General features: G+C 62.9%; 56 protein-coding genes (1 of these 56 only partly in view). 32 read left to right on the top strand and 24 right to left on the bottom strand.

From position 1 onward, the window contains the following. The 6 genes in view from AC1RQP_RS17785 to AC1RQP_RS17760 are tightly spaced (at most 56 nt apart) and all read right to left on the bottom strand, a layout consistent with a single transcriptional unit that may run on beyond the window. Nucleotides 1–636: the 5' portion of a VOC family protein gene (locus AC1RQP_RS17785; RefSeq protein ID WP_459606344.1), read on the bottom strand. The gene continues 207 nt to the left of window position 1, outside the view; the window shows 636 of its 843 coding nt (coding positions 1–636); the start codon lies at nt 634–636; the stop codon falls past the left edge of the window. Between the two features lie 25 nt (nt 637–661). Further along, on the bottom strand, nt 662–1558 hold the full coding sequence (locus AC1RQP_RS17780; RefSeq protein ID WP_459606345.1) for a VOC family protein: 897 nt from the start codon (nt 1556–1558) through the stop codon (nt 662–664). After that, on the bottom strand, nt 1555–2298 hold the full coding sequence (locus AC1RQP_RS17775) for a TetR/AcrR family transcriptional regulator (RefSeq protein WP_459606346.1): 744 nt from the start codon (nt 2296–2298) through the stop codon (nt 1555–1557). Before AC1RQP_RS17775 ends, AC1RQP_RS17780 begins: the two co-directional genes overlap by 4 nt. 56 nt (nt 2299–2354) lie before the next feature. Beyond that, nucleotides 2355–3116 carry an SDR family NAD(P)-dependent oxidoreductase gene (locus AC1RQP_RS17770; RefSeq protein WP_492937926.1) on the bottom strand — a complete coding sequence of 254 codons (762 nt, stop codon included), beginning with the start codon at nt 3114–3116 and terminating at the stop codon, nt 2355–2357. Nucleotides 3117–3131: 15 nt separating this feature from the next. Next, nucleotides 3132–3617 (bottom strand): aromatic-ring-hydroxylating dioxygenase subunit beta, encoded by a 486-nt coding sequence (locus tag AC1RQP_RS17765; RefSeq protein ID WP_061879133.1) that lies wholly within the window; start codon nt 3615–3617, stop codon nt 3132–3134. A gap of 11 nt (nt 3618–3628) precedes the next feature. Next, nucleotides 3629–4921, bottom strand: coding sequence for an aromatic ring-hydroxylating oxygenase subunit alpha (locus tag AC1RQP_RS17760; protein ID WP_492937925.1), 1293 nt, complete (start codon nt 4919–4921; stop codon nt 3629–3631). A 168-nt stretch (nt 4922–5089) separates the two neighbouring features. Between AC1RQP_RS17760 and AC1RQP_RS17755 the strand changes: the two genes are divergently transcribed. The 4 genes from AC1RQP_RS17755 (at nt 5090) to AC1RQP_RS17740 (ending at nt 8693) form a co-directional block, all read left to right on the top strand. After that, nucleotides 5090–6127 carry an amidohydrolase family protein gene (locus tag AC1RQP_RS17755; protein WP_492937924.1) on the top strand — a complete coding sequence of 346 codons (1038 nt, stop codon included), beginning with the start codon at nt 5090–5092 and terminating at the stop codon, nt 6125–6127. A gap of 73 nt (nt 6128–6200) precedes the next feature. Continuing rightward, the gene (locus tag AC1RQP_RS17750) at nt 6201–6602 is read left to right on the top strand and encodes a hypothetical protein (protein ID WP_492937923.1); all 402 of its coding nucleotides are present in this window, start codon (nt 6201–6203) and stop codon (nt 6600–6602) included. Nucleotides 6603–6667: 65 nt separating this feature from the next. After that, a complete protein-coding gene (locus tag AC1RQP_RS17745) occupies nt 6668–7885 on the top strand; it encodes an ABC transporter substrate-binding protein (RefSeq protein WP_492937922.1) in 1218 nt (405 codons plus the stop codon). 28 nt (nt 7886–7913) lie between these two features. Continuing rightward, on the top strand, nt 7914–8693 hold the full coding sequence (locus tag AC1RQP_RS17740; RefSeq protein WP_492937921.1) for an SDR family NAD(P)-dependent oxidoreductase: 780 nt from the start codon (nt 7914–7916) through the stop codon (nt 8691–8693). 410 nt (nt 8694–9103) lie between these two features. Here AC1RQP_RS17740 and AC1RQP_RS17735 read toward each other — a convergent pair whose 3' ends face one another. Then, nucleotides 9104–9970, bottom strand: coding sequence for a MaoC/PaaZ C-terminal domain-containing protein (locus AC1RQP_RS17735; protein ID WP_492937920.1), 867 nt, complete (start codon nt 9968–9970; stop codon nt 9104–9106). 338 nt (nt 9971–10308) lie between these two features. Between AC1RQP_RS17735 and AC1RQP_RS17730 the strand changes: the two genes are divergently transcribed. From AC1RQP_RS17730 to AC1RQP_RS17710, 5 genes are read left to right on the top strand one after another with little or no spacing between them, the layout of a single operon-like run. Continuing rightward, entirely contained in the window at nt 10309–11166 is an 858-nt protein-coding gene (locus AC1RQP_RS17730) for a branched-chain amino acid ABC transporter permease (protein WP_061879125.1), read from the top strand. Between the two features lie 41 nt (nt 11167–11207). Further along, the gene (locus AC1RQP_RS17725) at nt 11208–12212 is read left to right on the top strand and encodes a branched-chain amino acid ABC transporter permease (RefSeq protein WP_492937919.1); all 1005 of its coding nucleotides are present in this window, start codon (nt 11208–11210) and stop codon (nt 12210–12212) included. A gap of 2 nt (nt 12213–12214) precedes the next feature. Beyond that, nucleotides 12215–12913, top strand: a complete 699-nt coding sequence (locus tag AC1RQP_RS17720) for an ABC transporter ATP-binding protein (RefSeq protein WP_492937918.1) — start codon at nt 12215–12217, stop codon at nt 12911–12913. Further along, entirely contained in the window at nt 12910–13605 is a 696-nt protein-coding gene (locus tag AC1RQP_RS17715) for an ABC transporter ATP-binding protein (protein WP_061879122.1), read from the top strand. The genes AC1RQP_RS17720 and AC1RQP_RS17715 overlap by 4 nt, the downstream gene beginning before the upstream one ends. Nucleotides 13606–13641: 36 nt before the next feature. Beyond that, nucleotides 13642–14853 carry an ABC transporter substrate-binding protein gene (locus AC1RQP_RS17710; RefSeq protein WP_459606356.1) on the top strand — a complete coding sequence of 404 codons (1212 nt, stop codon included), beginning with the start codon at nt 13642–13644 and terminating at the stop codon, nt 14851–14853. A 50-nt stretch (nt 14854–14903) separates the two neighbouring features. On the opposite strand, the gene AC1RQP_RS17705 is transcribed toward AC1RQP_RS17710, so the two are convergent. Then, nucleotides 14904–15923 carry a zinc-binding dehydrogenase gene (locus AC1RQP_RS17705; RefSeq protein WP_492937917.1) on the bottom strand — a complete coding sequence of 340 codons (1020 nt, stop codon included), beginning with the start codon at nt 15921–15923 and terminating at the stop codon, nt 14904–14906. A 204-nt stretch (nt 15924–16127) separates the two neighbouring features. On the opposite strand from AC1RQP_RS17705, the gene AC1RQP_RS17700 reads away from it, so the two are divergent. The 10 genes from AC1RQP_RS17700 (at nt 16128) to AC1RQP_RS17655 (ending at nt 26504) form a co-directional block, all read left to right on the top strand. Continuing rightward, nucleotides 16128–17780 carry an AMP-binding protein gene (locus tag AC1RQP_RS17700; protein WP_492937916.1) on the top strand — a complete coding sequence of 551 codons (1653 nt, stop codon included), beginning with the start codon at nt 16128–16130 and terminating at the stop codon, nt 17778–17780. After that, a complete protein-coding gene (locus AC1RQP_RS17695; RefSeq protein WP_492937915.1) occupies nt 17777–18538 on the top strand; it encodes an SDR family NAD(P)-dependent oxidoreductase in 762 nt (253 codons plus the stop codon). The genes AC1RQP_RS17700 and AC1RQP_RS17695 overlap by 4 nt, the downstream gene beginning before the upstream one ends. 10 nt (nt 18539–18548) lie before the next feature. Then, entirely contained in the window at nt 18549–19343 is a 795-nt protein-coding gene (locus AC1RQP_RS17690; protein WP_492937913.1) for an SDR family NAD(P)-dependent oxidoreductase, read from the top strand. 22 nt (nt 19344–19365) lie between these two features. Then, nucleotides 19366–20610, top strand: a complete 1245-nt coding sequence (locus AC1RQP_RS17685) for an acyl-CoA dehydrogenase family protein (RefSeq protein ID WP_492938417.1) — start codon at nt 19366–19368, stop codon at nt 20608–20610. A 5-nt stretch (nt 20611–20615) separates the two neighbouring features. Beyond that, nucleotides 20616–21665 (top strand): phosphotransferase family protein, encoded by a 1050-nt coding sequence (locus AC1RQP_RS17680; protein ID WP_492937912.1) that lies wholly within the window; start codon nt 20616–20618, stop codon nt 21663–21665. Between the two features lie 10 nt (nt 21666–21675). After that, nucleotides 21676–22338, top strand: a complete 663-nt coding sequence (locus AC1RQP_RS17675) for a nitroreductase (protein WP_492937911.1) — start codon at nt 21676–21678, stop codon at nt 22336–22338. Further along, complete coding sequence (locus AC1RQP_RS17670) at nt 22313–23566, top strand: 3-hydroxyacyl-CoA dehydrogenase (protein ID WP_492937910.1); 1254 nt, start codon at nt 22313–22315, stop codon at nt 23564–23566. Before AC1RQP_RS17675 ends, AC1RQP_RS17670 begins: the two co-directional genes overlap by 26 nt. Continuing rightward, on the top strand, nt 23563–24714 hold the full coding sequence (locus AC1RQP_RS17665; RefSeq protein WP_492937909.1) for a CaiB/BaiF CoA transferase family protein: 1152 nt from the start codon (nt 23563–23565) through the stop codon (nt 24712–24714). The genes AC1RQP_RS17670 and AC1RQP_RS17665 overlap by 4 nt, the downstream gene beginning before the upstream one ends. A 113-nt stretch (nt 24715–24827) precedes the next feature. Then, nucleotides 24828–25448 carry a histidine phosphatase family protein gene (locus AC1RQP_RS17660; RefSeq protein ID WP_492937908.1) on the top strand — a complete coding sequence of 207 codons (621 nt, stop codon included), beginning with the start codon at nt 24828–24830 and terminating at the stop codon, nt 25446–25448. Nucleotides 25449–25583: 135 nt separating this feature from the next. After that, nucleotides 25584–26504: a Bug family tripartite tricarboxylate transporter substrate binding protein gene (locus AC1RQP_RS17655; protein ID WP_492937907.1), complete on the top strand. Its 921-nt coding sequence runs from the start codon at nt 25584–25586 to the stop codon at nt 26502–26504. A 29-nt stretch (nt 26505–26533) separates the two neighbouring features. Here AC1RQP_RS17655 and AC1RQP_RS17650 read toward each other — a convergent pair whose 3' ends face one another. Then, on the bottom strand, nt 26534–27427 hold the full coding sequence (locus AC1RQP_RS17650) for a MaoC/PaaZ C-terminal domain-containing protein (RefSeq protein WP_492937906.1): 894 nt from the start codon (nt 27425–27427) through the stop codon (nt 26534–26536). 216 nt (nt 27428–27643) lie between these two features. Here AC1RQP_RS17650 and AC1RQP_RS17645 point away from each other — a divergent pair, with 216 nt between their 5' ends. Beyond that, nucleotides 27644–28795 (top strand): ABC transporter substrate-binding protein, encoded by a 1152-nt coding sequence (locus AC1RQP_RS17645; protein WP_492937905.1) that lies wholly within the window; start codon nt 27644–27646, stop codon nt 28793–28795. A gap of 24 nt (nt 28796–28819) precedes the next feature. Here AC1RQP_RS17645 and AC1RQP_RS17640 read toward each other — a convergent pair whose 3' ends face one another. The 4 genes from AC1RQP_RS17640 to AC1RQP_RS17625 all read right to left on the bottom strand — a co-directional run bounded on the left by AC1RQP_RS17640 (nt 28820) and on the right by AC1RQP_RS17625 (nt 32423). Further along, nucleotides 28820–29212, bottom strand: a complete 393-nt coding sequence (locus tag AC1RQP_RS17640; protein ID WP_492937904.1) for a MarR family winged helix-turn-helix transcriptional regulator — start codon at nt 29210–29212, stop codon at nt 28820–28822. A 260-nt stretch (nt 29213–29472) separates the two neighbouring features. Beyond that, nucleotides 29473–30615 (bottom strand): acyl-CoA dehydrogenase family protein, encoded by a 1143-nt coding sequence (locus AC1RQP_RS17635; protein WP_492937903.1) that lies wholly within the window; start codon nt 30613–30615, stop codon nt 29473–29475. Between the two features lie 25 nt (nt 30616–30640). After that, nucleotides 30641–31726: an acyl-CoA dehydrogenase family protein gene (locus tag AC1RQP_RS17630; RefSeq protein WP_492937902.1), complete on the bottom strand. Its 1086-nt coding sequence runs from the start codon at nt 31724–31726 to the stop codon at nt 30641–30643. A gap of 10 nt (nt 31727–31736) precedes the next feature. Next, the gene (locus tag AC1RQP_RS17625; RefSeq protein ID WP_492937901.1) at nt 31737–32423 is read right to left on the bottom strand and encodes a histidine phosphatase family protein; all 687 of its coding nucleotides are present in this window, start codon (nt 32421–32423) and stop codon (nt 31737–31739) included. On the opposite strand from AC1RQP_RS17625, the gene AC1RQP_RS17620 reads away from it, so the two are divergent. Both AC1RQP_RS17620 and AC1RQP_RS17615 read left to right on the top strand, forming a co-directional pair. Continuing rightward, nucleotides 32399–33832 carry a CaiB/BaiF CoA transferase family protein gene (locus AC1RQP_RS17620; protein ID WP_492937900.1) on the top strand — a complete coding sequence of 478 codons (1434 nt, stop codon included), beginning with the start codon at nt 32399–32401 and terminating at the stop codon, nt 33830–33832. The two genes, AC1RQP_RS17625 and AC1RQP_RS17620, sit on opposite strands and share 25 nt — an antisense overlap. Nucleotides 33833–33905: 73 nt before the next feature. Further along, nucleotides 33906–34688, top strand: coding sequence for an enoyl-CoA hydratase/isomerase family protein (locus tag AC1RQP_RS17615; RefSeq protein ID WP_492937899.1), 783 nt, complete (start codon nt 33906–33908; stop codon nt 34686–34688). 75 nt (nt 34689–34763) lie between these two features. Here AC1RQP_RS17615 and AC1RQP_RS17610 read toward each other — a convergent pair whose 3' ends face one another. From AC1RQP_RS17610 to AC1RQP_RS17575, 8 genes are all read right to left on the bottom strand, one after another. After that, nucleotides 34764–35978, bottom strand: coding sequence for an enoyl-CoA hydratase-related protein (locus AC1RQP_RS17610; RefSeq protein ID WP_492938416.1), 1215 nt, complete (start codon nt 35976–35978; stop codon nt 34764–34766). Between the two features lie 139 nt (nt 35979–36117). Further along, complete coding sequence (kce, locus tag AC1RQP_RS17605) at nt 36118–37047, bottom strand: 3,5-dioxohexanoate:acetyl-CoA acetone transferase (RefSeq protein WP_492937898.1); 930 nt, start codon at nt 37045–37047, stop codon at nt 36118–36120. Nucleotides 37048–37064: 17 nt separating this feature from the next. Continuing rightward, nucleotides 37065–38306 carry an acetyl-CoA hydrolase/transferase family protein gene (locus tag AC1RQP_RS17600; RefSeq protein WP_492937897.1) on the bottom strand — a complete coding sequence of 414 codons (1242 nt, stop codon included), beginning with the start codon at nt 38304–38306 and terminating at the stop codon, nt 37065–37067. 17 nt (nt 38307–38323) lie between these two features. Next, entirely contained in the window at nt 38324–39118 is a 795-nt protein-coding gene (locus AC1RQP_RS17595) for an enoyl-CoA hydratase-related protein (RefSeq protein WP_492937896.1), read from the bottom strand. A 74-nt stretch (nt 39119–39192) separates the two neighbouring features. Next, nucleotides 39193–39954, bottom strand: a complete 762-nt coding sequence (locus AC1RQP_RS17590; RefSeq protein ID WP_459606376.1) for an SDR family oxidoreductase — start codon at nt 39952–39954, stop codon at nt 39193–39195. A gap of 16 nt (nt 39955–39970) precedes the next feature. Further along, a complete protein-coding gene (locus AC1RQP_RS17585) occupies nt 39971–40459 on the bottom strand; it encodes a MarR family winged helix-turn-helix transcriptional regulator (protein ID WP_440640837.1) in 489 nt (162 codons plus the stop codon). A gap of 62 nt (nt 40460–40521) precedes the next feature. Next, nucleotides 40522–41694 carry an acyl-CoA dehydrogenase family protein gene (locus tag AC1RQP_RS17580; RefSeq protein WP_061879097.1) on the bottom strand — a complete coding sequence of 391 codons (1173 nt, stop codon included), beginning with the start codon at nt 41692–41694 and terminating at the stop codon, nt 40522–40524. Between the two features lie 30 nt (nt 41695–41724). Continuing rightward, the gene (locus tag AC1RQP_RS17575) at nt 41725–42615 is read right to left on the bottom strand and encodes an SDR family oxidoreductase (RefSeq protein ID WP_492937895.1); all 891 of its coding nucleotides are present in this window, start codon (nt 42613–42615) and stop codon (nt 41725–41727) included. Between the two features lie 288 nt (nt 42616–42903). On the opposite strand from AC1RQP_RS17575, the gene AC1RQP_RS17570 reads away from it, so the two are divergent. The 7 genes from AC1RQP_RS17570 to AC1RQP_RS17540 are packed head-to-tail and all read left to right on the top strand — an operon-like array spanning nt 42904 to nt 49822. Continuing rightward, the gene (locus tag AC1RQP_RS17570) at nt 42904–44175 is read left to right on the top strand and encodes a hypothetical protein (protein ID WP_492937894.1); all 1272 of its coding nucleotides are present in this window, start codon (nt 42904–42906) and stop codon (nt 44173–44175) included. Between the two features lie 2 nt (nt 44176–44177). Then, a complete protein-coding gene (locus tag AC1RQP_RS17565; RefSeq protein WP_061879094.1) occupies nt 44178–45377 on the top strand; it encodes an acetyl-CoA acetyltransferase in 1200 nt (399 codons plus the stop codon). Between the two features lie 12 nt (nt 45378–45389). After that, nucleotides 45390–45845 (top strand): MaoC family dehydratase, encoded by a 456-nt coding sequence (locus tag AC1RQP_RS17560; protein WP_061879093.1) that lies wholly within the window; start codon nt 45390–45392, stop codon nt 45843–45845. Between the two features lie 2 nt (nt 45846–45847). Continuing rightward, the gene (locus AC1RQP_RS17555; protein WP_492938415.1) at nt 45848–46705 is read left to right on the top strand and encodes an HpcH/HpaI aldolase/citrate lyase family protein; all 858 of its coding nucleotides are present in this window, start codon (nt 45848–45850) and stop codon (nt 46703–46705) included. Nucleotides 46706–46735: 30 nt separating this feature from the next. After that, entirely contained in the window at nt 46736–47914 is a 1179-nt protein-coding gene (locus AC1RQP_RS17550; protein WP_492937893.1) for an acyl-CoA dehydrogenase family protein, read from the top strand. Nucleotides 47915–47924: 10 nt separating this feature from the next. Then, nucleotides 47925–48836: an SDR family NAD(P)-dependent oxidoreductase gene (locus AC1RQP_RS17545; protein WP_492937891.1), complete on the top strand. Its 912-nt coding sequence runs from the start codon at nt 47925–47927 to the stop codon at nt 48834–48836. Next, complete coding sequence (locus AC1RQP_RS17540) at nt 48836–49822, top strand: NAD(P)H-dependent flavin oxidoreductase (RefSeq protein WP_492937890.1); 987 nt, start codon at nt 48836–48838, stop codon at nt 49820–49822. The genes AC1RQP_RS17545 and AC1RQP_RS17540 overlap by 1 nt, the downstream gene beginning before the upstream one ends. A gap of 96 nt (nt 49823–49918) precedes the next feature. Here the strand turns inward: AC1RQP_RS17540 and AC1RQP_RS17535 are convergent, their stop codons facing one another. The 3 genes from AC1RQP_RS17535 to AC1RQP_RS17525 are packed head-to-tail and all read right to left on the bottom strand — an operon-like array spanning nt 49919 to nt 52631. Continuing rightward, nucleotides 49919–51034: an Rv3169 family protein gene (locus tag AC1RQP_RS17535; protein WP_440640831.1), complete on the bottom strand. Its 1116-nt coding sequence runs from the start codon at nt 51032–51034 to the stop codon at nt 49919–49921. A 14-nt stretch (nt 51035–51048) separates the two neighbouring features. Next, nucleotides 51049–51501 (bottom strand): hypothetical protein, encoded by a 453-nt coding sequence (locus AC1RQP_RS17530; RefSeq protein WP_492937889.1) that lies wholly within the window; start codon nt 51499–51501, stop codon nt 51049–51051. A gap of 29 nt (nt 51502–51530) precedes the next feature. Next, nucleotides 51531–52631 (bottom strand): phosphotransferase family protein, encoded by a 1101-nt coding sequence (locus AC1RQP_RS17525; protein ID WP_492937888.1) that lies wholly within the window; start codon nt 52629–52631, stop codon nt 51531–51533. Between the two features lie 239 nt (nt 52632–52870). Here AC1RQP_RS17525 and AC1RQP_RS17520 point away from each other — a divergent pair, with 239 nt between their 5' ends. From AC1RQP_RS17520 to AC1RQP_RS17510, 3 genes are all read left to right on the top strand, one after another. Then, the gene (locus AC1RQP_RS17520) at nt 52871–53659 is read left to right on the top strand and encodes an enoyl-CoA hydratase/isomerase family protein (RefSeq protein ID WP_492937886.1); all 789 of its coding nucleotides are present in this window, start codon (nt 52871–52873) and stop codon (nt 53657–53659) included. 54 nt (nt 53660–53713) lie between these two features. Then, on the top strand, nt 53714–54871 hold the full coding sequence (locus AC1RQP_RS17515; RefSeq protein ID WP_492937885.1) for an acyl-CoA dehydrogenase family protein: 1158 nt from the start codon (nt 53714–53716) through the stop codon (nt 54869–54871). 74 nt (nt 54872–54945) lie between these two features. Next, complete coding sequence (locus tag AC1RQP_RS17510; protein WP_492937884.1) at nt 54946–55956, top strand: NADP-dependent oxidoreductase; 1011 nt, start codon at nt 54946–54948, stop codon at nt 55954–55956. Nucleotides 55957–56040 lie beyond the last annotated feature (84 nt).

Here is a 56040-nt window from a genome sequence, read left to right as displayed (position 1 = left end):
CAAATGATAGTAGGAGCGCAGCACGTCGTCATTGCTCTCGACCTGATGATTGACGTGGTGCACGCCAGCTTTCGGTCCCGGTGCCAGGGCGATCGTGTGATGGATGGCGTTGACCCGCATAAGCGCGACGTCGCCGATGCGGTCACTGACGCGTGCGTTGCAGACCTGGGTCCAGAACCGCTCGTCCCGCGCGGGATCTGTCGTGAACAGGCCGACATGGCTGAAGCCGGTGATGCCGGCGTCGCGGGACGCGAAATAGCGCTTGCCGCTGCGGTCCGGCCGTACCACCAGCTCGATGTGGTTGCCGCTCGGGTCCTTGAAGCCGATGAATGCCTTGACCTTGCGCGACGCGCATTCGCCCGCCGTTCCCGCATGCACGGGGTGGCCCAACTGGTCCAGCGTCGCCGCCGCCGCATCGAGCTGGGCCTCGTCATCGACTTCGAACCCGACGGTCTGCTCGGCGGGATCGCCCTCGAAATAGCACAGCGTATGAGCACGGTCGTCGGAGCGAAGGTAGAGCGCCTTCCCCGATTGTTCACCGACCTGCAGGCCAAGACACTTGGTCGCGAAACTTTCGGCGTCCTCGAGGTTCGACGTCCCGAAGCGGACGTATGAGAGATCCTTGAGCTCGATCATGTGTTTTTCCTCGGTGGACGTCAGTTCAACCGGCTGGCGCCGGCTGCATTTCCGCGATGTCGATGCACCGGCTGCCCCATTCGCAGAGCGAGGACGCTTCAGGCGTAAACTGCCGCGGACGATGATCGGGCTGCAAATCCTCGAGGCCGTAGCCATAGCAGAAAATGTAGCCTTCCGGCCCGGCAAACCGGACGAACATCTGCCGCGAGGCCGGCTCGCGTCCCGGGCCGTGCACGATCCTGATCTGCCGCTCCTCGACGAAGTAGTTGTTTTGCATAAGGGCATCCATGCTCTCGACCCCGTAGCAGACGTAGACGAGCCCGGCTCGGTCCGATGGGTAGAGCGCCACGCGATGATGCATTTGATCGATCCCGAGGTAGGCGATCTCGCCGACCCTGTCGGTAATCCTGGCACCGAGAATGGCGGTCCACAAATCGAGATCGTCCTGCATCGCGCGGCTGCGCAGACCGACCCCCTGCAAACCCGTGACGCCGGCGTCGCGGCTCGGAAAATAGCGGCGGCCGCTCAGAGCGGGCCGCAGCACCAGATCAATCTCGTTGCCGCTGGCGTCCTCGACAATCAGTGCGCGGCGGACGAAGCGCTGGGCGCACTCATCCTTCGATGCCTCGCGCGTGGACAAGCCGCGGCTCGCCAGCGCCTGCGCGATGCGCTCGAGCTCGCGATCGTCCGCGATCTCGATGCCGATGCTCGGCTTCTCGGCGCCGCCGGCCAGACAAAGCGTATAGTAACGCTGGTCGGAGCGATAGAGGAAGGGCTCCAGATCGCTCTTGACGTGCTGCAGACCAAGAATCTTGGTGGCGAAGGCCGCCGCCGGCTCCGGGGCTTGCATCGCGAGCCGGACGTAGCAGAGCTGGATCGCTGGGCCGCGTGGTGATGCAGGCGGCTGCTTCGTCGCTGTCATTTCTGCTTCCCCGATCGCTTGGACTTCAAGGCCGCGATGTGCTGGCCGACGATCATGCGCCAGGCGCCCATCAGTCGCGTGAACTGCTCGGGATCGTTCTCGATCAGCGTTCGCACCGCAAATCCGCGGACCACGCTCAACGTCAGCGCGAGAATGTCGCTGGCCGACTGTTTGGGCAGACCCGATGCAATCAGCGTATCCAGCCAGGCGGCCTCGATCGAGAAGCGGATCTGGCGCGTGAACTGCGAGGTCTCGTGCCTGAGCCGGCGCGTGCTCTCGTCGCTCATGGCGAGCGCGAGCCCGATGAAGAAGTGATCCCCGAAGAAATAGTCCTTGGCGTCGTCCATGATTTCGCTGATCAGATCGCCGCTGCTGCGGGCCAACCGGGCGCGGCGCGTGCTTTGCGCGAAGGTCATTTCATTGACGTAGGTCATGAGCTCCACCACGAGAGCGTGCTTGCTCGGAAAATGGTGGAGCAGGGCCCCGCGGGAGACCCCGGCCAGCTTGGCGACTTCGATGGTCCGCAAGCCGCCGAATCCGTCCTTCCGGATCAGCTTTGCTGCGGCCTCGAGCAGGAGCTTGCGCGTGGTCTCGCTGCGCTCAGCCTGGGTCCGACGCGGGGCATAGGTCGGTTCGGCCGAGCTGTCGCGGCGCGAGCGGAGCTTCTGGCGCGGGGCGGGCGCCTTCAGTATTCGGGCGCCGGACTGGTCGGCCGGTTTGGGATCCTTGGTATTCGACATGGGCACTCTCTTCGGGATCGGAGACGTCTTCGCCAGCGAGCCGGCGACCACTTCCGTCACAGCATCGTGCTGCCGCCATTCACGCTGATGACTTGGCCGGTGACGAACGACGCCTCCTTCGAGGCGAGGTAGCATACCATCGACGCGATCTCGTCCATATCGCCGGCCCGGCCCATCGGGACGACATCGACAAATCGTTGCAGCGCCTGCGCCGACATCAGCGTGGCCTTCTGCACTTGCGGCGTATTGACGATGCAGGGTGCGACTACGTTGAAGGTGATGCCGTCCTTGGCGAACTCGCGGGCGAGGCCCGTCGCGATAGCATGCACGCCTCCCTTGGCGGCATTGTAGGCGGCGTGGTCCCACAGGCCGTTGCGGACCGAGTCGGCGCCGATATTGACCACCCGGCCATACCCCTTCTCCTTCATGACGGGAACGGCGTGCCACGTGCACCACACCGTCGTCCACAGATTGCGGTCGATGGTCGTGCGTAGGGTGTCCGGCGTATGTTCGAGGAAAGGCTTGATGATGCCGCCGCCGGCATTGTTCACGAGCACGTCAAGCGTTCCATGGGTGTCGACTGCCGTGCGGATGAGGGCGCCGGCGATCTCCTCCTTCGAGAGGTCGCCGGCCTTGATCGTCGGCTTCTCATGCCCGCTTGCTGCGATATCCCGCGCCACTGCGTCAAGCTGCTTGTCGTCGACGTCCGACAGGACAAGGCGAGCGCCGCCTTCGGCAAAATGCCTAGCGATGACGGCGCCAATTCCGCTGGCGGCGCCGGTGACGACGACCACCTGGTTGGTAAAACGAGCGTTCATCCACTGTCCGTCAGGTCAGAGCACGATGCTGATGCGGCCTGAGGGGCGCAGCCCCTCGCTGCCGAGCAGGCAGCGCTTCTCCCGGATCTTGAGGCCCTCGCCATCGGTCGCAAGCTTGTAGTTGCTGGTCCCGAAATAGAGATCAGTGGTGCCGTCCTTGGTTCGCAGCGTCTGGAACACGCAGCTCACGTCGATCTCGCGCTCGGTCCGGCCACGGATGCGGACGTTGCCGACGATCCGGCTTGTCCTTGAATGCGGGAATTCGGCGTGAGCGGTTCGCTTCATCAGCCGCTTGACCCGCTCGCCAAGCCGGACGCGGTCGTCGGCGATATAGAACAGGCTGGTGTCAGGCGATGCGTCGGGCGCGAGGTCGGTGCAGGGCACCTCGTATTTGGCGTCCTCCGTGAACAGCGTCAGCCATTCAGGCAGTCGCCATTGATCGAGCAGGTCGGCTTCGGCGAACAGAAAGTCCTCGACGTCCGAACGGTTGACCGCGTTCATGCTCCGCCTCCTCAAGCCGCAACGTCTTTGATGTTCGGGACCGGCCCCGGAAACATCAGGCGATTCCACTGCGTCCAGAACGCGCGCATCTGCAGCTCGTCGTTGTGCGATGGGTTCTCCTTGCCCATGCCCTTCGAGATGTCGTTCCACAACGCTTCTTTCGAATTCTTGAAACCGCGCTGGCAATGCTCGAGGGCTTCAGCGTCGTCCGGCGTCGCGAAACCGCCGGGTCCCAGGAATTCGAGGAAATTGTTGAGGCGGTATTTGCGCGCCCATGTGGTCTCGTCGTTCGGCGCGAGCGCCCAAGCGTTGATCACCATGTAGTCCGGGGCCATTGGGAAATAGGTCCTCACCGTGAGGGCCATGATGTCGTTGACGACGAGGTTGGGGAAAATGAACAGGTTGCGGTTTTTCAGCGCGATGCGGTCGGCGCGGTCCTTGCCGTGCTGCGCCACAAGCTTGTCGTACAGCCGGGTAATTTCTGTCTTGCCGGCCTCGCCCCATCCGGGAATCCATTGTGCGACGGGACGGCCCCACGGCGCGCCATACTCCAGCACGGCATGTCCGCCGCCGAGATCGTATCCAAAGCCGCCGCCGGTGCCCGAGCTCATATTGTCAGTAGTGTTCATCAGGATGTCGAAATAGCTCGCATGCGTCGTGACCGCGTGGTAGCCGTCGATACTGTTCTCGGTCAGCAGCTTCCAGTTGGCGCGGATCGAGTATTCCTGGCTGCCGGCCACGATCGACATGCCCGCGTCGGTCTGATCGCAGATGACGTCGAGATACTCCTTGGCGTTGCCGAGATATTGCTCGAGCGACACGATATTCGGGTCGAAGGACACGAAGTTGAAGTCGCGATAGCTCTCGTAGCGCGGCACCGGCTGCATGTTCGAGGTGCTGCGAGACTTGAAGTCGTCGGGATAGGATTCCTCGCCCGGCTGGCCCCGCAACTTGCCGTCAGCGCTGAAAGTCCAGCCGTGGTAGAAGCACTGGAACGATTTGGCGTTGCCCTTCCGCTCGCGGCAGACCTGGGCGCCGCGATGCGGGCAGGTGTTCATCAGGGCGCGAAGCCGGCCCTTCACGTCGCGCGTGAACAGGATGTTGCGGCCCGCTACGGTGCGGGTGATGAAGTCGCCAGGCTTCGGCAATTCTGAGGAGTGGCCGAGATAAAGCCAACATCGGTCGAAGATCCTCGCCTTCTCCGCCTCGAATATGTCGTGATCGACGAAGTTGCGGCGGGCGACCTTGAAGATTCGCTGGACGGGATCCACTAGCAAGGCCGGCTCGGCACTGTTCGCATCCATGGCGTTTCCCTTCGATGTCACGGGCCGCCTTGGCGGTCCCGACGCTTTAAACGCGTCTTGACTCAAGATTAGAAACAATCAATCCTGTTTGTAAAGTAAAAACACGATCGCTCTGAGCGCGGGCAGCCGCGGACACATCGGTGCGGCGAAGCAGCAGGGAGAAACGCGGTGGGCGCCGTGATCGATGTTCACACCCACGTCGTGCCTTCGCGTCTTCTGGCGGATTCCGCCCGCGACGCGCGCTGGCCGAGTATTCAACTCACCGGCGGCGACCAGGCCGCTGTAATGATCGCCGGCAAGGTCTTCCGCAAAATCGACTCGCGCTCCTGGGACGTCGAGCGGCGGCTATCGGACATGGTCGACGAAGGCATCGACATGCAGGTGCTCTCGCCGATGCCGGAGTTGCTGTCGCATTGGCTGCCGCCGCACGACGCGGAATACCTCGCCGACATCATGAACGCGCAGATCGCCGGAATGATCTCGCGCGCACCGCGCAATTTCGCCGGCATCGGAATGGTCTGTGCGCAGGACGTTCCACGCGCCGTTCGCCAGCTTACCACACTCAAGGCGCTAGGGTTTGCCGGTTTCGAAATTGGAACGCACATCGACGGCGTCGCGCTGGGAAGTAGAACGCTGTTGCCACTCTACGAGGCCGCGGAAGCGATGGATCTCACGATCTTCGTCCATCCGCTGCATCCCGCCGGCGTCGAGAGGATAGGGGCCGGTCCGGAGTTCGGTGCGGTTGCGATATTCCCGCTCGAAACCGCGCTTGCCTCGGTGTCTTTGCTGGCGGCAGGCATTCTAGAGCGGTTTCCACGCCTGAGGGTCTTACTCAGTCACGGCGGCGGGGCGCTGTCCTGGATCCTGCCGCGCCTCGATGTCGGCTGGTCGCTGGGTCTCAAGGGCCAGATGCAGCAGGAGCCCTCGAAGATCGCCAGAAAATTCTGGTACGACACCATTCTCTACGACGCCGCGTCGTTGTCGTTCCTGGCCGAATCCGTCGGAAGCGATCGCATCGTGGTCGGGTCCGATTACCCATTCACGATCATGCAGCGACAGCCCGGCGCGTTCGCCCATCGCGTGCTGGACCCGGCCGTCCTGACGGAAAATGCCTTCGGCGTTCTCGGCAAGGTCTACGACGTGAAGGGATTTTCGGGCGCGGCCGACGCAAAGTCCGGAACGCTACGGGCGCACTCCCATGACTGAGTGCAGATCGCTCCCTCAGATGTGTCTGCTCGGCCCGGTGCCGCCCCGGACGCCGGGCCGGAGCGATGCCCAAGTGCCGTCGGATCTGAGCCGGGGCGCGAGCCGGTACGGCCGGATCCCCTTCGTCTATTTCTATCATGAGGACGCGCAGGACGATCCAGCGTTCGGCCTACTGGACATCGAGATCGCGATCCAGCGCCGCGCGCCCGGGTCGTTCCAATTCGAGATGTATTGCATCGGCGACGGCTATCAGAGCGGGCAAGGATCGAGCGATCCGGAGCCGCTCGCGATCGAATTCCGCGCCGGCGATCGCACCCTCGCCAGGATCGAATGGTCGTATCCGGCCGTTCTCAACGGTCACATGGACGCGCTCAGCTTTTCGGCGGCCGTCGAGATGAGCGACGCGGACTTTGAAGAGACCGATAATGTGGTGCTTCCGTCCGTCCGTGCCGAGGTGACGATATTCCTCGAATAGCACGTCGGACTGATGACAAAAACAAAAGAGAGCGCGTCCAGGGGTCGCAAGATTGTGGGGAGAACATGACATTCAAGTTCACACGCCGCCGCGCGCTCGCGCTCACCGGGTCCGCCATTGCCGCGCCGCTCCTGTGGCGGCAGGCGCGAGCCGCCTACGACGAGGGCGTCACCGACACCGAGATCAAGCTTGGAACGACGGCGGCGTATAGCGGCCCGGTTTCGGCGATCGCCTCTTACGGCGAGGCACAAGTGGCCTATTTCAAGATGATCAATGATCGCGGCGGCATCAACGGTCGCAAGATCAATTTGATCTCGCTCGACAACGCATTCTCTCCGCCGAAGACGATCGAGCAAACGCGAAAACTGGTCGAGTCTGATGGCGTCTTCGCGATTGCGGGAGCTTTGGGCACGCCGACCAATGCGGCCGTTCAGAAGTACCTCAACTCCAAGAAGGTCCCGAACCTGTTCTTCACCTCGGGATCGGAGCGGTTTAATGACCCCGCGAACTTCCCGTGGATCGTTCCGCTATACCCCTCTTATGTCGCGCAGGGGATGATCTACGGGCGCTTTCTGCTGGAAAACAAGCCGGACGCGAAGATCGGCGTGCTGTTCGAGAACGACGACCTCGGCCGGGATTATCTGCGCGGCTTGAAGCAGGGCCTCGGCAGTAAAGCTCAGACTATGATCGTTGCTGAGAAATCCCACGAAGTCACGGATCCCACCATAGACAGCGCCGTCATCTCGATCCAGGCGGCCGGTGCGGATACGTTCATCCAGTTCACCAACCAGCGTTATGCTGCGCAGGGAATCCGCAGGGTGGCGGTCTCGAACTGGAAGCCGCTTCAGATCATCGCCTCCAACGCAGCCAGCATCGCGCAGACGCTGGTGCCCGTCGGTCTCGAGAATTGCAAAGGTATCTATTCCGCGCGCTGGGAGAAGGCGCCCAGTGACGCGGCCTTCGCAAACGATCCAGGAGTCGAAGATTTCAAGAAATTCGTTGGCGAATACATGCCAAAATACAATCTGGAAGATCTCAATGCGGTCCCCGGTTACAATTGCGCCTGTGCGATCGCCGAAGTGCTGAAGCGTTGCGGCGATGAGCTGACGCGAGAGAATCTCTTGAAGCAAGCGACCTCGCTGAAGGATCTTTCGCTGCCTTTGCTTCTGAACGGAATCAAGCTCTCGAACTCGTCGACGGACTACGCCGCCTTTCACGCCATGGAACTGATCCAGTTCGACGGCGAGAAATTCGTCGGTCAGGGCGATGTCATCCAGATCTAGATCAACCTGCAAAAGTGGCGAGCTGACAATGGACCTCGGAATTCGTGGACGCACCGCGCTGGTCTGCGCGGCGAGTAAGGGGTTGGGACGGGCTTGTGCCGAGGCGCTTGCGGCCGAGGGGGTCAACTTGGTGCTGACGGCGCGGGGCTCTGACCTGCTTGAGCAGGTCGCGGCCTCCATCCGTCAGAAGTTTTCCGTGACGGTAGCCGCCGCCTCCGGTGACATCACCACGGAGGCCGGACGCGCGGCGGCACTGTCGGTGTGCCCCGGGCCGGATATCCTCGTCAACAATGCCGGCGGCCCGCCGGTGGGCGACTGGCACAGCTTCGAGCGGGGGCAATGGCTGGCGGCGGCCGACAGCAACATGGTCGCGGCGATCATGATGATCCGTGCCGTGATCGACGGGATGGCCGAACGCAAGTTCGGCAGGATCATCAACATCACCTCGGCCATGGTAAAGCAGCCGCACGCAGCTCTGAGTCTGTCCGTCGCGGCGCGGATCGGGCTGACCGGGTTCACCAAGGCGATCGCAGCCCAGTACGTCGGCGCGAATGTGACGATCAATAGTCTCCTGCCCGAGCAGTTCGAAACCGACCGGCTCCGCTCCAACATCCAGAAGCTGACCGCAAAAAGCGGCCGGACCCTGGACGAAGAGGTCGCCGCGTCCGCCGCTGGCAGCCCGGCGAAGCGCATGGGGCGTGTCGAGGAGTTTGGCGCCGTCTGTGCATTCTATTGCAGCACCCATGCGGGCTACCTGACTGGCCAGAACGTCATGCTGGACGGTGGGCGCTATCCCGCCGTTTTCTAGGATCGCGATGAGCACGACGCCGGACGATCACGCGCCGCACGGATCCCTCCGCTTGCAAAGTTCAAAGGAAAGTCCTGGAAATTGCTGGACGGGACGGGAATGTCGGCCAGCGCGAGGTAGATCGATGGCCGAGACGCGGGTTGCGCCAATCCAGACGACGTGCTCTCCATATCGCTCATTTGGCCTCGCAGCCGGTCATCTGGCGCGCGATCGTCACGAACGGTCGACGACCAGATTGTGCGGTTCGCTCCGCCAGACCAGGGAAAACGGAACGGTCAGCGCTGGCGACGCGACGGGGCGTGCGGCAACGCCGTTCGGAACGAGGCCCGCCAAGGATACAGGCCATCACGAACTAGACCCAGCCGGGCCAGACTTGGCCGATAGCCTGGCCATATCCTGGTGAAGGCTCGTTACCCATCAGAAATTTCGCAGTGGCCGCGGTCGAGCACGAGGGTTTGCCGCTCGACCGCCCATGCGCGAAAGCGTATCCCCTCGGGTCTCCTGAACAGCTCAACCCGAATGGTGTCGCCGGGGAATGCCGGCGAGACGAAACGCACGGCCATCGTTCGCAGGCGGTGAGGCGCGTGCGGCAGGACGAGCTTGAGGATTGCGCGGCAGGCGATGCCTAGCGTGTTGAGGCCGTGGGCGATGGGACGGTCGAAGCCGGCGCTGCGCGCGAGTTTGGGATCGGCGTGAATCGGCATGTAGTCGTGGCTGGCGAGCCGGTACAGCAGCGCGGCCTGTCCCAACGTGGAATAGTCGATCGCGTGATCCGGGGGATCCCGAGAGGAAAATGCGGACAAGGGGGCCGGTACGTCTCCGAAATTGCCGCAGCCACCGTCGTCCCGCAAGAAATTGGCGGCCGTCAGGCTCGCCAAGGGCGTTTCGGTCGCGGCGTCCTCGATCTCCGTATCGAAATATAGCACCGCGCCACGGCCGGCACCCTTGTCGGCCACCGCTCTCACCCGATGCGAGGCCCTTATCGTTGCGCCAAGGGGAAGAGAGCGATGAAGTTCGAACCGTTGCTCGCCGTGGAGTACGCGGGGCCAGCTGATCTCCATTGCCGGTTCGGCGATCCAGAGGGGCGGCCAACCGAGGGTGACGCACATGCTCGGCACAGGTCGTTGATCGCGGCCTTCGTAGATGTAAGGCAGTTCCTCTTCGTCCGTCGGGTCCATTCCCATTCCCAGGCTCAGCGCATAAAGCGCGGCGGACCGCCAGTCGTAGGTTTGGAAGATAGGCGGGAAATGGCGCGCCGTGACGTTCTCGAGGTTCATCCTGTCGTCCTCTGCAAGGCCGGTGAAGCTAGGTGAGAATATTGGTTTATATGCGTACCGATTTGTACTCGCCAGACTGTGTTGTACTGCGACAAATCCTCAATGCACCGCAAAAACCGCCAAGAATGCGACAAAACATCGTTTGCGCGGAACGCCGAGATATAATAAAGAAGTGTACCAGTTTTGGGGCGACCCCTTCAGCTGGGAAATATAACGACGGTGCCGGTCCGTTTCGACAAGGCGCAAAGGGAGGCCAAATTGCGAGAGGAAGAACGCGCGCCTTCGGCGCGGTCATTGAGCATGTGCGACGGTGCCGCCCAGCGTTCTGAGGCTCTACTTTGATCGCGCTTCTCATCGCCAATTCCTTGGCGCTCGCCTCTCTCCTGATCATGCTCGCGAGCGGTCTGGCATTGATCTACGGATTGCGTGACGTCATCAATTTCGGACATGGCGCGCTCTATATGTTGGGTGCGTACCTTGGCTACACCGTCGCCAAGGTGACGGGGTTCTGGCTCGCGCTGCTGATCGTTCCGATCCTGCTGGCCCTCGTCGGGATCGTTCTCGAATTTCTGGTATTGCGGCCGCTCAAGAGCCGTTCACACATCGAAGTCGCGCTCGTGACGCTCGGTCTCGGTATCATTCTCGGTCAGATCATTATCTTCATCTATGGCGGCGAGGCGCGCAGCATTGATGCGCCGGCGATCCTGTCGGGATCAGTCACAGTGTTGGGCCTGTCCTATCCCGTGTACCGCGTGTTCCTGATCCTGATGGGGCTAGGGTCCTGCGTGTCGCTGGCTGTCTGGCTGAGATTCACGTCCTCGGGCCTGTTTGTCCGGGCCGTCAGCCAGGATCCTGGCGTCGCTCGCATGATGGGGATCAATTCCGATCAGCTGAGCTTGCTGGTCACCAGCCTCAGTGCGGCCTTCGCTGGAATCGCTGGCGTGTTGGCCGGTCCGTATCTGTCGATCGATCCGGGCATGGACATCGTCATGATCGTCGATTGCCTCATCATCGTGGTGATTGGCGGCACCGGCAGCATCGCGGGAGCGATCATTGCCGCTCTGCTGTTCGGCTTCGTCCAGGTTGCGGGCTCGGTATTTCTGCCGAATGTGGCAGCGCTGGTGCCCTATGTGCTGCTCATGATCGTGCTGCTGATCGCGCCCGGCGGGATCGGTCGGGGAAGGGTGTTGAATTGACCAGCGGAACCCCTGTTCAGAAGAATCTGCGTGAGGTCACGATGTTGGGGCACGCGAGTTCGTCCTTTCGTGTGCCAGCTGCGATCGTTGCAGGCGCGATCCTGTTCGGCCTGGGAGGCGTGTTGCCGGGATATCTCGCGAGCGATTTCACGCTCAAGCTGGCCAATGAAGGCCTGCTTTTGGGCTTGCTCGCATTGAGTGTCGCCTTCCTGATGAGCGAGGCCGGTCTCGTAGCGCTCGGTGCGGCCAGCATTTACGGCGGCAGCGGATATCTGTTCGCGCTCGCGATGAGCGAATGGGGCATGAGCCCGGGCGCTGCGATCGTCTTCGCTTTTCTAGCGGTGGTCGCATATGCGGCTGTGCTTGGCGCATTGATCGTCCGCACCAATCCGCTCGCCTTCATGATGTTGACGCTGGCTGCCGGCGAAATGATCAGGCATGTCGTGATGCTGGAAGCCGTGCACGATTATACCGGCGGCGCCGACGGCCTCGTCGTCAGCTTCAAGGGGACGATTTTGGGCATGCAAGCGGCCGACTTCGCCAATCCGCAGCATTTCTGGCCGATCGGCTGGACCGCAGTGTGGTTGATAGGAGTGACGCTCTGGAGCGTCTCGCGGTCGAGGCTCGGCGCGACGCTGCGCGCGGTCCGTCAGAACGAGGAGCGCATGCGCTTCTCCGGGTTCAACACCTATGTCCCGCGAGTCGTTGCCTACATCCTGGTCAACGCCGTCGCTGCGGTTTCCGGCCTGCTTCACGTCCTGAACGCCGGCTTCGTGTCGCCGGAAAGCCTTGGTCTCGGGGTGAGCACGAATGCGCTGGTCGCCGCGCTCATGGGCGGCACCGCCGGATCGGTCGGGCCCTTGGCCGGCGGCTTGATCTTTGCGTTCGCGCAGGATGAGTTCGGAGCGCGGGGCGCAACGCAGTTGCTGACCGGTGTAGCGATCGTGCTCTTCATCGTGGTGTTTCCGCGCGGAGTCGTCGGAGGTCTCGTTGCGGCCGTGCGACGCGTCTTGCCGGGTATCGATCGTCCGCGAGGGAAGACCTGAACATGCTGAAGATCGAGGGACTATCGGTCAACTATGGCTCGCTTCGAGCGCTTGCAGACGTCGATCTCGACGTGCATGATCAAGGCGTCCTGCATGGGATCATCGGCCCGAACGGAGCGGGCAAGTCCACCTTGCTCGACGCGGCCTGCGGCCGGCGGCGTCCCACCGCCGGCTTGGTTCGCTATCGGGGAGAGGACATTACAAAGCGGTCGGTGGCCTGGCGGCGACGCAATGGCATGTCGCGCTCGTTCCAGCGCACGAGCATCTTTCCCGACCTGACCGTCCGAGAGCAGCTTGAGCTGGTCGCCGCGCATCTCGGTGACGACCGGCTGGACGACATCATCCGCCTCATGGATCTAGGGTCCTATCTCGATCAGCAGGCCGGCCGGATCGCATACGGCGTGCAGCGCAGGGTCGACGTCGCCTTGGCGCTCCTCGGTCGGCCCAACATCCTTCTCATGGACGAGCCGGGCGCGGGCTTGTCGGCGGTCGAAACCTTACGGCTGTTCGAACATCTTCGCGCGCTCGTCAGCGAACAGAAGATTGTTGCCGTGGTCGTCGAGCATGATGTCGAAGCCGTGTTCGCCTGCTGTGGCATGGTTACGGTACTCGACCTCGGACGGCATTTGGCCACCGGGACGCCCGCCGAGATCCGCAAGGATAGCCGAGTGATCGCTGCATATCTTGGGAGCGCGGCATGAGCCTGCTCCGGATCGAAGCGTTGTTCGCCGGCTACGGTGCATCGACGGTGCTGCACGGCGCCGACCTGACGATCGAAGCCGGGGAGTCGGTGGCGGTTGTGGGCCGCAACGGCGCCGGAAAATCGACTCTGTTGCTCTCCCTGTTTCGGGAAACGAACGTCACCGGCGGCGCGATTTGGGTCGGCGACACCCGCATTGAGCGGATGCCAGGATATGCGGCCGCCAAGCTGGGCATCTCGATCGCGCCCCAAGGACGCCGGCTCCTGCCGAATCTGACCGTCAGGGAAAACCTGCTTCTCGGCAAGGCGACCGGCCGGGCCGGGCCATGGGACCTGCGCAGCATCTTCAAGCTGTTTCCGGTTCTGGAGGAACGGGCCGGCCAGATGGGAACGATGCTCAGCGGCGGTCAGCAGCAGATGCTGGCGATCGGCCGCGCACTGATGGCCAACCCGAACTTGCTTCTGCTCGACGAGCCCTCGGAGGGGCTTTCACCGGTGCTCGTCGACGGCTTGGTCGATACCTTGATCGACATCCGCAAGGCCGGCACGGGCGTTCTTGTGGTCGAACAGCATTTGAGTCTCGTGAAACGAGCAGCCGAGCGCTTCGTGATCCTCTCCAAGGGAGAGGTTGTCGGGGCGGGACCGATCGAGCTGATAGGCGCCGCCGAAAACCAGGCGCTCATGGCCTTGTAAGGCGAGCAATCAATCATCAGAAGAGGAGGGAAGCATATGAGAAGTTTCGGTCAATCTGTCCTTCGGTCGATCCAACTGGCGACGCTCGGTGCCACCTTGGGTCTGGTCGCCGGGGCAGCATCGGCGCAAGAGTCCGTGAAGGTCGGCGTCCTCTTGATCGACAGCGGTCCACTAGCTGGCCTTAAGGAAAGCCAGACCAACGCCGTCAACCTCGCGATCGAGCATGTCAACGCGGCGGGCGGCGTCATGGGAAAGAAGCTCGAGGCTGATTTCATCACCTATCCCGGCACCCCCGATACAGCGGTCGACGGCGCGACGAGAGCGATCCAGAAGAACGGAGCCGTCTTCATCACCGGCATGGACACCTCGGCCGTTTCGCCGGCGCTTGCTGCCAAGCTGCCGGCGCTGAAAGCATTGATGCTGGAGGTGTTCGCCCAGGCGGATGGCCTCACGGGGAAGGGCTGCTCGACGAACCTGTTCCGCGTCAATGTGAGCGACTCCATCATCATGGGAGCGGTCAAGGACTTCCTGAAGACGCAGGGCGTCAAGAAATGGGACATTCTTGCGGTTGACTACGCAGCCGGACGCGACGCCGCGGACAAGTTCAAGACGCTGGTCGCCGGCCTCGGCGGTTCGGTCGGAAAAGTCCTGTTCGCGCCGTCCGGAACGGCCGACTTCGGCGCGAGGATCTCGGAGTTGGGCAACGATCCAGCGGAAGGGCTCTTCGTCACCATATTCGGAAGCGATGCGATCAACCTTGCGAAGCAGCAGCAACAGTTCGGCCTGTTCAAGAAGTACAAGATGGTGCTCGGCAACTCGTTCGTGATTCCGCAGGTGCTTCCTGCGATGGGTGAATCCGTGCTGGGCGTCTATCAGCCGCTTGGCTTCGTGCCGGGTTTTCCGGGCGCGAAGGCAGAAGCGTTCGTCAAGGCCTGGAAGGAGAAGTACAACGGCCAATTGCCTCCCTATACCGCTGCCGACCAATACGCTGCGATCGAGCTGATGGCTGCTGCCCTCAACAAGTCGAAGTCAACCGATGTCAATGCCTTGCGCTCCGCGCTCGAAGGCCTGAAGGCCACGACAGTTCTGGGTGATGTCGAAATCCGGGCAGGAGACCATCAAACCATACGTCCGATGGCCATCAACCAGATCGTCACCGGTTCTGAAGGCAAGCCCACCTATGAGATCAAGAAGATCGAGGCCGGCTCCGATATCATCCCGGCGGTCGATCCCGCCTGCAAGATGTGACCGACGACAGAAAGCCCGCGGTGTGCAGCCGCGGGCTTTCACCAATGGTTTCAAGTCTGGAGCGAGATCTTTCCAAACTGAGAACCGGCCGCCAGGCGAGCACAGGCGGAGCGGATGTCAGCCATCTCGAACGTCTCATCGGTGACAGGCTTGATCAGCCCGCGGTTGAAGACGTCGAGCAGCTGACGAAACTCGCCGACGCTGCCGCCCGTCGAGCCGTACACCTCAAGCTGCCGAATGAAGAGGCGCTGCAGATCTGCGGAGGGATTTGAGCCGCTCGTCGCTCCGCAGGTGACGATCCTGCCTCCCCGACGAAGCGACTTCAGAGACTCGCCCCAGCTCGACTGCCCGACGGAGTCGATCACCATGTCGACGCCGCCGCCGCTTAGTTCCAGTATTGAGCTGGAAACCGGGTCCCTGGTGTAGTTGACCCCGCCCGAGGCACCCAGGGACATCGCACGTGCGATTTTCGCATCGCCCGAGGATGTAACGTAGACGCGAGCTCCCACGAGAAGGGCGAGTTGAAGGCAAGCGACAGCGACCCCTCCGCCGATGCCGACAATGAGAGCGCTTTCGCCCGGCTGAAGTGCGCGCTTGCCGAAGATCATTCGCCATGCCGTCAGATGCCCGACCATCAGCGACCCGGCCGAGGCCAGGTCCGCCTCGTCCGGCAGCTCAAAAAAGCAGCGATTGGGCATGGCAACATATTGGGCGAAGCCGCCGTGGCGATGCTCTCCCATCAACCGCGCGCTGACGCAGAGCGGCTGGTCGCCGGCCTCGCAATAGCGGCACTTGCCGCAGAATGCGACGGAGTAGAGGATCGCCTTTGCGCCCCTGCGCAATCCGCTGCTGGGCTCGGTCTCGACGATTTCGCCTGCGGCCTCGACGCCGAGGACCTGCGGGAGCGTATGCGTAATGCCAGCGCCGTTGTCGCGCATGTAGAGATCCACGCGATTGAGCGACGATGCGGCAACCTTCAGGATCGACTCGCCCGGCCTCGGAGCGGGGTCAGGAAACTCACGCCAGCTCAGACCATCTGCTCCGCGTCGCTCTAGAACTGCTGCCTTCATTCGCGTCTTCCCTGTCCGGCTTTCGAGATCTTCTTCGTATTAGGATGCTAGTGTACCAAAAATGAAAGCACGAAAGTTGCGGCGCCGCCATAACAACCGCCTTCCACCGAAATAATCGAGCTTGCTAGCCGAAGAAAAGATAGTAAACTAGCACATCAAATAAGCCCGTAGTCGCGGGGCCTTGGTTGGCTAAGGGAGGATAGCATGGGGTTCGATGCAGCGAAGCACGCGCAGTCGATGCGATCGCAGGGCTTCTGGATTGACAAGAATTTCGACGAGTTTCTCCAGGCCAGCGTGACCTCGACGCCGGACAAGCTTGCGCTGCTGGCCTACCGGGCGGATCGTCCCAATGAGCCGGTCCGGCTCTCTTATCGTGAGTTGGCGGACCGGATCGCGTGCGCGGCATCTTCGCTGAAGCGGCTTGGGATCGGACGGGGCGACGTGGTCTCGGTGCAACTGCCAAACTGGTGGGAGTCCGCCGTCATCGCGCTGGCTGCGTTTCGGGTCGGCGCTGTCGTCAACCCCCTGATGCCGATCTTTCGCGAGCATGAACTCAACTACATGCTGGGATTTGCCGAGACCAAGCTGCTGGTCGTCCCCAAGTCGTTCCGGGGCTTCGATCATGAGGAAATGGCGCAGGCCCTGAAGGCGGCGCAGCCGAAGCTCGAGCATGTGATCGTCGTCGACGGAATGGGAGCCAATAGCTTCCGTCAAGCGCTGCTCGCAACGGATGAGCGCCTCGAAGCGCCTCCTCCAGGTGAAGTCGGCGCGCTTCCGCCCGATCAGATGGCGGTCCTGATGTTCACGTCGGGAACGACAGGATCTCCCAAAGGCGTTATGCACTGCTTGAACACGCTCCTGGCATGCAACGTCGCCCTCGCGGGACGTTTTGGTCTTGGCAGCGACGATACGATGCTCGTGTGCTCGCCCCTCGGGCACATGACGGGTTTTGCGGCGGGGATGTTGCTTGGTCTGAAGATCGGTGCGTCCGTGATCTTCCAGGATGTCTGGGAACCGTCACGCGGTGTGTCGATCATGTCGGAGAACGGCGTTACCTATTCGGCGGGTGCCGCCACGTTCTTGGCCGACATGTGTGAGGCGGTCGCGGCGGGGGCGCCAAAACCGGAGAAGCTGCGCAAATTCCTTTGTGCCGGCGCGCCCATTCCTCCTGCCTTGATCGATCGCGTCTATCGCGAGCTCAGTCTGAAGGTCTGTTCGCTCTGGGGGATGACGGAATCACTGTCAAGCACGCTGACAGAGCCGGAGCGGGCACTCGAGAAATCCTCCAAGACCGATGGTCGTCCCTTGGATGGTGTCGAGGTGAAAGTCCTGCGGCCGGATGGCTCTTCCGCTCCGGTCGGAGAGACGGGGGCGCTCAAGGTCCGCGGTGCCCAGATGTGCCTCGGCTACTACAAGCGCGAGGATCTCAATCCCTTCGATGCGGAAGGCTGGTTCGACACCGGTGATTTGGCTTTCATGGACGAGGAAGGCTACATCCGCATCAACGGCCGCTCCAAGGATATCATTATCCGTGGTGGCGAGAACGTGCCAGTCCTCGAAATCGAGAACCTTTTGTTCAAACATCCATCGGTTTTATCTGCCTCGATCGTCGGATATCCGGACGAGCGGCTGGGAGAAAAGGCCTGTGCGTTCGTTGTCCTGCGGCCGGGGCAGACTCTCGATCTTCCCGGTCTTCAAGACTACATGGCCGGAAACAAGGTCGCGAAACAGTACTGGCCCGAGCGCATCATTTTCATCGACGATCTGCCGCGCACGCCCGCCGGCAAGGTTCAGAAGTTCCTGCTGAAGGAAAAAGCGAAGGAGTTCGTCGACGGCGCTCAGAAGGCGAGCGCATGAGCGGGCGCTTCTCGGGCCGCGTCTGCGTCGTGACCGGGGCGGCACGGGGCATCGGGTTGGCCATTGCCGAGCGCCTTGGAAGCGAGGGAGCGCACCTCGCCTGCGTCGATGTCAGCGCGCACAGGTTGGGACCCGCGGTCGAGGAGCTGCAGTCCAAGGGCTTCCAAGCCCGGGCCTACACGGCCGATGTCGGAAAGCGCACAGAGGTTCATTCCGCGTTCGAGGCTATCCAGCGGGATTTTGCATCGCCGATTGCGTCGCTGATCAACAACGCTGTATTCGCCAGGTTTCAGCCGCTCGATCAAATCGATGCCGAGACGGCCGAGAAAATGCTCGGGGTCGGCCTACTTGGCCTGATCTGGACCACGCAGGCAGCTGTCCCACAAATGGTGCAGCGGGGCGGAGGATCGATCGTCAATCTGAGCTCGATCGCAGCCGAACATCCGACCAAGGATGCCATCGCCTATGCCGCGGTGAAAGCCGGGGTGGTCGGGCTGACGCGAGCGTCGGCTGTCGAGCTCTGCGCGCGCAACATCCGCGTCAATGCGATTGCGCCCGGAATGATCGGGACCCCTGCCTCGATCGCTCAATACGACGACACCACGATCGCCAAGAGGCGTGTCGAGATGCCGATGGGCCGCTTCGGCGAGCCGGAGGAGATCGCGGCTCTGGCCGCTTTTCTTGCCAGCGACGAGGCGAGTTACGTCCAGGGAGCGTCGGTCACGGCCGACGGCGGATGGACTGTTCCCAGCAGATAGGAGCGCCACGATGAAGCGGCTGGAGGGCAAACGTGCGGTGGTCACCGGGGGCGGCAGCGGTATCGGGCGCGCCAGCGCCATTCGCTTCGCGCACGAGGGCGCCTTGGTTCTGGTCGTCGGGCGGGCCAACAATGCGGAAGAGACCGCGGCCTTCATCAATGCAAATGGCGGAAAGGCAGCGGCGATGATCACGGACGCTTCGGTCGAGGCGAATGTCGAAGCCATCGTGTCGCGGTGCGTTTCTGATCTCGGCGGACTTGAGGTCTTCTTCGCCAATATCGGCGTGACCGGAACAAATACGCCGCTGCTCGAGCAGACCACGGAGGAATGGAGCGAAGTCTACCGGATCAACACCATCAGTTGTTTCCTGGCGATCAAGTACGCGGGCAGGCACATGGCGGCGCAGGGCTATGGATCGATCATCCTGACGTCGTCGGCGGCATCTCTGCGGGCAAATGCCGGCGCGATCTCCTACAGCGCAAGCAAGGCGGCCGTGAACAATCTCGCGCAGACCGCCGCCAATGCCCTTGCCGGGACGGGCGTGCGCGTGAATGCCGTACTGCCCGGACTCGTGGAGACCAAACTGACCAGCAAGGTCTTCGAAGATGCGCGGTCGCGCGGCATCGAGGGCAAGCTCGGCCATGTCACGCCGCTTAAGCGCCCCGGGCGCGCGGAGGAGATCGCGGCCGCGGCCGCGTTCCTGGCGAGCGACGACTCATCCTATGTCGACGGCCAGTTGCTGTCGGTCGACGGCGGCGTCAGCAGCACACATCCATACGGGCGGATCGCACTCCCGAACAAATAGCAAAAAGGAAGGAAGCAGGGCCATGGATTTCGAATTGCCGCAGGAGATTACCGACAAGCTCGCGGAGCTTGATGCGTTCATCGAGGCCGAGATCAAGCCCCTTGAGCGCGACAACATGCAGTTCTTCGACCATCGCCGCGAGAATGCGCGGACCGATTGGGACCACGATGGCCGCCCCCGCGCCGAGTGGCGCGCGCTGATCAGCGAGATGGAACGCAGAGCGGACAAGGCAGGGCATCTGCGCTACGGGCTGCCCAAATCCTGCGGCGGGCAGGCCGCTTCCAACCTGGCGATCGCCGCCATTCGCGAGCACCTCGCGGCGCGCGGGCTCGGACTGCACAACGATCTGCAGGATGAATCCTCGATCGTAGGCAACTTTCCGATCATCCCCGCGCTCGCCGATTACGGCAGCGAGGAGCAGAAGACCTATATCGAAGGGATCATCACCGGCAAGAAGCATCTGTCCTTCGGCCTGACCGAGCCCGGACACGGCAGCGACGCAACTTGGCTGGAAACCAATGCTGTGAAAGACGGTGCGCACTGGGTCATCAACGGGCGCAAGCGGTGGAATAGCCAAGTTGCAAGAGCCCATGCCAATCTGATCTTCGCGCGAACCTCGGGAAAGCCGGGCGATGCCAAGGGTATCACCGCGTTCGTCGTCCCGACCGACGCGCCTGGCCACAATGTCCTGTACAACCATTGGACGTTCAATATGCCGAGCGATCACGCGGAGACCGAGCTGAAGGACGTACGCGTGCCCGACAGCGCAATCCTTCACAAGGAGGGCGAAGGGCTCGTCGTCGCTCAGCGCTTCGTGCACGAGAACAGGATTCGGCAGGCGGCCGCGAGCGTTGGCGCTGCGCGCTACTGCATCCAGGAAGCGGTCAAATACGCCAACAAGAGAAAGGCCTTCGGTGAGCCCCTCGCCAAGAAGCAGGCGGTTCAATTCCCTCTCGTTGAGCTGTGGGCGGAATACCAGATGTTGCGGAACTTCATCTTCCGCACGGCTTGGCAGATGGACAGGCAGAATCCGCTGCAGATTAGCGACATGGTTTCGATCTGCAATTTCCGCGCAAATCGCCTCTGCTGCGAGGCGGCGGACCGTGCCATGCAGGTCCATGGCGGTATGGGGTACAGCCGAGCCCTGCCGTTCGAGCACATCTATCGTCACCATCGTCGCTACCGGATCACGGAGGGGACCGAAGAGGTCCAGATGCGGCGCGTGGCCCAATACTTATTCGGCTTCAGCGGCAAGCGCGCGAGCTGACCGGCATGAGCGCGACAGCGGCAGATCGCAATGTCGATTTCGATATCGCTCGCCTGGACGATTACCTGAAGTCCTGGCTTGGCGGCGCCGCTCGCGCGCAAGTCGAGCGGACCAGCGGCGGCATGTCGAACCCGACCTATTTCGTCACGCGGGGCGACTGGCGCGGGGTGTTGAGGAAGCAGCCGGGGAGTGTCCTCATGCCGTCGGCGCACGCCATCGACCGTGAATATCGGGTGCTGACCGCATTGCGGGACAGTGACGTGAAGACGCCCAAGCCCTACCGTTACTGCGAGGATCGCGAGATCCTCGGTACGCCCTTCTATCTGATGGAGTGGCTGGATGGGCGCGTCTTTCAGGAGTTTGCCCTGAACGGGCTGACCCCAGTTGAACGTACCGAATGTTATCGCTCGATGTGCGCGACGCTGGCCGCGATCCATCGTCTCGATTATCAGAAGCTCGGGCTTGGCGATTTCGGACGGCCAGGAAACTACTTTGCTCGCCAGTTCACGCGTTGGTCGTCGCAATGGCAGCAATTCCGGCGCGGTGACGACGATAATCCGGACCTCGACAAGATCGTCAGGTGGCTGGGAGAGCGCGTTCCGGAGAGCCAGACACTTGCGCTATGCCACGGCGACTTCCGCATCGCCAATGTGATGTTCGACGCAAGGGAGCCGCGCGTCATCGGCGTCCTTGACTGGGAGCTGTCGACGCTGGGTCATCCCCTGGTCGATCTGGCATTCAACAGTCAGGCCTATCAGATGGCGCCCGACGAGAACGGCGGCCTGCTCGGCCTTGCACTCGATGAGCTCGGGATTCCCCCCGAGCAGGACTATCTCGAGCGCTACTATGAATTGTCGGGGGCGCAGGAGCGGCTGGGTCGGTTTCATCAGGTGTTCGCTATGTTCCGCGGAGCCGTCGGCAGCGCCGGCGTGGCCGTACGCGGTGATCAAGGCAACAACGTCTTGCCTGACGCAGCGCGGATTGGGCGCAAGCTTGCGCGTGCCTATGCCAAGCGAGGGGTGGACTTGATCGAGGAGGGCGGCGACCGTGAGTGAGCAAGGCGCCATGAGCGTTGAGGAAGCGATCCGGACGAGGCGCTCGGTCCGGGGATTTCTCCAGCGCGAGGTTCCCGACGATGTCCTCCGCAAGATTTTTGAACTGGCGCAATGGTCGCCGTCGAACTGCAATGTTCAGCCCTGGTCGCCACACGTCGTCTCGGGGCAAACGTTGAAGCGGCTGCGTGAGGCGCTGACGTCGGCAGGGACGCGCGACGAGCCGATCAAGCCGGACTGGCCTGCCGACGGCGTATTCACCGGCATCTATCGCGAGCGTCAGGTCGATGCGGCGAGGACGTTGTACGGGGCCATGGGCATCGAGCGTCACGACGCGGTCGGCCGGAAGATGGCCTATATGCGTAACCACGCCTTCTTTGACGCGCCCCATGCGGTGTTCATCTTCATGTCCGAACCGTTCGATACGCGTGAGGCGACCGATATCGGCATGTATGCGCAGAGCGTGATGCTTTTGCTGACGGCGTACGGAATTGCGTCCTGCGCGCAAGGGGCTCTCGGTCTGTTTCCGGATGTGGTTCGCGACCATCTCGGTGTGCCCTCGAACTTGAAATTGCTCTTTGGAATATCGTTCGGATACGAAGACCCAGACGTGAAAGCGAACACGGCTCGTGTCGGCCGCGCAGAGATCAATGATGTGGTCCAATTCCATCGCTGATGCGGCGAACCCGGTTGGGATCGTCGGAGCCGGCCTCATGGGGTGCGGCATCGCTCAAGCCGTAGCGGCAGCCGGGCGGCAAGTCGTCCTTTGCGCGAGGAGTGCGGATCGGGTGTGGGACACGACAGCGCGCATCCGAACGTCGGTCGAGCGCCAGGTCAGCCGGGGCCGGATGTCGGAGGACAAAAGCCGTCGGATTCTGGACCTGATCGCAATCAGGCCCTTCACGCCGCAAGAGTTGGTCCGATGCGGTCTTGTCATTGAGAGCGTGGCAGAAGATCGGTCCACGAAAGCGGGCGTGCTGCAGCAGATCGAGCAGGCGGTCACAACCGACACGGTCGTGGCGACCAACACGTCGGGGCTCGCGGTGTCGGGTCTTGCTACGGCGCTGCGCTGTCCGGAGCGGTTCCTGGGATTGCACTTCTTCTCGCCCGCCGAACGCATGCCCCTGGTCGAGGTCGTCCGAGGGAAGCGAACCTTGGAGCCTGCCTTGCAGGACGGTCTTGCCTTCGTGAAGGCGATCGGCAAGGTGCCGATCGTCGTCCGCGATGGTCCGTCCTTTTTCGCGACACGCGTCTTCGCCGCTTATCTCGACGAGGCGGTCTGCATGCTGCAGGAGGGCGTCGAAGCCGAACGCATCGAAATGGCCTCGATCGCCGCCGGTCGCGCGATCGGCCCGTTGGCAACTCTGGACGCGACCGGGATCGCGCTGAATTTGCAGCAGGCAAGGCAAGCCCGCGCCGACGGCCAGCAAGCCCGCTTCTGTCGGCCTTTGGCCGAACCGGTGCTCAAAGTTCTGGTCGAGAGCGGGCGATGCGGTCGCGGTCGTGGCGGCGGTTTCTACGATTGGCCGGCAAGCGGCGAACGCAAGCTATGGGCTGGTCTGGCTTCGCTCTACCCGCGAGTGGATGGCCAGCCCGACGCGCGAACTGTGGAACTGCGCCTGCTCGCGGCGGAAGCGCGCGAGGCCATGCGCTGCCTCGAGGAGGGGACCATCTCCAGCGCGGATGACGCCGATACGGCCTCTGTTCTCGGTCTCGGATTTCAAGAATCTTCGGGAGGGATTGCGAGCTGGATCGAGACATTCGGCATCAACGAATTCGTCGAACTATGCGCTCGGTTCGCGGCTGCCCATGGCGAGCGGTTTGCGCCGAGCCCGTGGCTGCGTGAGCTCGCGCTCGGTGGCACCGGATTGTCGAAATATCGAACGACGGAGAGTGAATCGTGACAGGCCCGCTCGAGGGATTTCGTGTCGTTGAAATGGGAGGCATCGGCCCCGCGCCGTTCGCTTGCGCGCTGCTGGGAGATCTTGGAGCCGATGTGTTGCGGATCGATCGCATTCTCAAGCCGGGAAGCGAGCCGGAATTGCCGCCGCAGTTCGATTTCTACAATCGAAGCAAGCGCTCGATCGCGTTGGACGTGAAGAAGCCGGAGGCGGTCGCGACGATCGTAAAGCTGCTGAGGCAGGCGGACATCCTCGTGGAGGGATTTCGTCCGGGCGTGATGGAACGGTTGGGGCTGGGGCCGGACGCCTGCCACGCTGCCAATCCTTCATTGGTCTACGCACGCATGACGGGTTGGGGACAATCCGGACCGCTGGCGAAGGAGGCCGGCCACGACATCAACTACCTTGCTCTTACGGGAGCGCTGCACTGCCTCGGCGACGATGATCGGCCGCCGCCGCCGCCGCTCAACCTAGTGGCCGATCTGGGCGGAGGCGCTCTCTATCTGGTCGTCGGCGTGCTGGCGGCGGCATGGGAAGCGAAGCGATCGGGGCGAGGACAAACGATCGACGTCGCCATGATCGATGGGGTCACCCATCTCATGTCGGCATTCCAGGCCTTTCGCCAACAGGGCACATGGTCGGAGAAGCGTGCCGACAATATCGTAGATGGCGGGGCGCCGTTCTACCGCACCTATGAGACCAAAGACGGAAAGTACGTCGCAGTCGGCGCTATCGAACCGCATTTCTACGCCAATCTCGTCGAGGTCATGGGTCTGGATCAGACGCAGATGCCAGCCCAGAACGATCGATCGGCGTGGCCCATGATGCGCAGCGTGTTTGCGCGCGTCTTCGCGTCGCGGACGAGGGATGAATGGGTCGCGGCAGCCACAGGACGTGACGCCTGCCTTTCTCCGGTACTGACCATGGACGAAGCGCCGTCACACCCGCAGATGATGACGCGCGACGTCTATGCCATGTTCGACGGTGTCCGCCATCCGAGTCCGGCGCCCCGGTTTTCGCGCACCGTATCCGAACTCGCGCGACCGGCACCGCGCCCCGGGGCGGATGACCGCGCGGCCCTGGTGGACTGGGGTATTTCGCCAGGGGATCGTCAGGCTTTGGTGGCCGCCGGCGCGATGGCTGATCCCTGAAACGATGTGGATTTTCGCAATGAAAGGTTCCGCTGGCAGGCCGGTATGCCTGCTCTCCTGTGACTTGGCCGCCGCTTGATTGCGGCGGCCAATTTTCGGAGCAAAACCTGCCGATGCGCTTCGAGCGGAGAACGAACATGGCTGAAAAGCACCTTGGTGCGACCCGCCTCATTCTCGTCAGGCACGGCGAGCCGGACGAGGGGAATCCGCTGGATCCCGGCGATCCTCCCTTGACCGGCGAGGGGGCTTTGCAGGCGCGCCGTGTCGCCGAATTGCTCGCCGGCGATGGTATCGATCGGATCGTGTCGAGCCCGCAGCGGCGGGCGCGTCTGACGGCGGAGCCGCTGGCGGCCCTGATCGATCTGCCGGTCGAAATTGTTGATGGGCTTGCCGAGGTCGACTTGCACACCGACCGTTACCGCTCGCCCGAGACCATCAAGCGCGAGTATCCGGATCGATGGACGGAGTTCCTGGCGTCGCCCGCCGCGTTCTTCGGAAAGGATGAGGCCGAATTCAATGCCACGGTACTTCGCGCATGCGAGCAACTGCTGGCTTCGCGAGCGCGCGTCATCGCGGTCTTCAGCCACGGTACGCCGGTCAAGGTTCTGGTGCAGCACGCCCTCAGGCTCGAGAGTCGGAGCAAGTTGCGGATCGGTCATTGTTCCCTAACGCGCATATCCGGTACGACGCTTGCCGATCTGGCGGTTGAATGCATCAACGACGAATATCGCTAGTGTGGCATCCGCTGGCCACGAGCCGTGCGGCGGAGCAATGTCGCCTGCGTTGAAGCTGTCCCCTCGGAGCCGTCTTTCATGACAATTCGCATGCTCGCAATTACCTGTCTTGCCTTAGCCGTGAGTTCCACGACGATGATTGCGCAAAGCGCCTCCGCGGAGACGTTTCCTTCGCGGCGCGTGACCTTGACGGTGCCGTTTCCGGCCGGCAGCGCGACCGACGGCGTAACCAGGCACCTCGCCGAGAGCATCCAGAACCAGGCCGGCGTGACGGTCCTGGTGGAGAACAAGCCCGGCGCCGACGGCAATCTCGCGGCGCTGTCGGTGCTGAAGGCGGACGCGGACGGCTACAGCGTGTTTGTCACCACGAACTCGACCCATGCAGCCAACGTCAATCTGTTCAATGCGATGCCGTTCGACCCCAAGGCGGATTTTGCGCCGGTTGCGGGCGTCATGAGCATTCCATTGCTGCTCACCGTCAAGAACGACTTCCCGGCGCGAACCGTCGCAGAATTCGTCGCACTCGCAAAGACGCGCGCGCAGCCCTTGTCCTTCGGCAGCGGAAACACATCGAGCAGGGGCGCCGCCGAACTATTTCGCTATGACGCCGGCATCCGGATGCAGCACGTGCCCTATCGCGGCATGCCGCAAGCGCTGACGGATTTGCTGAGCGGTCAGATCGATTGTGTTTTCGCCGACCCAGCCAGTGCCCAAGGGCTGATTCAGGATCACCAGCTTCGGGTGCTCGCCGTCACCAGCGGGGAGAGGATTGCGAGCCTCCCGGATGCGCCCACGATGAAGGAGATCGGACTGCAGAGATCGGAGCTGACCGCCTGGGTCGGCGTGTTCGTGCGGTCGGGGACGCCGCCTGATGTCGTCGATCGACTCAACCGTCTTGTGGTCGCGTTTCTGGAGAGCGCGGAGACACGCGCCTATCTGGAATCGGTTGGCGCCAAGCCGTTCCTGACGACGCCGGCAGAACTCGGCGCGTTCGCCGACGCGGACACCAGGCGATGGGCGCAGATCGTGGAAATCGCGAAGATCGAAAAGAAGTAATTTGGCGAGCGGTCGCGCGTGGAGTGGCCTCACATCGTCAAGCGAGCCGTGCCGCGATCGAGCACGACGAGGTTGCGCTCAACCGCAATCGAGCGAAAGCGAATTTCGTCGCCGGAGGGGAAAAACTCGGTGCGGATTGTCTCGCCCGGGAATACGGGGCGGCTGAAGCGAGCTGAAAGCGATTGGAGCCGCTCCGGAGCGTTGCCGGCAAAAGCGGACAGGATGGCACGGGTCGCGACCCCGAATGTGCAGAGGCCGTGCAGGATGGGCCGTTCGAACCCCGCCTTACGGGCAGCCTCCGGATCGGCGTGAATGGGGTTGTAGTCGCCACTGAGCCGGTAGATCAGCGCCGACTGCGGCAGCGTCGGAATTTCCAGTGTGAGCGCCGGCGGACTGCCCGGCAGCGGCCGGGCGGACTGGCCCGGGTCGCCAAAGCCGCCGCAGCCGCCATCGCCGCGAAGGAACAGCACCGAGCGGACGGTTGCGAGGCGTGTTCCCGTCGCTGCGTCGCTCAGGGTTTTCACGAGGTGAAGAATGGCTCCTTTGTCCACGCCCTTGTCCTCGACCGCGGCAATTTGATAGTCGCTCTTGACGGAGCCTTCGGGAGGAATCGGGTGGTGAATCTCGAAAGTCTGCTCTCCGTGCAGCAGCCTGATCCAGTCAATGGCCAGTTCGGGCGCTGCGACCCAACGGCCAGGATGCGCAAGAACGCAGCAAATCGACGGGACGGCCACGAGCCTGTCTTCGAGCACGAAACGCAATTGATCGGGATCGAGCGCATCGGAGCCGAAGCCGAGACCGAGTGCGTACAGGATCGTGTCGCGGCGGCTGAAGTCTTGGGAGACGGAGTTGAAGCGGAAATTGCGGACGGCTTCCAAGTTCACGTGATGCTCCGGATTGCGCAGGTTGGCAGTTGCTTCCAAGAAAAGCTCCTTATAGTACGATAGTGTACTGAATAAGATGGCTGATGTATGTGCGCTGCGGATGGGAGCAATGTCATGCGAGGTCTCGATCAACGGTCGGCGCCGGGCGCACTGTCATGGGACGCGACCGTCGGAACGAAAGCCCGAACCTTCGGACGAAATCTCCTACCTGCCGTCTGCATCGCGATTGCCACGATCGTTTCCTGCGGGTGGGTCTTGGCTGCTGACAAGAGATATGGACCCGGCGTCAGCGACACCGAGATCAAGATCGGAAACACGTCGCCCTACAGTGGACCGGCGTCTGCCTTCAGCATGGTCGCCAAGACGGAGGCGGCCTATTTCAGGAAAATCAATGAGGAGGGTGGTATCAACGGCCGCAAGATCACGTTTCTGTCGTATGACGACGGCTACTCGCCGCCCAAGACCGTCGAGCAGACGCGCCGGCTGGTCGAGAGCGACGAGGTGCTGTTGGTGTTCAACGCCATGGGAACGGCAACGAACTCCGCCGCTCAGAAGTACCTTAACGCGAAGAAAGTGCCGCAACTGTTCGTGTCGAGCGGAGCTGCGAAGTGGAACGATCCCAGGAATTTCCCGTGGACGATCGGATTCACGCCCAGCTACGAGACCGAGGCGGAATTCTACGCGAAGTATCTTCTGGAACATCGGCCCGAGGCAAGGATCGCGATCCTGTTTCAGAACGATGATCTCGGCAGGGACTACGTTCGGGGACTGAAGCGAGGGCTAGGCCTGAAAGCGCAATCGATGATCGTCACTGAAGAGCCATTCGACGTATCGGAGCCGACCATTGACTCTCATCTCGTCAAGCTGAAGGCGACTGGCGCCGACGTGCTGCTCGACGTCGCAACGCCGAAGTTCGCCGCCCAAGTCCTCAAGCGGATGGCGGAAATCGGCTGGCGGCCGTTGCACATTCTGAGCTACGTATCGGCCTCAATCGGGAGCGTGATCAAGCCAGCGGGCATCGAGACCGCTCAGGGCGCGATTTCCGCGGCATATTTCAAGGATCCGAACGACCCAGCATGGAAAGCCGACGCCGGGTTTGTCGCATTCAGTGAATTCGTCGACCAGTATCTTCCTGCCGCGGACCGCAGCGATACGTTGATCGTAAACGGCTACAATACGGCACAGGCACTGGTTCATGTGCTGAAGCAGTGCGGCGATGATATCTCGCGAGAGAACGTCATGAGAGTTGCGGCAAATCTCAAGGATGTCGAGCTGGGAATGCTGTTGCCCGGAATTCGCCTCCATACGTCGCCGGACGACTTCGCTCCCATCAAGGACTGGCGGTTGATGCGGTTCGAAGGATCGACATGGCATCTTCTCGATGCCGACAGTCATAACCCACGCTAGGCCGGCGCCGGGCTCGGGGGGGGACTAGGCGGTGCGCCGCCGCCGTCGCGGCTTCGGCTTGGTGACCGGCTCCTCCTTTGTTCCGTTGGACGCGTTGACGTCAGACAAGGCGAGCAGGTTGCGCTTCATGGCCAGCAGGGCGTGGGAGGCGGCTTCCAGTTCCTTGCGGTCGATGCCTTTGGCAATGCTGGCGTTGAACTTGTCGGTCTCCTTGCGGATTCGTTCGAGGAAGCCCTTGGCTTGCTTGGTCACGAAGACGCGCTTGACACGCCGGTCGACCGGATCGGGGTGACGGACCACAAATCCCGACGATTCCAAGCGGTCGATCAGGGCACCCACCGCAACCTTGCCGACATCGAGCTCGTTGGCCAACTGGACCTGGGGCAGGCCGTCCTTGCGGGAAATGAACGCCAGCACCCACCATTGCGAACGGGTAATGCCGAGCGGCGCAAGGGCGCGATCGAACATCATCCTCCTCAGTCGCGACACGTCATGAATGAGGTATCCGAGTCGCAGATCCCAGGCCGGCTGATCAACCATCCAGTGTCCCTTGGAGCAGGCCCGATGGGACCGCTGAGCTCATACCATACACTAGCGTATTTCAACGGGCGATCAAGAAACGGCCCCTCAGCCCTCCGGGGCCAGGCTGGAGGGTATAGCGATGCGCACGCTACCCTTTAGTTAAGCTCTTTGGGCGAATAGCCGAGGATATGGCGGGCAATGATTAGCCGCTGGATTTCCCCGGTCCCCTCGTAGATGTCGAAGATCCGCGCATCGCGGAACAGCTTTTCCAGGGGACCGGCGGCGGAGAGACCCGCGGCGCCGAGGACGTCGATGCAGGCCTGGGTGACGCGGCGTGCCAACATCCCGCCCATGGCTTTGGCCATGGACGAGTCGACCTTGCCCGGCCCCTCTCGCTGCTCGATCCACTTGGCACGGACCACGGTAAGCCAGGTTGCTTCCCATTCGGCTTCCAGAGACAGGAGGCGGGCGGCCGCCATCGGCTGCGTCGCCAGCCGCGCATTATAGTCGGGCTTGACGCCGGCGTTGCCAAGCTGGATCCAGGTGTAGTCGAGCGCCGCCCGCGAAACGCCCAGAGCGTAAGCCGCGACGACCGGACGGGATTCGCTGAACGATTGGAGCGTCTTCTTCAGGTCGCCGTCGACATGATTGAAGGCCGGAACCGGGCAATCGACGAAGGAAAGCGCCGCGGTATCTTCCCAACGGATGCCCATCTTTCGGATCTGAGGGCCGACGTTGAATCCCGGTGTGCCTTTTTCGACGATGAAGGTGGACAGGCGCTGCGGCTGATCCGGATGCAGCACGCGCGCGAGGACGAGGACCGCGTCGCATCCTTCAGCGTAGGTAATGAAAATCTTCTCGCCGTTGATGATCCAGTTGCGGCTGACCGGATCGAACCGCGCCGTGGTCCTCACCGAAGCCGGATCGGAACCGCCAACCGGCTCGGTCAACCCGATCGCGATGGTGCGGTCGTGCCAACGGTCATATTGCTCGGCCGTTCCGGCGATCTTCAGCACGGTGTTACCGAGCGAATATCTGTGCTCGCGCAGTGGAACGCCACCATACCAATCTTCGAGGTACAGGAGCGCGTTGATGATCTTGTGCCCACTGGTTTCATGGACAAAGGCCTCGAGCAGAGCTCGCACGTCGGGGCATCCATCCGCCTCGGGATAGGCGTGCGGCAGAAGGCTGTCCTCGGCGTCCTCGAAATCGCGGGCATATTTGGCCGCCAACTTTGCCTGACGACGTGCCTCTTCGATCAATTGGCGGTCGCGCTCGGTGAACTCAAAGCTGATCATGAGGGGTCTCTCCGAATTCCGCCAGTCATGCGCCGACCAGGCCATCGAGAACCGACAGGGCGCGGGCGTTGCGGTACCACATCTCCAGCGGAAGGTCGCGGACGAAGCCGTGGCCGCCAAACACCTGCACGCCCTCATCGGCGATGCGCATGGTGGCATCGCTCGCATAGAGCTGCGCCAGGCGTGCGCTGCGCGGCGCCTCGGGGCTTCTGTCCAGTTCGGCTGCCGCCTTCAGTCCCATCCAGCGCATCGCATCGATCGCGACATGCATGTCCGCCAGCTTGAATGCGATGGCCTGCTTGCGGGCGATGGCCTCGCCGTGGACGATGCGGGTCTTGGTGTAGGGAAGAGCGAAGTCGAACACAGCGCGTGACAGTCCTGAAAGCATCGCGCAGAGGGCGATCCGGGCCGCGTCGCGGATACGCTGGACATTGGCGCCGGCAGACTCGCCGAGACGCATGGATGCGGGAACCGTGACGCCGTTGAATGCGACCGATGCCCAATCGAGGCCGCGCAGCCCAAGCGTGCCATGGATTTTCGAGACGCGCACGCCGTCCGTATCGACCGGGACAATGAGCGCCTCGTCGCGGCCATCGCACTTGACCAGCGTTAGCAGGTGAGTGCCGGGCTTTGCGAGCAGCACCATTGTCGCACCGCCTCGCAGCCGAAATCCATCGGCTGTTCGCGTGACGCTGGCCTTTGCCGCCGTGTCGTCGGGCAAGGGGCCGTCGAACTCGACCACCGCAGCGAACCGCGGGACGTCCGAGACGAACGGCGGGAGCAATTCTTCGCGCTGCCGATCGGATCCTTGCTCGGCGACGGCCTTGGCGAAGCCGACGGACGCGGCAATGGCGGTCGCCACGGTTGCGTCTCCGGCCGCGAGTTCTTCGAGGACGAGCGCGTTCAGGACGGTCGGCTGCTCCATTGTCCGAAACGCGGGGTCGGCAACCGCCTGTACGATGCCCAGCGCCCAGGCCTCCTTGAGTGTGGAGGAAGGAATTTGCGCGGCTTCATCCGCGGCGCGGGCAGCTGGCGCGAGCGTGGATCGCGCCAGGCCGGAGGCGGCCGAGCGGGCGATCTCCTGTTCCTCGCTCAGTTCGAACGAAATCACCTGCAACTCCTCATGAGCCTGTTGATGCTATCGGCGTCGCGAGTGCGTGGTGACCGCTCTCGTTGATGCTGATGATGCCGATGCCTCCGTCGCTGCGCAGGCGGAGGCGGGTGACCGAGCCGTAACCTGGAAGGAAATGCACGAAGCCGTTCAATGCGAGTGCCTGCGAGAGCACGACGTTGATGGGCATGCCGTGAGTGAAGATCGCAACCTTCTGTGTTGCGTGGCCTTCGGCGGCGATGGTCTTGAGGGCACCGAGGACCTCGGCCTGGAAACGATTGGGATCTCCTCCGAGGTAGCGGATCGGGTCTGTCAGGAAGCGCTTCCATTCTTCCTGCCCCAGACCGCGCAGCGTTTCGGTGGAGCGATATCGCGCACCGAACCGGTCAGCCTCGGCCCAGCCGTCGACGACGTCGATTCCCCTGCCGATGCGTTGCGCCAGCGGCTCCGCCGTTTGCCGAGCGCGCCGCAACGGGCTCGCGACGATGCGGTCGATGGTTTCTAAACTGAGAAGGTCGGCGATGGCGCCCGCTTGCCGCCGTCCGTCGTTGTTCAAGGGCGGATCGCCGGGGTTCGCGGAATCGTTCTCGTCCGGCCGGCCGTGGCGCACAAGAATGATTTTCATGGTCCGTCCCAGATGCGCTTCTCCGGCAGCAACCCGCGAGCGGCAGGTTGGACCGTCATTCTTTTGGAACATGGTACAGTAGTGAACTAATGTGTCAAGCGAGCAGAGCTGCGCCACCGCTTCCGATGCCTCGCCGATTATCTTCATATTTTCGAGAGCCATGGCCCGGCGACAGAACCTCTGCGGCACACCTTTGCGAACATCACATGCGTGCGCTTCCTGATGTGAGATTTACAGATCAAGTACGCCAGCGTATCAATTGGACGGCGCGGATCATTGAGGACATGTCCATGTCGAAACCTCTCGCAGGGATCAAGGTGCTGGATTTCTCCAAGGTGCTGGCGGGCCCACTATGCAGCCAGTATCTCGGCGACCTTGGGGCGGATGTCATCAAGGTCGAAATGAAGGGGCAGGGCGACGAAACCCGGGGATGGCCGCCATTTCCTGCGCCAGGCTTCGGAACGGTGTTTCTCAGCGCGAACCGCAACAAGCGCAGCATCGCCATCGATCTCAAGACCGACCGCGGTCGGGAAATCGCGCATGAATTGGCGAGGACGGCTGATGTGGCGATCGAGAGCTTCGGCTCGGGCGTTGCCGAGCGTCTCGGAATCGATGCTGCGACACTGCGTCCGCTGAATGAGCGACTGATCCATTGCAGCATCTCGGGCTTCGGCCGAAGTGGCCCTTTGAAGAATGCGCCCGGCTATGATGTGATCCTTCAGGCCTTTTGCGGCATCATGGCGATGACGGGCGACGAGGGCGGAGGGTATATCCGCAGCCCGATCTCGCCGATCGACCAGATGACCGGTGTGCATGCATTCAGCGGGATTCTCGGGCTGCTCTATGCACGGGAGAAGACCGGGCAAGGCGGAGCGGTTCAGGTGTCGCTGTTCGAGACCGCGATGGGGCTGCTTGGCTATAACCTGCAGACCTTTTGGGAGCGCGGGGTCCAGCCGGCAAAATGCGGTTCGAGCCACGAGTCGCTGTGCCCTTATCAAGCCTTCGAAACCGGCGACGGGCCGATCATGATCGGCGTGGCGAACGACAATCTGTGGCGGAAGTTCTGCGGCGTTGTGGGGCTCACGGAGATCGTGGACGATCCGCGTTTCCGGACCAATGCCGATCGGGTTCAAAACAGGGCAGAGACGCTCCGCCGGGTGCAGAAGGCGCTGATGTCGCGCTCTGCCGTGGCGTGGAACGAGGGGCTGGCGGCGGCCGGCGTGCCCTGTTCGCCGATCAACTCGCTCGCCCAAATGCTGAGCCATCCGCATACCGACGCCAGTGGGATCATCGTCGAATATGATCATGCCGCGGCTGGGCATCTGAAGGGCGTGGCACACCCTGTCCGCATCAACGGCCAGGCGCGGACGGCGGGAAGGCCGCCGCCTGAGCTCGGCCAGCATACGGACGAAGTGCTGTCCGAACTCGGCATGTCGTCGGAGCGGATCGAGTCGTTGCGCGGCGCCGGCATCATCGGATGAGGTATGCGCGTAGAAGGACGAGAGAGGGAGGATATCGATGAGCGAGCCAACGGCGAACAATTTCACCACGATCATGATCGAGGAGCGGCCCGGGATCGACATCGTGTCGTTGAACCGGCCGGATGCGCTGAATGCGGTGACGCCGGCGATGGCCGCGGAGCTAACCACCTACTTTTCTTCAGTGCACGACAAGCTCAGGACACGTGTGGTGATCCTTCGTGCCAATGGCCGCGCATTTTGCGCCGGCGCGGAGCTTGGTTCAGAGGCCTTCGCCAAGCCTGGAGAGGGGCGGCCGCAGCGCCAGCTGCAAATGCAGCAGCAATACTCCGGTATCATTCGGCTGATGAGGAGCTGTCCTCAACCCATCGTCGCACTGGTTCAGGGGGCGGCGTGTGGGGCCGGCTTTTCCCTGGCGCTCGCCGCCGATGTCCGCTTTGCCTCGCCGCACGCTCGGATGAATGCCGCCTATATCCGCGTCGGCGTCGGCGGCTGCGACATGGGGTCGGGCTATCTGCTGCCGCGATTGATCGGATTGTCCGTGGCTTCGGAGCTGCTGCTGAGCGGCCGATTCATCGAGGCCGAAAGAGCCAAGGCGGTTGGATTGGTCAGCGACGTCGTGCCGGCCGATCAACTGCTGGCCACGGGCTTGGCCTATGCCGGCGACCTGCTGCGGACAGCGCCGATGGGCTTGCGCATGACAAAGCAGACGCTCAACGCGCTGATCGACGCGCCGGGCCTGGAGGCCGCGCTCGCGATGGAAGACCGTCAGCAGGTCATGCTGCTCGAAACGGCCGACCACCGCGAAGCCCTGGCGGCGTTCCGGGAAAAGCGCGAGCCGAGCTATAGCGATCTCTAGGACGGGAAGCGAGCTTCGTGCTTCGCGCCCGCTGACGACGCTTGAGGCGTTGGATCAGCGGTCCTTGATCGATCGTCAGGACGCGGAGGATTCGCGTTGGCCGAAAGCAGCAGGGCCGCCCAGATAGGCGGGATAACCGAGCTCGCGTACGACGGCGTAGTCCGCCATGCGAAGCTGCTCTGCGGTCAAATTGAATGTCAGCGGGAGGACCGCCTGGCTCAGGCGCTGCATCAGCGCCAGCGCGGGCTGACGCCGAGGATCCGGATCTGATTGGTTCAGCCAATAGCCAGCGCCCGCGTTGCGGCGAAGCGCCGGAACACTTGGCAAACCGGGCCGCGTGAAACCGAGCGTCGCGAGGAGTTCGTCGCTGGGGCCTGCCTCCTCAAGCACCGATTTCGTCGTGGTGACGAAATCTGCGATGAAGGCAGGTCGTTCGCCGGACTTTGCCATCCGATCATGATCGGTTCGACCGAGGAAAAGGGTCTGGATCATGTTGCGAGCTTCGGCCCGTTGGATCAGATGGGAGAAGATCGCCATTTCGCTGCGAATGGCGCCATCAAAGCATTGCGGCAGGCCGAACTCGACGCAATCGAGGATCGCAAGGGGGGCTGGATAGTGCCCGAGCGTTTCCGCAAGCACGCGCTCGCGGACGGGGCCGAGAAGCTTGCTCACCTCGAGCGGCGACGGATCCTTCCAATCCGCGCGATCCCACGGTTGCTGAGCGGTCGGCGTCGAGAGCAGCCACGATTCCGCGGCCGCCACTTCTTCGCCAGGGGCGACGAGCGCGTCGACCAGCCCACCTTCCAGAGCTGCAGCGCCTGAGAGCCTTGCGCCCTCCAGAAGCACCGGGAGAGCGCGTTCGACGCCGATCAGCCGTGGCAGGCGCTGAGTACCGCCTCCGCCCGGCAACAGGCCGACCAGGGATTCAGGCAGGCCGAGCACGGCTCGCGGATCGTTGGTCAGCACGCGGTAGTGCGTACCGAGCGCAAGTTCGTAGCCACCGCCGAGGGCGAGCCCCGCGATTGCGGACGCGACGGGCCTGCCACAGCTTTCCAAGGCGCGGATGGCCAGGCTCAGGCGGAAGAAATGATCGTAAGCGGCATTGAACCGAGCGTGAGCAGGCTTCGCCATGATCATGTCGTAGGCGACACCGAGCTCGGTGAGATCGGCGCCGGCGCAGAATGCGCTGCTCTTGCCGGATCGAACGACGACGCCTCGTACGTCGCTCTGCGCGAGCCAGCGGGCGAATGCGCCGAGCTCGACGATGGCGGCTTCCGAAAATACGTTCATCGTGCGGCGGGGCGCGTCGAATATGAAGTGAGCGAGGCCGTTGTTTTTCAATTCGAGCCGGAACTGCTCGAGCTTGGGCGGAGCCAGCGTCATGGAGTATTCCCTTGTCTTCTTGAGGGGAGCGAGGCGTACGGGGCGATCAAAATCCGACCCGGTGGCCACCCTTGAGCGAGAGGATCTCCCGAGCCTCGTCGGCGGTCGCCGCTTCCAGGCCAAGGCCTTCGATGATCTTGCGAACCTGACGCACCTGCGCCGCATTCGAGGTCGCGAGCTGACCGGCGCCGACCCACAAGCTGTCTTCGAGGCCGATACGGACGTGCCCGCCCATGGACGCAGCCATGGCCGCCACCGACATCTGATTGCGACCTGCGCCAAGCACGGACCAGCGGTAGGAGTTTCCGAACAGGCGATCGGCCGTACGCTTCATGTGCATGACGTCGTCGGGATGCGCGCCGATGCCACCGAGCAGGCCGAAGCAGGTCTGGATGAACAAGGGCGCCTGAACCAGCCCCTCGGTGAAAAAGTAATATAGATTGTAGAGATGGCTGGTGTCGTAGCACTCGAACTCGTAGCGCGCGCCGGTCGCGTTCAACGTTTCAAGCGCATAGCGGATGTCCTTGAAGCTGTTTCGGAAGACCAGATCGTGGGAGCCTTCGAGCATGGCCGGCTCCCAGTCGTGCTTGAACTCCTTGTAGCGCTTCAGCATCGGGAAGAGCCCGAAATTCATCGAGCCCATATTCAAAGAAGCAACCTCAGGCCGCCACTTGGCCGCGGGACGAACGCGTTCCTCGACGGTCATGTACGGCGAGCCGCCCGTCGTGAGGTTCACGACCACGTTCGACGACTGCTTGATGACTCGCAGAAACGGCTCGAACGCTTCGGGGCTCTGATCTGGCCGGCCGTCCTCGGGATTGCGGGCATGCAGATGGACGATGGCGGCGCCGGCGTCGGCCGCCTCGAGGGCTGAGCTCGCGATCTGTTCTGCGGTCACCGGCAGATGCGGCGACATCGACGGCGTATGGATGGAGCCGGTGATGGCGCAACTGATGATGACTTTGTTCTTCGCCATGATGTGTATCCTCCCACTTAGAATCTGGACTCGAAGGCGGTCCAGCTGTTCGACAAAGTATCGCGATGATGTTCGGCGGCAATCCCGATGAGGGCATGGGCCCGGTCGCGATGAGAAAGCCCGCGGAGGTCGGCCGCGCCGTTCTCGGTAACGATGATGTCGGTGTCCATGCGTCCGAGCGATACGGGGCCGGCGCCGCCATTCGGTCCGACGATACGGCTGATGGTGCCACCAGCGGCAGTCGCCGGAAGTGCGATGATCCGCAGACCGCAGCCGCACCAGGCGCCGCGCGCGAAGTCCGAAGCGCCGCCCGGCCCCGAAATGAGGCCTTGAGCCGTCATCTCGGCATAGACCTGACCAAACAGGTCGACCTCGATCGCGGAATTGACCGCCACGAACCGATCGATATCGGCGACGACCCTCGGACCATGGGTGTTCGAGACGGGCGTGAACGCGAAGGAGGAGCTCGAGACGGCGGAATAGAGCCGTTGAGAGCCGATGGCGACGCCGCCGGTGACAGCACAGCCGGAGGCGAGGGCACCTGCGTCGGCGAGATCGAGGACGGCATCTCCGATCAGTCCAGAATGGATTCTGATGTCGCGGTGGCGGGTCAAAGCGCGCAGGACGGCGGTCGGGATCTTTCCGAGTCCTGTCTGTACGGTCCCGCCGTTCGGAATAAATCCAGCGACATGGCTGGCGATGGTTTGGGCAACCGGGTCAGGCGTCCCCTCGCTGAAGCCGAGCAGCCGCTGTTCTGCCTCGATCACCGCTGTCAGTTCGGAAAGGGGAATGCCGTGATGGCCATGCGTTCTCGGCATCAGCGGATTGATGTGCGCAATCCGAACGGGAATGCGAGGCCAGATGTCCGCAAGGAAATCCGCGATGGGACCGAAACTGCACATGCCGTTGTCATCGGGCGGAGCGACCATGAACAGCGCAGCGTCTATCTGCACGGTCCGCAAGCGCGCGAGGATGTCGCCATAGCAAAGAGGAAAGAACGACACCGCGCCGCCAGCAGCCCTGAGCTCGGGCGTCATGAAGAACGTCTCGACCCGGCAGCGCGGATTGGCGAGATATGTCCGAGTGTTCAAGCCGGGGACAAAGATGCCGGTGAACGTCATGGCACCGAGGGCCTCGCCGGCGCACATCACCGCATCGGCGAGAAGGAGGGATTCTCCGGAACAGGCGACCACGAGGGTACGCCCGTCCGGAGGCAGGACGGAGGCGAGCGAAGCGGGCTCAAAGCGACGAGGCGCCACGTTCGCTCTCCGGTCGATCACTTCGCGTATTTGTGGAAGTCGGGTTTGCGCTTCTCGTTGAACGCGCGGACGCCTTCCTTCGATTCCTCGGTCTCGTAGAACAGCTTCACGGAGTAAAGTGAAGCCATGCTGATGCCGCGGATGTTCTCGCTGTCGGCATTGAACGACCGTTTGGCGAGAGCGAGCGCAGTGGGTGACCGCTCCGCAAGCGTGTCCGTCCAGACCTTGACCGCTGCGTCGAGTTCGGCCGCCGGCACGACCTTGTTGACCAGGCCCATGTCATAGGCTTGCTGCGCGCTATAGCGCTCGTTCAGATACCAGATCTCACGGGCGCGCTTGTCGCCGACGTGCCGGGCAAGCAGGGCGGTGCCCCAACCCGGATCGACCGATCCGACCTTTGGTCCGACCTGGCCAAAAACGGCGGTGTCCGCCGCGATGGTGAGATCGCATAGGGTCGCGAAAACGTTGCCGCCGCCGATGGCAAAGCCGTTCACGCGAGCGATCACCGGCTTCGGCACGTCGCGGATGATCGACTGGAATTCGTCGATGGGCAGACCCACGATGCCGCGGCCGTCATACTGGCCTTCATGCGCGCTTTGATCGCCACCGGTGCAGAAGGCCTTGTCGCCTGCGCCCGTCAGAACGATGCTCGATACGCCCTTGTCGTCGCCGGCAATCTGGAACGCGCGGATGAGCTCGTCGATCGTCTTGGCGCGGAAGGCGTTGTAGAGCTTGGGGCGATTGATGATGACCCAGGCGGCGCGGTCGCGCTTTTCGTAGACGATGTCTTCGAATGTCGGCAGATTGGTCATGGTTTCCTCTCTTGCGCGCACGAAAAGGCGCGCTGCTGGGTCGAAAGTCTTGATGGGAAGGACCGCGGTCGCGGTCAGATCATGTTCATGCCGCCGGCGACGGAGATGGTCTGTCCCGTCATGAAGCCAGCGTCGTCGGAGGCGAGAAATGCGACGATACCTGCGTAATCCTCCGGCTCACCCATCCGCTTGAGCGGGATGCCGCGAACCATCGCGTCCTTCCACTTCACCGCCTGCTCGCCTTCGCCGAGAACGGCCGCCATCATCGGCGTATTGGTCGGGCCGGGGCAGACTGCGTTGAGGAGGACGCCCTTGCTGGCGAGTTCGCGTGCCACCGATTTGGTGAAGCTGATCAGGCCACCCTTGCAGGCCGAGTAGACGGCCTCGTTGCTGGTACCGACGCGGGCCGCATCCGACGCGATGTTGATGATGCGCCCGGCCCGGCGTTCGACCATGAGCGGCGCAACCACGTGGTGGGTATTGAGCGGGCCAAGCATATTTATGCGAATGATCTTGTCCCAGAGCGCCTGGTCAGTCGCGAGGAAGGGCATCGGCTTGTCCCAGCCGGCGTTGTTGACGAGGGCCCAGATCGGACCGAGTTCGGCTTCAACCTTGCCCACGGCATCCTTGACCGCCGCGTAATCGCCGACGTCGAGCTCGTAGGTCTTGATGGTGGTGCCCGCACCCGCCAGCTTGGCGGTCTCGGCGCCGGCTTCAGGCTTGAGATCGAAAATGGCGACCTTGCATCCTTCCTGCGCCAGGCGAAGGCTAAGCGCGCGGCCTATGCCTTGTCCTCCGCCCGTGACGATCGCTACCTTGTCTTTCAATCCACGCATCGCAAGTCTCCGTGTTTCATCCCATGAGGTCCAATTCGGCGCCTTCGGCCTCTTCGGCTTCACCGCCCAGCATCTCGAGCAGCGTATCCTTGAGTGTGCGCAGCGTATCCGCCGCCTGATTCAGTTGCTCCTCAGGTACGCGGCTTAGAATTTCAAGCTCGACCGCTTCGACGTGTTCGCGAATGGTGTTAACCATCTTTGCGCCGGCGCGGGTCAGATACACGCGTCGGGCGCGCCCATCATTTCGGTCGGCGCGACGTTCGATGAAGCCAGCAGCTTCCATGCGATCGAGCAGACCGCCGATCGCCACTTTTGTCAGATCAAGATCTGCTGCAAGGGCAGTTTGTGTCATGCCATCACGCCGCGAAAGGAAGGCGAGCACCCACCATTGAGAACGGGTGATGCCGAGTGGCTTCAGCGACCTGTCGACGACGACCCGTCGCAGACGCGAGACGTCGTGAATGAGGAAGCCGAAGCGGAGGCTTGAATTGAGATCTCTAGCCATCGAAGGTCCTTACGGATGCGACCGCCCTTGGTCGAGTTCCGGGGCGGCGCGCCATTCCGTCGTCATTCGCGCCGTGCCCTCGATTTCGGGCGGTCCTTGAACATTTCTCTCGCGATGATGGTCTTCATCACCTCGATCGAACCGCCGGCGATTTTGACGACGCGTGCGTCGGCATAAGCCCGGCAGATCGGGTATTCCCACATATAGCCCCATCCGCCGAAAAGCTGCAGGCATTTGTCGACGGTCTCGCAGTGCAGCTCCGACGTGACCATCTTGGCCATGGCGGCATCGACGGCATCCAGCTTTCCGGAGATGAACAGGTCGATGCATCTGTCGGTGAACACCCTGGCCATGGTGGCCCGGGCCTTCAGATCGGCGAGAACGAACTGGGTGTTTTGAAAATCGGCGATGGTCTGGCCGAATGCCTTGCGCTCGGTCGTGTAGTCGACCGTCCATCCGATCACGGTCTCGGTGACCGTCGCGGAGCGGATCGCCTGGGCGAGGCGTTCCTGCGCCAGCTTGGTCATCATGTGCTGAAAGCCGCGCCCCTCAGAGCCGAGCATGTTGGCGGGGGGCACCCGAACGTTGTCGAAGAATAGCTCGGACGTGTCTTGCGCCTTCATGCCAAGTTTTTCAAGGTTGCGTCCGCGCTGGAAGCCCTCGCGATTGGATTCCACGAGGAAAAGCGTAATCCCATTCGCGCCGGCGGACGTATCCGTTTTGGTCGCCAGCACGATCACGTCGCAGAGCTGGCCGTTGGAAATAAAGACTTTCTGGCCGTTGATCACATACTCGTTGCCGTCGCGTACGGCCTGGGTACGGACCGCCTTAAGATCGCTGCCAGCGTGCGGCTCGGTCATGCCCAATGAACCGATGGCTTCGCCTCGGACCATCTTGGGCAGCCAGTGGCGCTTCTGTTCGTCGGTGCCGAACGAGAGGATGTAGGTCGCGACGAGATCGGTATGGATGAGGAAGCCAGGACCGCTCGCCCCGACGCGCCACAATTCCTCGAACACGACGACGTCGAATAGGTAGTCGAGGCCGGCGCCGCCGAACTCTTCAGGTACCGTGCAGCAGAGGAGGCCGGCCGCGCCTGCCTTGAGCCAGAGGTCCCGGGGAACGATGCCGTCTTCCTCCCACTTGGCGTGGAACGGTACGATCTCCTTCTCGACGAAACGACGAACCGTCGCGCGCCAGATCTCATGTTCTTCGCGAAAAATGGAGCGCTCGATCATTGGTGCTCTGCCCGCCTGCCTGTCTCTGCCTTAGGCCCGTTGTGACTTGTCGCGCTCGGTCGACTTGACGATCGCATCACGCGCGGCCTTCCACTGCTCGTCCGTGAGCACCGACAGGTCGGCGAACGTCCCAGGTCCAGCGAGATGTTGACCGCCATCGATCGCGATTGTTTGCCCGGTCAGGTATTCGCAGGCGTCCGACATCAGAAAGATGATGAGGCTTTGCAGCTCGCGCATCTGGCCGAACCGGCGCATCGGAACGGTATCGGCACTGGTCGCGCTGGATTTGGTGTCAGGTAACGGATTGAGCTTTTCCCAGGCGCTCTCGGTTGGAAACGGTCCCGGCGCGGTGGCGTTGAGCCGGATGCCGTAAGGGCCCCATTCGACCGCAAGGGACATCGTCATTGCGTGCAGCGCGGTTTTCGCCATGGCGGAGGGGACGACGAAGGCCGATCCGGTCCAGACCCAGGTTACGAGATTGCTGACCACGGAGCCTTTGAGGCCGCCTGCGATCCATCGCTTGCCGGCCGCCAAGGTGACGTGGAAGCTGCCGTCCATGACGGTGGAGGTGACGGCGCGAAATCCGCGCGGGCTGAGTTCCTTGGTCGGTGCGATGAAATTGGCGGCAGCGTTGTTGAGGAGGCCGGTGAGGGGGCCAACGCTCCAGATGGCCTCCATCATCTGGTCGACCTGGTCGGCATCGCGGATGTCGCAAACGTGCGTGTAAACCTTTGCCTTGTCCGACGGCGCGATCTCGCGGGCCGCAGCTTCCAGCACCTGGGCGCGTCGCCCGCAGATGTGCACGGTGGCTCCCCTGTCCGCCAGCGCCTTGCTGATCTCCTTGCCGAGACCGCTGCCCCCGCCGGTAACCAGGATCGACTTCCCGGCCAACGCATCGGGCCGAAAGATATCCATGCTCATAATAGGGCAAAGCCTCCGTTTATGGCCTTTTTTGACGCTGGTCCGAAAAATTCGTAAACCTATTTACAAGATTGGGCATTGCTGTCAAGTTGCGCGCCTACAAACGAGGGACGGAAATTGCCCACTACGCCAAGTCAATCTCGGACTGGGCGCTTCGTTGCCGCAGTTGGAGCTTATGCCCCGCTGCTGCGGCTGGAGCGCGCCGCTGCCGGTAAGGCTCTCAAATTTTCGGGATTGGGCGGCAGGCCGTCCGGTCGGCGTGCCGTTGCCGGGTGGGACGAAGACGCGTTGACGCTCGCCGTCGAGGCGGCGCGTGGATTGCCGCGGCCTCAGGCCGTGATTTTCGCGTCGACGTCCGCGCCGTTTATCGAGCGGTCGCAAGCGACATTGCTCGTCGATGCTCTCGCCCTCGATCCCAGCGTGCGCACTGCTGACGTGGCCGGCTCGCGCCGATGTGCGGTGTCGGCGCTTCGCGATGCCTTGCTGGGCCGTGGCGATACGCTTATCGCAGCCGGGGAGAAGCGGCCGGCGACCGCTGGCAGTTCGCAGCACCTATCCGACGGCGATGGCGGCGCGGCTGCGTTCGTCTCTGATCGCGGCGCCGCGCAATTGCTCGGCCACGCGAGCCTGTCTCATGACCTCGTTGACATCTACGCATCCCGGGAGCGTCCGCAATTCTATGCGTATGAGGAACGATTCGTCCGCGACGCCGCAATTGGGAAAGTGATCGCGCCGACTATCGATGCCGCCTGCGCTGCGGCGGGGGTCGCGCCCTCGGAGATCGCGCGCGCAGCGGTGCACGAGCCGCTCGCGGGATGCTGGCGCGAGATTTCGCGGTTGACGGGGGTGACTGCTCCGAATGTCGCGGCTGATCTGGCGCAAGCCGTGGGTGATCTCGGAGCGGCGCACGCGCTGTTCGCGTTTGCCGTGGCTTGCGCGGGCGCGCGCGAGGGAGATCTCGTCCTGCTGGCCGGGTTCGGCAGTGGTTGCGATGCGATGGTGTTCCAGCTCACGGGCGAGATGCCGGGCGCTCGCGAAGCGGCGGCGCTACTGAGCAAAGGGGTGGCATTCGATGACTACATGCGCTTCCTCAGCTTGACGGGGGCCGTCCAGCTCGATTGGGGCGTACGATCCGAGTTCGAGCAGAAGGCCCAGGCGACGGTGCTGGAGCGTTACGGCCGCGACATGATCGGCTTCGTCGGCGGCCGCGACGCCGAGGGCAATGTCCAGTTTCCGAAGAGCCGCTTTCCGGTGCGGCCGGACGCCAAGGCTCCCGAGCAGCTCGAGGACGTCCGGCTGGCCGACTGCACTGCCAGGATCGTCTCGGTGACCGCTGACCGGCTCAACTTCACGCCTGATCCACCATTCTGGTTCGGGCTCGTGCAGTTCGACAACGGTGCGCGCGTGATGATGGAGTTCACGGACGGGGACGGCCGCGGATTTTCGGTCGGAGACACGGTGCGACCGCTGTTGCGCATCAAGTCGCGCGACGCCCGGCGCGGGTTCAGGACGTATTTCTGGAAGGCGGCTCCCGCGGACCGTCCCAGCATCGAGGGATAGATATGGCCACAGGCATCAAGGACAAGGTCGCCGTCATCGGCATGGGCTGCACGTCATTCGGGGAGCACTGGAACAAGGGCCCCGAGGACCTGATGGTCGACGCCTTTGTCGAGGCGATTGCCGACGCCGGCATCGAGAAGAGTCAGATCGAGGCTGCCTGGATGGGCAACGCTCTCGATGACATCAACGTCGGCAACAGCGCCTTGCCGCTCGCGCACGCGCTTCGCCTGCGCGGCATACCCGTGTCGCGGGTGGAGAACATGTGTGCCACGGGCTCGGAAGCGTTGCGCGCGGCAAGCTATGCCGTTGCCGCCGGCGCGGTTGACATCGCGCTTGCGGTCGGGGTCGAGAAGCTCAAGGACACCGGTTACGGCGGACTGCCGCTCCGGACCAAGGGCCTGGCCAACGATCTGTGGATGCCCTACGGCTCGGCGCCGGGATCATTCGCGCAATTGGCCGGAGCCTATGCCGCGCGCCACGGTATCGACAAATCCGATCTGAAGCGGGCGATGGCTCATGTCAGCTGGAAGAGCCACCAGAACGCGGCGCTGAACCCGAAGGCGCATCTGCGCAAGGCGGTCGACGTGGAGACCATCCTCAAGGCGCCGATGATCGCCGATCCGCTGGGGCTGTTCGATTGCTGCGGCGTGTCGGACGGCGCAGCCTGCGCCATCGTGACGACGCCTGACATCGCGAAGGGGCTGGGCATCGCCAATCCCGTCACCGTCAAGGCAATCCAATTGTGCGCCAGCCATGGTTGGGAGCTCCAGTATGACGAATGGGACGGAAGTTACGTCGCAAACACGCGGCAGGCTGCGAAGCGCGCCTATGCCGAAGCAGGTGTCGAAGCGCCGCGGCGCGATCTATCGGTCACCGAGGTGCATGACTGCTTCTCGATCACCGAGCTCGTCACGATGGAGGATCTGAATCTCTCCGACGAGGGGCGGGCGCCTTTCGACATTCTGGATGGTCGTTTCGATCGCGCGGGTGCGCAGCCCTGTCAGATTGACGGGGGGCTCAAGTGCTTCGGTCATCCTGTCGGCGCCTCGGGGCTGCGAATGGCTTACGAAGTCTATACTCAATTGCTTGGGCGTGCCGGAGATCGGCAGCGCGGCACGGTCGATCTCGGATTGGTGCACAATCTCGGAGGGGCTCCGTTCAACAGCATCGCGGCGGTCTCGATTCTCGGGCGCCTGCATTAGGAGGAACCGCAAGTGGCGGGGAAATATTTCGAGCAGTTCGAAATCGGCCAGAAGTTCGTTCATGAGGTGCGGCGTACGGTTACCGATATGGACAACATCCTGTTCTCGACGTTGACGCACAATCCTGCGGCGATCCACATCGACCACGAGTACGCGAAAACCACCGAATTCGGGCGTCCACTGATCAATTCGATCTTCACCCTGGGGCTGATCGTCGGCCTGTCGGTGCAGGAGACTACGCTGGGAACGACCGTCGGCAATCTTGGCTGGGAGGAAGTCGCCTTTCCGAAACCTGTCTTTGCCGGCGACACCATCCGCGCGGAGACGACGGTGGTCGCCCTGCGCGACAGCAAATCGAGGCCTCAGCAGGGCATCGTGACCTTCGAGCATCGCGGCTATAACCAGCGGAACGAACTCATTGCGACCTGCAAGCGGGCCGCGCTCATGTTGCGAGTGCCCCGACAATGAGGCTGCGCTCACTATTGTTCGTACCCGGCGATTCCGAACGTAAATTTGCCCGCGGGCGGGAGTCAGGCGCTGACGCCCTGATCCTCGATCTCGAGGACTCCGTGGCGCCTCCCCAGAAGGCAGCGGCTCGAGGTCATGTGGGCCAGCTTCTCGAAGGCCAGGCGTCCCGTGACTGGGCGTTCTTCGTACGCGTCAACGCGCTCGATACCGGCTTGACGCTCGACGACATGGCCGCGGTGGTCAAACCCGGGCTGGACGGGCTGCTGATCCCCAAGGCCAACGGTGCCGCGGACATCGAGCGCATCGCTTATTACCTCGATGCCCTCGAGGTGAGGTCGGGCATGGAGCGCGGTTCGGTGCGGATTGCCGTGGTTTGTACCGAGACCCCGCGGGCAATGTTTGCGCTGGGCTCCTACGCGCCAGCACACCCGCGGCTCGCGGCGCTGACTTGGGGCGCAGAAGATCTGTCTGCGGTGATCGGTGGGACCGACAACAAGGAAAGCGACGGGAGCTGGACCTGGCCGTATCAGGTGGCAAGGACGCAATGCTTGTTCGCCGCGGCCGCAGCGGAGGTCGCGCCGATCGATACGCTCTTTGCGGACTTCAGGGATTCGGAAGGGCTCGAGCGCGATTGCCGTCGCTCGCGACGAGACGGCTTCGTCGGGCGCGTGGCGATTCACCCCGACCAGGTTCCTGTGATCAACCGGTGTTTTGCGCCGTCCGAGGCCGAGATTGCGCAGGCGCGCAAGATTGTCGCGGCGTTCGAAGCCAATCCGGGGGCCGGAACGCTCGGGATCGACGGCAAGATGTACGACATTCCCCACCTGAAGGCCGCGCGAAAGACGCTGGCTTCTCTCTAGGTTCAGCTGGTTTGCGAAGAGCATATGCCCATGACGGAAGTGAGACCCTTACCGACGGACGACGAACGAAATGCGATCCGCGAGGGCGTGCGCGCGGTCGTCACCCGGTTCGATGACGAGTACTGGCTCGCACGCGACGAAGACGGCAAGTTCCCGCATGAATTCCATCGCGCCATGGCCGAGGCCGGTTGGCTGGGCATTACGATGCCCGAGGAGTACGGCGGATCCGGGCTTGGTGTCACTGAAGCCGCCATCATGATGCATGAGGTGGCAAGCCATGGCGGGGGAATGGCGGCGGCTTCGACCGTTCATATCAACCTCTTCGGACCGCATCCGATCGTGGTGAAAGGCACGCCCGAGCAGAAGGCGCGTTGGGTGCCGCAGCTGATCGCCGGCAAGGACCAGTGCTGCTTCGGCTTTACCGAGCCGGACGCTGGGTTGAACACGACGCGGATCAAGACTTTCGCCGAGAAGGTCAAGGGCGGCTACATCGTGCGTGGCCAGAAGGTGTGGACGTCGACGGCACAGGTCGCCAACAAGATCATGCTGCTGACGCGCACCACGAAATACGAGGATTGTGCGCGGCCGACCGACGGCATCACGATCTTCTACACGGATCTGGATCGCAGCAAGATCGATGTCCAGCGCATTCCCAAGATGGCGCGTAAAGCCGTGGATTCGAATGCGATCTTCATCGACGGACTCTTCATACCCGAAGAGGACAGGATCGGCGAGGAAGGCAAGGGCTTCTCGTATATCCTGCATAGCCTCAACCCGGAACGCGTGCTGATCGCCTCGGAGGCGATCGGGATCGGACAGGATGCATTGCGCAGGGCGACCCGCTATGCCCAGGAGCGCGTCGTGTTCGACCGGCCGATCGGGCAGAACCAGAGCATCCAGCATCCGCTGGCCGAGAATTGGATGTATCTCGAATCCGCGTGGCTGATGGCGGTAAAGGCGGCTGAGCTTTACGACCAGGGACTGCCGTGCGGAGCCGAAGCGAATTCGGCGAAGTTCCTCGGCGCCCGCGCCGGGCACGACGCCGCCTGGCAGGCGGTCATGACCCATGGCGGCTTCGGCTATGCCAAGGAATATCACGTCGAGCGGCTCTATCGCGAGGTCTCGCTCACGCGGCTCGCGCCGATCACCGAACAGCTCATCCTCTCGTTCGTGGCCGAGAAGGTTCTTGGCCTGCCAAAAAGCTATTGAGGCGCACACTATGGGAATTATGGACGGAAAGGTCGCACTGGTCACGGGCGCGGGCCGTGGGGTCGGACGAGGCATCGCGTTGGCGTTCGCCAAAGCGGGGGCGGCCGTGGTGGTCAACGATCTCGGGGTCAATCTTGCAGGCGAGGCCGGCGAGAGCACGCCGGCCAAGGAGGTGGCTGACGAGATCAATGCGGCCGGGGGCCGGGCCGTCGCCAACACGGACAGCGTCACAAGTGCGAAGGGCGCTCAATCCATGGTGCAGATGGCGATCGACACGTTCGGCCGGATCGATGCTGTCGTGAACAATGCCGGGAATCTGCGCGATGGACTGTTTCACAAGATGACGGAGGAGGAGTTCGAATCCGTCATCAGCGTTCATCTGCGAGGCAGCTTCCACGTCAGCCGCGCCGCGGCGCCGTTCTTCAAGACCCAGGCGTCAGGTGCTTACGTTCACATGACGTCGACATCCGGGCTGGTCGGCAATTTCGGGCAAGCCAACTACGCGGCGGCCAAGCTGGGCATCGTCGGCCTGTCGAAATCAATTGCTCTCGACATGCAGCGCTTCAACGTCCGCTCGAATGCCGTCGCGCCATTCGCATGGACCCGCATGATCGATTCCATTCCAACCAATACGCCGGAGCAGCAACAGCGCGTCGACGGCCTGAAGAAGCTGGTGCCGGAGAAGATCGCGCCGTTCGTGGTCGCGCTCGCAAGCGATGCGGCGGCACATGTCACCGGACAGATCTTCGGGGTCAGGAACAACGAGATCTACCTGTTCTCGCAGCCGCGTCCCGTCCGCACCGCGCACACGGCAGAGGGGTGGACGCCGGAGACGGTGATCGACCGAGTGTTTCCGATGTTTGCGAACGATCTCTATCCGCTGCATCGCTCGGCCGACATCTTCACTTGGGATCCCGTCTGATGAACGTGGAAGCCCGCGCGCGGGAGAAAAGCAGCGTGAAGTCCAATCGGGATGTCGCAAAGCGGTTGCGCAGCGGCCTGAAGATCCCTGTCATGGCTGCACCGATGTTCATCGCGTCAACCCCCGATCTTGTGATCGCGCAATGTCGTTCTGGCATCATCGGCTCCATCCCGGCGCTGAATGCGCGCACCAGCGCAGAGCTTGACAATGACCTGACACGGATCGAGCAGGGGCTGGAAGGATGTCAGATTCCCTATGCGGTCAATCTGGTGGCGCACAAGTCGAATGACAGGCTCGACGCCGATCTGGAACTGACGATCAAGCATCGGGTGCCGATCGTGGTTCTGGCGCTGGCGGCAAGTGCGAAGATCGTGGATGCCATTCACGGCTACGGCGGCATCGTGCTCAACGATGTGATCAATGATCGCCAGGCGCGCAAATGTGCAGATATCGGGGTTGATGGCATCATCGCCGTCGCGACCGGCGCCGGTGGTCACACCGGCAATGTGTCTCCATTTGCGCTGATGGCGGAGATCCGCGAATGGTGGCGCGGGCTCTTGATCCTCTCGGGCTGTATCGCCACGGGAAGCGCCATATTGGCAGCTGAGGCGCTCGGGGCGGATCTGGCCTATGTCGGTTCGCCCTTCCTGGCCTCGACCGAGGCCAACACGGAGCCGGCTTTCAAGCAGATGATCGTGGATTGCGCGGCCAAAGATGTCGTGATCGCCAATTGCTTCACGGGGGCCAATGCGTCCTTCTTGCTGCCCTCCGTGACAGCCAACGGACTGGACCCCGCATCGTTGTGGCGCCCGGATCGCGGGGCAGTTGACATCTCGGGCGGTGGATCCGATCGGAAAGCCTGGCGCGATATCTGGAGCGCGGGGCAGGGCATTGGCGCGGTCAAACGGGTCGAACCTGCTGCCGACTTCATTGCATGGCTGGCCGACGATTACGCTCGGGCGCGGCGCGCGATTGCCGCAGTGTAGCGCTCTGCGCTGCCCCTGGGAGCCCCGGAATGGAAGACGGCAGAGCGGGGAGCCGCTTTGCCTGATCCTTTGATTGCGGCTGGCTGGTTCGCGCCGTCAGATCGGCGGATGCTGCTGCACCTCGGCGTACTTCTCGTAGCCCTTGCCGACGCCGTACTCGATGATGCCGTATCCGACCTCGTCGCCATCGACGACTTCGATCACGTGGTCGGAAAGTGTGCGCACCAGCCGCCGCGTGTCCGGGTCAGCGAGGGTCCAGACATCGTGCTCCGAGTAGAATTTGCCCTTGTCGTCGCCGTGGAACCAGCCGCGCAGGCCGCCGTACAAGCCCCCCTTGAGGAAGTAGCGTGCCGGCAACGTGCGGACCTCCACCTTCCGGTGGGTTCCATCCGAGAACACGGCGTCGAACACGGCGCGCTCGACCGTTTGGCCGTGAGGATCGTTGGCCCAGACGACGTCGTGAGCGATTCCAGCCAATTTCCGCGTCGTCCTCGACCGCTCGCCGATGGTCGTCACCTCCTCGCCGGAGATGTAGATGAGGTCGCCGGGGGCGCGCTCCTTAAAGAACAGGTGCAGGCCGCGGTTGGCGAATTGCGCCGTCGTCCAGCAGTAGAAGAAAGGCGGATAGAACGTGACGGGCGGGCTCGTCTCGTCGGTGCGCATCTCGCCGCGAATTCCCCAGGAATGATCACGTTGACCGAGCCAGCGCGCGGCCTCGATGTCACGGCGCTTGCCGTCGACCGCGATCCAGCCGCGGTAGGCGCCGAGCTGTTGGGCGCGCGCCATGTGCTCCGTAACCCGGCCATTACGACGGCGGAAATGCTCTTCCTCCTCGTGTGGGTTCATGGTGGCGACGAATTCGATGTCGAACGCGAGGCTGGACTCGTTCGGCTCGAGCAGAAGGCGATGGCGTCGCAGCCCTTCGAGGATCTGGATGTGGAGGGGGCCGATCGAGGTGGTGAGCGGATTCGGCCGCATCCTGCGGGAGACCCTGAAGTTGTGCTGCCGGCCGTCGACGGTAACGCCGGCGAAGCCGTCCATCACGTTGCGGTTCGGGTGCCAGCCGAGCCCAACGTCGAAGATGAAATCGCCGTCCGGCTTCGGGTGACCGGTGTACCAGTAGCGCTCCATCCAGCTCGGATCGCTGTTCATGACGTGGTCGAACGTCGTGGGAAGCTGGTGCCCGATAAAGTCGTCTTGAGCTGATAGCATGCGGGTATTCCTCTTCAGTCTTCGCGGCCCCGCGAAATCTCGGTGAACATCGGTTTGGCGCTGGTTTCGATGTCCCACTTGAGCTGGCGGTTGAGATAGTCGTCCAGGATGGTCTCCACTTGAGCCACGACGCCGGCGGGCAGGCTGTCGCGGCGTTCGGCCAGCCAGTCGATCATGTGGCAGAGCTGCTCATCACCGGCGTTGCGCCTGGCCTCCAGCGCGCCTTCATCTGGCAGATCGGGGATATTCGTGACACCCGGCAAAGGCGCGCCGGGTAATTCGCCCGCCATGGCCTGAAGTTCCTTGCTGGCCTTGCTGAACGCGATCAGCTGCTCCTGGAAGAAGCGGTTCGACCAGCTGGCGCGGCGCTGGATGCTGTTGAGCATGTAGATGATGCCGATAGCCTGGCCGCGCGCGAACTCCCCTTCGAGGTTGGGAAGGACCTCGCGCCGCAAGGTGGCGATCATCCCGTCGATCAGCCTGGGAAGCGAGTTGTTCACGAGCTGCGCTCCATGATCTTGGCGATCTGGCGAAATACCGGGCCGATCTGCGTCGCCATCGCGGGCATCCGCATGTCGTTGAACAGGCCATCCTCGAAGCACCGCGCCGCCGCCATGTGGGTGAGGGCGAGCTTGAGCAGCGAGAACACGATGTAGAAGTGAAGCGCCGCGCGGTCGATCTTGTAGCCCACTTTGTCCTGATAGCGCGTCAGGAAGGCGTCCTCGTCGGCGAGGGCGCAGACCATGCGGGTGCCGCCGCGATATTGCGGCAAAAACGCCCAGCCAAGGTCCTCGGTCGGATCCCCGAGATGGACCAGTTCCCAATCGAGAATGGCGGAAATCCGCTGATCCTGTTCCAGGAAGTTTCCCAGCCGATAGTCACCATGGACGAGGGTGACGCGGGGAGCCCGCGGCTTGTTGCGGCGCAGCCAAGCGAAGGTTCGATGTGCCATCGGGTGCGCGCGCAGGGCCCAGCGCCGGAACCGCTCCCACCAGAAGTCCAGTTGACGATCGGCGGCGTTGTCCACGGTAATGCGAGGGTCCCACTGCGCCAGCTCGGTGCGCCGCCAATCGAAATTGTGGAGCGCGGCGAGGGAATCGATGAAGTCCGCTGCGAGGCTCTCGCGACGGGCATCATTCATGGCGCCATCGCCACCACCCCAGGGGAGCGGCGTATCGCCGGCGACGCGCTCACAGAAGAAGAACGGAGCGCCCAGGATGGAATGATCGTCGCTGGCCGCGAACGCCCGGGGCACGGGCACGCCGCTGCCCTCCAGCGCGGATAACGATTGGAATTCCGGCATCGCGCTGTAAGGCGCGAAGAGGCCGTAGGGAGGACCGATGCGCAGGATCATGTCGTCGGCGCGCGGATGCCCGCGCAGCTTGACGTCGTAGGTGATCCACGAAAAGCCGGCGGGAAATTTCTGAAGCCGCTCGATGACGATGGGACGCCCCGCGTCCTTGCTAAGAAAATCACCGATCGCAGCCTGCAGGGCCAATGGATCCTCGAACGGCGCGAGACCGCGTTGTGCTGTCTGCGCCAAGCGTCCCGCCGGACGTTCAATATCTTCCTGCTGCCGCGTCACGGCCTGGTCCATGCTCCCTCAAGGGTCCGGGATGAAAGACGATCGATGCGCCGTCTGCCGAGACTTATGATAAACTAGCGCACCAAATTGTCCAGCCGGACATCGGGTCGCAATGTTCGCGGGTTGCGGTGGCATTTTGCACAGTCGCTCTAATGGCTTTGCGCGGCGTAAAAAAGAGCTTGGCACGATGCGGAAGAAAAAGGTAATGTAGTTTACCAAACAAGCAAGATATCGGGTATGGGGAGGCAGCGATGAAGCTCACCGCATTTGAGTTCGCAATCAAGGACGGCGTTGCGCATATTACCTTGAATCAAGCCGAGCGCGGCAACCCGCTGGACGGACAGTTCGCCGAGGATTTGAACAGGCTTGCGACGGAATGCACGGTCAATCCGGACGTCAGGTCCGTGCTCATTGATGCCAAGGGCCGCTTTTTCAGCGTGGGGGGGGATCTCAACTCGCTGGCGCGCGACCGGCATGATCTGGCGAATTTCGTGTCGACTGCGACGGCCGACCTGCACATGGCGATTTCGCGCTTTGCGAGGATGAACGCACCTGTCGTCATGGCAGTCCATGCCCTGGCCGCGGGCGGAGCTGTGGCGCTGGTCGCAGGCGCGGATTTCGTGCTGGCATCGCCGGCGGCGAAGTTCTACGCGGCCTTCGCTGGGATAGGCATCGTGAGCGACAGCGGCGGCTCATATTATCTTCCGCGGCGCATGGGCAGCCGGCGGGCGTCGCAATTTCTGATGCTGAACGAGACGCTCTCGGCCGACGAAGCCGCCGCAGCGGGTTTGATCAACCGGGTCGTCGCTGCGGAGTCCCTTAACGACGAGGTCTGGGCGCTCGCCAGGCAATTGGCGGTCGGCCCGACGCTGGCCTTTGGCGAGATCAAGAATCTCCTGATCAGCAGCGAGACCGAGGGCTTGGAAGGACAGCTCGAGAACGAGGCGAGGGCCATGGCGCGCATCACTCGGACCGAGGATGCGTGGAATGCCATGCAGGCGGTTCTCGGCAAGCGGAAGCCGACTTTCGAGGCGCGTTAGGGCAATCGGCTCTTCTATCGAAGTCTGTTGAGGTGACCAGAAGGACCAGATCGAATGCTGCTCAATGAGGATCAACTGGCAATTCGCGACCTGGCGCGCCGTTTCGCGCGGCAGCGGCTTGCTCCGAGCTATCAGGCGCGCGAACGAGCGGCAGTCATGGATCGCGATCTCGTCAGGGAGCTGGGTGACCTCGGCCTGCTGGGAGTGGATTTGCCGGAAGAGTTCGGCGGTCTGGCGGCACCGGGCGTTACCGCAGGCGTGATCGCCGAGGAACTGGCCTATGGCGATTTCAACATCAGCACCGTGCAGGTCAACGTCTCGCTGCTGGGTGCCATCCTCGCCAACAGCGGTTCCCCGGATCTCGTCCAGGAATGGCTGCCGCGCATGATCAGCGGCGAGAAGCTGCTCGGCATTTGCGTCACCGAGCCGGGCGGGGGGTCGGACGCGGGCAATATGAAATTGCGCTGCCGCCGCGAAGGCGATCACTACGTCCTGAACGGTGAAAAGACCTCGATCACCTTCGCCGATTGCGCCGACGCCTTCATCGTCTTCGCACGCACCGGCACGGCCGAAAGCGGCGCCGGCGGCATCACGGCGATGGTCGTTTCGGCGGACAGCCCGGGTCTGTCGCGTACGCGGTTCAACGACGTCGGAAGCCGGATCATCGGCCGCGGGTCGGTGTTCTTCGACAATGTCCGTGTCCCCGTGGCCAACCGTCTCGGCGCGGAGAACCAGGGCTTCACTCATGTGATGCGCGGGTTCGACTACAGCCGCGCGCTGATTGCGTTGGAATGCATCGGCTGCGCGCAGGCATCCCTCGACGAGGCCTGGGAGTACACGAAGACGCGCAACGCCTTCAACGCGCCGATCGCCCAGTACCAGGGCGTGACGTTTCCGCTCGTCGAATATGAAAGCCAGTTGGCCGCGATCCGGCAATTGTCCTATCACGCGATCGCGCTGCGCGATGCCGGGCAACCTCACACCGCGGAGGCGGCGATGGTGAAATGGATGGGACCGAAGACCGCTTTCGACACCATCCATCAGTGCCTGCTGACCTTCGGCCACTACGGCTGGACGCTGGAATCACCGCATCAGCAACGCATGCGCGACGTGATGGGGCTGGAGATCGGGGACGGCACCGCGGGCATCATGAAGCTGATTGTCGCCCGCGAACGCATCGGCCGCGCCGCCGTGCAATACGCCAAGCGATAACGCCGATAGACGGGTCTTGGAGGCAGAGCCTTCCCGGGCCCGATATCCGGGAGGTAGGCAAGATGACGGGGACCGTGAACCTGCAGATGCGGCTCGTTACCCGTCCGAAGGGCGTGCCCCAGCTGGCGGACTTCGCGCTGGTGCGCGAACCGGTCAGGCGCCCGGCGGACGGCGAGATCCTCGTGCGCAACCATTATCTGTCGGTTGATCCGGCGCAACGCGGATGGGCCAATGATGAAGGCAACTACAGCGCTCCTGTGCCGCTCGATACGCCGATGCGCGCGCTCGCGGTCGGCGAGGTCGTCGAGAGCCGCAGTCCCGGCATCGGAGAGGGCGACATCCTGTACGGATGGTTCGGGTGGCAGTCACATTGCACGACGACGCCCGATGCGATCCTGCGGCGGGTGACGCCGTCGGCGCTGCCGCTCAGCGCAAATCTCAGCCTGCTCGGCATCAACGGCCTGACGGCCTATCTCGCGTTCAACGGTCTTGGCAAGCCGCAGCCGGGCGAACATGTGCTGGTGTCGACGGCGGCCGGCAGCGTCGGCAGTTTCGTCGGGCAACTGGCCCGACTTGCCGGGTGCAGGCCGGTCGGTCTGACCAGCTCGGCGGAGAAGGCGGCGCTGGCGCGGGAGCGGTACGGCTATGCCGACATGATCGACTACCGCAGCGAGAACGATCTGGCGGCGGCCATTCGCCGCGCGTGCCCTGACGGCAACGACATCTTCTTCGACAACACCGGTGGCGCAATCGCCGATGCGGCCATTCGATCGATGCGCAGGGGCGGGCGGATGATTCAGTGCGGGACGGCATCGATCGCGTCCTGGTCGCCGCCGCCGACGGGTCTGCGTCCCGAACGCGAGGTGCTGACACGTCGCCTGCATTGGGCGGGATTTATAATCTTCGATCATGTCGCGGCCTTTCCGGAGGCCGCCGACGAACTGACGCGCCTCGCCTTGGGTGGCGGCCTCGTCTACGACGAGGATGTTCTTCTTGGACTGGAACAGGCGCCGGCAGCATTGGCGGGCCTGTATGAAAGCAGAAACCGCGGCAAGCCGATCATCCGGCTCGAGGCCGCGACTTAGCGTCGGGAGAGGATCGATGAAGGTCTTAGTGCCGGTAAAGCGGGTGGTCGATTACAACGTCAAGGTCCGCGTCAAGGGCGATGG

This window comes from Bradyrhizobium sp. GW821-FHT13H06, from assembly GCF_058803975.1.
Note: the sequence above shows the minus strand (reverse complement) of the source record. Positions and strands in the feature narration are given on the sequence as shown.

Excerpts from the sequence above, each read along its gene's own strand:
- AC1RQP_RS17530 (WP_492937889.1), bottom strand. The coding sequence starts at position 51,501 with ATGATCGCCACCTTGCGGCGCGAGGTCCTTCCCAACCTCGAAGGGGAG.
- AC1RQP_RS17625 (WP_492937901.1), bottom strand. The coding sequence starts at position 32,423 with ATGTTCCAAAAGAATGACGGTCCAACCTGCCGCTCGCGGGTTGCTGCC.
- AC1RQP_RS17735 (WP_492937920.1), bottom strand. The coding sequence starts at position 9,970 with ATGAACCTCGAGAACGTCACGGCGCGCCATTTCCCGCCTATCTTCCAA.
- AC1RQP_RS17680 (WP_492937912.1), top strand. The coding sequence starts at position 20,616 with ATGAGCGCGACAGCGGCAGATCGCAATGTCGATTTCGATATCGCTCGC.
- AC1RQP_RS17765 (WP_061879133.1), bottom strand. The coding sequence starts at position 3,617 with ATGAACGCGGTCAACCGTTCGGACGTCGAGGACTTTCTGTTCGCCGAA.
- AC1RQP_RS17525 (WP_492937888.1), bottom strand. The coding sequence starts at position 52,631 with ATGGACCAGGCCGTGACGCGGCAGCAGGAAGATATTGAACGTCCGGCG.
- AC1RQP_RS17710 (WP_459606356.1), top strand. The coding sequence starts at position 13,642 with ATGAGAAGTTTCGGTCAATCTGTCCTTCGGTCGATCCAACTGGCGACG.
- AC1RQP_RS17565 (WP_061879094.1), top strand. The coding sequence starts at position 44,178 with ATGGCCACAGGCATCAAGGACAAGGTCGCCGTCATCGGCATGGGCTGC.
- AC1RQP_RS17550 (WP_492937893.1), top strand. The coding sequence starts at position 46,736 with ATGACGGAAGTGAGACCCTTACCGACGGACGACGAACGAAATGCGATC.
- AC1RQP_RS17540 (WP_492937890.1), top strand. The coding sequence starts at position 48,836 with ATGAACGTGGAAGCCCGCGCGCGGGAGAAAAGCAGCGTGAAGTCCAAT.
- AC1RQP_RS17585 (WP_440640837.1), bottom strand. The coding sequence starts at position 40,459 with ATGGCTAGAGATCTCAATTCAAGCCTCCGCTTCGGCTTCCTCATTCAC.
- AC1RQP_RS17670 (WP_492937910.1), top strand. The coding sequence starts at position 22,313 with ATGATGTGGTCCAATTCCATCGCTGATGCGGCGAACCCGGTTGGGATC.
- AC1RQP_RS17520 (WP_492937886.1), top strand. The coding sequence starts at position 52,871 with ATGAAGCTCACCGCATTTGAGTTCGCAATCAAGGACGGCGTTGCGCAT.
- AC1RQP_RS17760 (WP_492937925.1), bottom strand. The coding sequence starts at position 4,921 with ATGGATGCGAACAGTGCCGAGCCGGCCTTGCTAGTGGATCCCGTCCAG.
- AC1RQP_RS17535 (WP_440640831.1), bottom strand. The coding sequence starts at position 51,034 with ATGCTATCAGCTCAAGACGACTTTATCGGGCACCAGCTTCCCACGACG.
- AC1RQP_RS17545 (WP_492937891.1), top strand. The coding sequence starts at position 47,925 with ATGGGAATTATGGACGGAAAGGTCGCACTGGTCACGGGCGCGGGCCGT.
- AC1RQP_RS17690 (WP_492937913.1), top strand. The coding sequence starts at position 18,549 with ATGAAGCGGCTGGAGGGCAAACGTGCGGTGGTCACCGGGGGCGGCAGC.
- AC1RQP_RS17780 (WP_459606345.1), bottom strand. The coding sequence starts at position 1,558 with ATGACAGCGACGAAGCAGCCGCCTGCATCACCACGCGGCCCAGCGATC.
- AC1RQP_RS17695 (WP_492937915.1), top strand. The coding sequence starts at position 17,777 with ATGAGCGGGCGCTTCTCGGGCCGCGTCTGCGTCGTGACCGGGGCGGCA.
- AC1RQP_RS17635 (WP_492937903.1), bottom strand. The coding sequence starts at position 30,615 with ATGATCAGCTTTGAGTTCACCGAGCGCGACCGCCAATTGATCGAAGAG.
- AC1RQP_RS17685 (WP_492938417.1), top strand. The coding sequence starts at position 19,366 with ATGGATTTCGAATTGCCGCAGGAGATTACCGACAAGCTCGCGGAGCTT.
- AC1RQP_RS17715 (WP_061879122.1), top strand. The coding sequence starts at position 12,910 with ATGAGCCTGCTCCGGATCGAAGCGTTGTTCGCCGGCTACGGTGCATCG.
- AC1RQP_RS17705 (WP_492937917.1), bottom strand. The coding sequence starts at position 15,923 with ATGAAGGCAGCAGTTCTAGAGCGACGCGGAGCAGATGGTCTGAGCTGG.
- AC1RQP_RS17580 (WP_061879097.1), bottom strand. The coding sequence starts at position 41,694 with ATGATCGAGCGCTCCATTTTTCGCGAAGAACATGAGATCTGGCGCGCG.
- AC1RQP_RS17590 (WP_459606376.1), bottom strand. The coding sequence starts at position 39,954 with ATGCGTGGATTGAAAGACAAGGTAGCGATCGTCACGGGCGGAGGACAA.
- AC1RQP_RS17595 (WP_492937896.1), bottom strand. The coding sequence starts at position 39,118 with ATGACCAATCTGCCGACATTCGAAGACATCGTCTACGAAAAGCGCGAC.
- AC1RQP_RS17720 (WP_492937918.1), top strand. The coding sequence starts at position 12,215 with ATGCTGAAGATCGAGGGACTATCGGTCAACTATGGCTCGCTTCGAGCG.
- AC1RQP_RS17615 (WP_492937899.1), top strand. The coding sequence starts at position 33,906 with ATGATCGAGGAGCGGCCCGGGATCGACATCGTGTCGTTGAACCGGCCG.
- AC1RQP_RS17675 (WP_492937911.1), top strand. The coding sequence starts at position 21,676 with ATGAGCGTTGAGGAAGCGATCCGGACGAGGCGCTCGGTCCGGGGATTT.
- AC1RQP_RS17655 (WP_492937907.1), top strand. The coding sequence starts at position 25,584 with ATGATTGCGCAAAGCGCCTCCGCGGAGACGTTTCCTTCGCGGCGCGTG.
- AC1RQP_RS17660 (WP_492937908.1), top strand. The coding sequence starts at position 24,828 with ATGCGCTTCGAGCGGAGAACGAACATGGCTGAAAAGCACCTTGGTGCG.
- AC1RQP_RS17745 (WP_492937922.1), top strand. The coding sequence starts at position 6,668 with ATGACATTCAAGTTCACACGCCGCCGCGCGCTCGCGCTCACCGGGTCC.
- kce (WP_492937898.1), bottom strand. The coding sequence starts at position 37,047 with ATGGCGAAGAACAAAGTCATCATCAGTTGCGCCATCACCGGCTCCATC.
- AC1RQP_RS17575 (WP_492937895.1), bottom strand. The coding sequence starts at position 42,615 with ATGAGCATGGATATCTTTCGGCCCGATGCGTTGGCCGGGAAGTCGATC.
- AC1RQP_RS17775 (WP_459606346.1), bottom strand. The coding sequence starts at position 2,298 with ATGTCGAATACCAAGGATCCCAAACCGGCCGACCAGTCCGGCGCCCGA.
- AC1RQP_RS17725 (WP_492937919.1), top strand. The coding sequence starts at position 11,208 with ATGTTGGGGCACGCGAGTTCGTCCTTTCGTGTGCCAGCTGCGATCGTT.
- AC1RQP_RS17700 (WP_492937916.1), top strand. The coding sequence starts at position 16,128 with ATGGGGTTCGATGCAGCGAAGCACGCGCAGTCGATGCGATCGCAGGGC.
- AC1RQP_RS17770 (WP_492937926.1), bottom strand. The coding sequence starts at position 3,116 with ATGAACGCTCGTTTTACCAACCAGGTGGTCGTCGTCACCGGCGCCGCC.
- AC1RQP_RS17740 (WP_492937921.1), top strand. The coding sequence starts at position 7,914 with ATGGACCTCGGAATTCGTGGACGCACCGCGCTGGTCTGCGCGGCGAGT.
- AC1RQP_RS17610 (WP_492938416.1), bottom strand. The coding sequence starts at position 35,978 with ATGAACGTATTTTCGGAAGCCGCCATCGTCGAGCTCGGCGCATTCGCC.
- AC1RQP_RS17515 (WP_492937885.1), top strand. The coding sequence starts at position 53,714 with ATGCTGCTCAATGAGGATCAACTGGCAATTCGCGACCTGGCGCGCCGT.